The 57,671-nt window shown below is 59.7% G+C and carries 48 protein-coding genes (1 of these 48 running past the window's edge); 31 read left to right on the top strand and 17 right to left on the bottom strand.

Going from position 1 to position 57,671, the window contains the following annotated elements; all coding sequences use genetic code 11:
- Together X757_RS141145 and X757_RS141150 are read right to left on the bottom strand one after the other, a co-directional pair.
- A protein-coding gene (locus X757_RS141145; protein WP_023727397.1) for an LLM class flavin-dependent oxidoreductase crosses the window boundary here: on the bottom strand, window positions 1-865 show its 5' portion. It extends 320 nt beyond the left edge of the window; 865 of the gene's 1,185 nt are visible here — the first part of the coding sequence; the start codon lies at window positions 863-865; its stop codon lies beyond the left edge, outside the window.
- A 63-nt stretch (window positions 866-928) separates the two neighbouring features.
- Window positions 929-2,539 carry an ABC transporter substrate-binding protein gene (locus X757_RS141150; protein WP_023727396.1) on the bottom strand — a complete coding sequence of 537 codons (1,611 nt, stop codon included), beginning with the start codon at window positions 2,537-2,539 and terminating at the stop codon, window positions 929-931.
- Between the two features lie 313 nt (window positions 2,540-2,852).
- On the opposite strand from X757_RS141150, the gene X757_RS141155 reads away from it, so the two are divergent.
- From X757_RS141155 to X757_RS1000000167105, 8 genes are all read left to right on the top strand, one after another.
- Window positions 2,853-3,839, top strand: a complete 987-nt coding sequence (locus X757_RS141155) for an ABC transporter permease (RefSeq protein ID WP_023727394.1) — start codon at window positions 2,853-2,855, stop codon at window positions 3,837-3,839.
- The gene (locus X757_RS141160) at window positions 3,839-4,837 is read left to right on the top strand and encodes an ABC transporter permease (protein WP_023727393.1); all 999 of its coding nucleotides are present in this window, start codon (window positions 3,839-3,841) and stop codon (window positions 4,835-4,837) included. Before X757_RS141155 ends, X757_RS141160 begins: the two co-directional genes overlap by 1 nt.
- Before the next feature lie 2 nt (window positions 4,838-4,839).
- Window positions 4,840-5,835 carry an ABC transporter ATP-binding protein gene (locus X757_RS141165; RefSeq protein ID WP_023727392.1) on the top strand — a complete coding sequence of 332 codons (996 nt, stop codon included), beginning with the start codon at window positions 4,840-4,842 and terminating at the stop codon, window positions 5,833-5,835.
- Window positions 5,813-6,760, top strand: a complete 948-nt coding sequence (locus X757_RS141170; protein ID WP_023701121.1) for an ABC transporter ATP-binding protein — start codon at window positions 5,813-5,815, stop codon at window positions 6,758-6,760. Before X757_RS141165 ends, X757_RS141170 begins: the two co-directional genes overlap by 23 nt.
- Window positions 6,761-6,780: 20 nt before the next feature.
- Window positions 6,781-7,836, top strand: a complete 1,056-nt coding sequence (locus X757_RS141175; RefSeq protein ID WP_023670876.1) for an aldo/keto reductase — start codon at window positions 6,781-6,783, stop codon at window positions 7,834-7,836.
- 61 nt (window positions 7,837-7,897) lie between these two features.
- Window positions 7,898-8,536, top strand: coding sequence for an NAD(P)H-dependent oxidoreductase (locus tag X757_RS01000000165275; protein ID WP_156933479.1), 639 nt, complete (start codon window positions 7,898-7,900; stop codon window positions 8,534-8,536).
- 298 nt (window positions 8,537-8,834) lie between these two features.
- Window positions 8,835-9,134, top strand: coding sequence for a hypothetical protein (locus X757_RS1000000169135; protein ID WP_245275109.1), 300 nt, complete (start codon window positions 8,835-8,837; stop codon window positions 9,132-9,134).
- A gap of 510 nt (window positions 9,135-9,644) precedes the next feature.
- Window positions 9,645-9,968 carry a hypothetical protein gene (locus tag X757_RS1000000167105; protein WP_023727391.1) on the top strand — a complete coding sequence of 108 codons (324 nt, stop codon included), beginning with the start codon at window positions 9,645-9,647 and terminating at the stop codon, window positions 9,966-9,968.
- Window positions 9,969-10,129: 161 nt separating this feature from the next.
- Here X757_RS1000000167105 and X757_RS01000000165270 read toward each other — a convergent pair whose 3' ends face one another.
- Window positions 10,130-10,333: a hypothetical protein gene (locus X757_RS01000000165270; RefSeq protein ID WP_155921622.1), complete on the bottom strand. Its 204-nt coding sequence runs from the start codon at window positions 10,331-10,333 to the stop codon at window positions 10,130-10,132.
- Window positions 10,334-10,704: 371 nt separating this feature from the next.
- Window positions 10,705-11,076, bottom strand: coding sequence for a response regulator (locus X757_RS141180; protein WP_023670881.1), 372 nt, complete (start codon window positions 11,074-11,076; stop codon window positions 10,705-10,707).
- Window positions 11,077-11,565: 489 nt separating this feature from the next.
- Here X757_RS141180 and X757_RS141185 point away from each other — a divergent pair, with 489 nt between their 5' ends.
- Window positions 11,566-12,258 carry a class I SAM-dependent methyltransferase gene (locus X757_RS141185; protein ID WP_023727390.1) on the top strand — a complete coding sequence of 231 codons (693 nt, stop codon included), beginning with the start codon at window positions 11,566-11,568 and terminating at the stop codon, window positions 12,256-12,258.
- Window positions 12,259-12,311: 53 nt separating this feature from the next.
- Here the strand turns inward: X757_RS141185 and X757_RS141190 are convergent, their stop codons facing one another.
- From X757_RS141190 to X757_RS141210, 5 genes are read right to left on the bottom strand one after another with little or no spacing between them, the layout of a single operon-like run.
- Window positions 12,312-12,578 carry an acyl carrier protein gene (locus tag X757_RS141190; RefSeq protein ID WP_023670883.1) on the bottom strand — a complete coding sequence of 89 codons (267 nt, stop codon included), beginning with the start codon at window positions 12,576-12,578 and terminating at the stop codon, window positions 12,312-12,314.
- A gap of 55 nt (window positions 12,579-12,633) precedes the next feature.
- Window positions 12,634-14,190, bottom strand: coding sequence for a class I adenylate-forming enzyme family protein (locus X757_RS141195; protein ID WP_031251552.1), 1,557 nt, complete (start codon window positions 14,188-14,190; stop codon window positions 12,634-12,636).
- Entirely contained in the window at window positions 14,180-16,207 is a 2,028-nt protein-coding gene (gene asnB, locus X757_RS141200) for an asparagine synthase (glutamine-hydrolyzing) (RefSeq protein WP_023727388.1), read from the bottom strand. The genes X757_RS141195 and asnB (X757_RS141200) overlap by 11 nt, the downstream gene beginning before the upstream one ends.
- Before the next feature lie 6 nt (window positions 16,208-16,213).
- Window positions 16,214-17,194 carry an NAD(+) synthase gene (nadE, locus tag X757_RS141205; protein WP_280940388.1) on the bottom strand — a complete coding sequence of 327 codons (981 nt, stop codon included), beginning with the start codon at window positions 17,192-17,194 and terminating at the stop codon, window positions 16,214-16,216.
- A complete protein-coding gene (locus tag X757_RS141210) occupies window positions 17,191-19,941 on the bottom strand; it encodes an AMP-binding protein (protein WP_023727386.1) in 2,751 nt (916 codons plus the stop codon). The genes nadE and X757_RS141210 overlap by 4 nt, the downstream gene beginning before the upstream one ends.
- Window positions 19,942-20,283: 342 nt before the next feature.
- Here X757_RS141210 and X757_RS141215 point away from each other — a divergent pair, with 342 nt between their 5' ends.
- On the top strand, window positions 20,284-21,009 hold the full coding sequence (locus X757_RS141215) for an AAA family ATPase (protein WP_023670888.1): 726 nt from the start codon (window positions 20,284-20,286) through the stop codon (window positions 21,007-21,009).
- A gap of 79 nt (window positions 21,010-21,088) precedes the next feature.
- Here X757_RS141215 and X757_RS141220 read toward each other — a convergent pair whose 3' ends face one another.
- Window positions 21,089-21,301 (bottom strand): DUF768 domain-containing protein, encoded by a 213-nt coding sequence (locus tag X757_RS141220; RefSeq protein ID WP_023670889.1) that lies wholly within the window; start codon window positions 21,299-21,301, stop codon window positions 21,089-21,091.
- A gap of 88 nt (window positions 21,302-21,389) precedes the next feature.
- Window positions 21,390-22,868: a M10 family metallopeptidase C-terminal domain-containing protein gene (locus tag X757_RS141225; RefSeq protein ID WP_023727385.1), complete on the bottom strand. Its 1,479-nt coding sequence runs from the start codon at window positions 22,866-22,868 to the stop codon at window positions 21,390-21,392.
- A gap of 856 nt (window positions 22,869-23,724) precedes the next feature.
- On the opposite strand from X757_RS141225, the gene X757_RS141235 reads away from it, so the two are divergent.
- The 6 genes from X757_RS141235 (at window position 23,725) to X757_RS141255 (ending at window position 34,068) form a co-directional block, all read left to right on the top strand.
- A complete protein-coding gene (locus tag X757_RS141235; RefSeq protein WP_023727383.1) occupies window positions 23,725-24,951 on the top strand; it encodes a glycosyltransferase family 4 protein in 1,227 nt (408 codons plus the stop codon).
- Window positions 24,951-26,207, top strand: a complete 1,257-nt coding sequence (locus X757_RS141240) for an O-antigen ligase (RefSeq protein ID WP_245267072.1) — start codon at window positions 24,951-24,953, stop codon at window positions 26,205-26,207. The genes X757_RS141235 and X757_RS141240 overlap by 1 nt, the downstream gene beginning before the upstream one ends.
- Before the next feature lies 1 nt (window position 26,208).
- Entirely contained in the window at window positions 26,209-28,206 is a 1,998-nt protein-coding gene (gene asnB / locus X757_RS141245; protein ID WP_023727382.1) for an asparagine synthase (glutamine-hydrolyzing), read from the top strand.
- A gap of 1 nt (window position 28,207) precedes the next feature.
- On the top strand, window positions 28,208-30,409 hold the full coding sequence (locus X757_RS141250) for an exopolysaccharide transport family protein (RefSeq protein ID WP_023727381.1): 2,202 nt from the start codon (window positions 28,208-28,210) through the stop codon (window positions 30,407-30,409).
- Window positions 30,410-30,478: 69 nt separating this feature from the next.
- Window positions 30,479-32,647 carry a polysaccharide biosynthesis C-terminal domain-containing protein gene (locus tag X757_RS1000000165870; RefSeq protein ID WP_031251550.1) on the top strand — a complete coding sequence of 723 codons (2,169 nt, stop codon included), beginning with the start codon at window positions 30,479-30,481 and terminating at the stop codon, window positions 32,645-32,647.
- Window positions 32,648-32,862: 215 nt separating this feature from the next.
- The gene (locus tag X757_RS141255) at window positions 32,863-34,068 is read left to right on the top strand and encodes an acyltransferase (RefSeq protein ID WP_050593972.1); all 1,206 of its coding nucleotides are present in this window, start codon (window positions 32,863-32,865) and stop codon (window positions 34,066-34,068) included.
- A 49-nt stretch (window positions 34,069-34,117) separates the two neighbouring features.
- Here X757_RS141255 and X757_RS141260 read toward each other — a convergent pair whose 3' ends face one another.
- Both X757_RS141260 and X757_RS141265 read right to left on the bottom strand, forming a co-directional pair.
- A complete protein-coding gene (locus X757_RS141260) occupies window positions 34,118-35,254 on the bottom strand; it encodes an NAD-dependent epimerase/dehydratase family protein (protein WP_081725364.1) in 1,137 nt (378 codons plus the stop codon).
- A 159-nt stretch (window positions 35,255-35,413) separates the two neighbouring features.
- Entirely contained in the window at window positions 35,414-36,091 is a 678-nt protein-coding gene (locus X757_RS141265; protein ID WP_023689781.1) for a helix-turn-helix transcriptional regulator, read from the bottom strand.
- Between the two features lie 254 nt (window positions 36,092-36,345).
- Here X757_RS141265 and X757_RS141270 point away from each other — a divergent pair, with 254 nt between their 5' ends.
- Window positions 36,346-38,064 (top strand): sensor histidine kinase, encoded by a 1,719-nt coding sequence (locus X757_RS141270; protein ID WP_023727378.1) that lies wholly within the window; start codon window positions 36,346-36,348, stop codon window positions 38,062-38,064.
- A gap of 101 nt (window positions 38,065-38,165) precedes the next feature.
- On the opposite strand, the gene X757_RS141275 is transcribed toward X757_RS141270, so the two are convergent.
- A complete protein-coding gene (locus X757_RS141275) occupies window positions 38,166-38,843 on the bottom strand; it encodes a response regulator transcription factor (RefSeq protein ID WP_023681040.1) in 678 nt (225 codons plus the stop codon).
- A gap of 633 nt (window positions 38,844-39,476) precedes the next feature.
- Between X757_RS141275 and X757_RS141280 the strand changes: the two genes are divergently transcribed.
- The 9 genes from X757_RS141280 to X757_RS141320 all read left to right on the top strand — a co-directional run bounded on the left by X757_RS141280 (window position 39,477) and on the right by X757_RS141320 (window position 50,045).
- Complete coding sequence (locus tag X757_RS141280) at window positions 39,477-40,205, top strand: NDP-sugar synthase (RefSeq protein ID WP_023681041.1); 729 nt, start codon at window positions 39,477-39,479, stop codon at window positions 40,203-40,205.
- A gap of 49 nt (window positions 40,206-40,254) precedes the next feature.
- Window positions 40,255-41,406: a DegT/DnrJ/EryC1/StrS aminotransferase family protein gene (locus X757_RS141285; protein ID WP_023670904.1), complete on the top strand. Its 1,152-nt coding sequence runs from the start codon at window positions 40,255-40,257 to the stop codon at window positions 41,404-41,406.
- Window positions 41,403-42,077: a sugar transferase gene (locus tag X757_RS141290; protein WP_023681043.1), complete on the top strand. Its 675-nt coding sequence runs from the start codon at window positions 41,403-41,405 to the stop codon at window positions 42,075-42,077. The genes X757_RS141285 and X757_RS141290 overlap by 4 nt, the downstream gene beginning before the upstream one ends.
- Before the next feature lie 44 nt (window positions 42,078-42,121).
- The gene (locus X757_RS141295; RefSeq protein ID WP_023681044.1) at window positions 42,122-43,126 is read left to right on the top strand and encodes an SDR family NAD(P)-dependent oxidoreductase; all 1,005 of its coding nucleotides are present in this window, start codon (window positions 42,122-42,124) and stop codon (window positions 43,124-43,126) included.
- Window positions 43,123-44,400: a hypothetical protein gene (locus X757_RS141300; protein ID WP_023727377.1), complete on the top strand. Its 1,278-nt coding sequence runs from the start codon at window positions 43,123-43,125 to the stop codon at window positions 44,398-44,400. Before X757_RS141295 ends, X757_RS141300 begins: the two co-directional genes overlap by 4 nt.
- The gene (locus X757_RS141305) at window positions 44,387-45,646 is read left to right on the top strand and encodes a polysaccharide biosynthesis/export family protein (RefSeq protein WP_023701104.1); all 1,260 of its coding nucleotides are present in this window, start codon (window positions 44,387-44,389) and stop codon (window positions 45,644-45,646) included. Before X757_RS141300 ends, X757_RS141305 begins: the two co-directional genes overlap by 14 nt.
- Window positions 45,647-45,717: 71 nt before the next feature.
- A complete protein-coding gene (locus tag X757_RS141310; protein WP_023727376.1) occupies window positions 45,718-46,632 on the top strand; it encodes a bifunctional 2-polyprenyl-6-hydroxyphenol methylase/3-demethylubiquinol 3-O-methyltransferase UbiG in 915 nt (304 codons plus the stop codon).
- A 336-nt stretch (window positions 46,633-46,968) separates the two neighbouring features.
- Window positions 46,969-48,681, top strand: coding sequence for a type I secretion system permease/ATPase (locus X757_RS141315; protein WP_023727375.1), 1,713 nt, complete (start codon window positions 46,969-46,971; stop codon window positions 48,679-48,681).
- A 26-nt stretch (window positions 48,682-48,707) separates the two neighbouring features.
- The gene (locus X757_RS141320; RefSeq protein WP_023701101.1) at window positions 48,708-50,045 is read left to right on the top strand and encodes an HlyD family type I secretion periplasmic adaptor subunit; all 1,338 of its coding nucleotides are present in this window, start codon (window positions 48,708-48,710) and stop codon (window positions 50,043-50,045) included.
- Window positions 50,046-50,311: 266 nt separating this feature from the next.
- Here X757_RS141320 and X757_RS141325 read toward each other — a convergent pair whose 3' ends face one another.
- Window positions 50,312-51,742 carry a hypothetical protein gene (locus X757_RS141325; protein ID WP_023727374.1) on the bottom strand — a complete coding sequence of 477 codons (1,431 nt, stop codon included), beginning with the start codon at window positions 51,740-51,742 and terminating at the stop codon, window positions 50,312-50,314.
- Window positions 51,743-52,514: 772 nt separating this feature from the next.
- Here X757_RS141325 and X757_RS1000000169790 point away from each other — a divergent pair.
- Complete coding sequence (locus tag X757_RS1000000169790) at window positions 52,515-52,742, top strand: aminotransferase class I/II-fold pyridoxal phosphate-dependent enzyme (RefSeq protein WP_084629656.1); 228 nt, start codon at window positions 52,515-52,517, stop codon at window positions 52,740-52,742.
- A 1,076-nt stretch (window positions 52,743-53,818) separates the two neighbouring features.
- Here X757_RS1000000169790 and X757_RS141330 read toward each other — a convergent pair.
- Window positions 53,819-54,331: a response regulator gene (locus X757_RS141330; RefSeq protein WP_245275108.1), complete on the bottom strand. Its 513-nt coding sequence runs from the start codon at window positions 54,329-54,331 to the stop codon at window positions 53,819-53,821.
- A gap of 53 nt (window positions 54,332-54,384) precedes the next feature.
- Here X757_RS141330 and X757_RS01000000165260 point away from each other — a divergent pair, with 53 nt between their 5' ends.
- Window positions 54,385-54,807: a hypothetical protein gene (locus X757_RS01000000165260; RefSeq protein WP_245275107.1), complete on the top strand. Its 423-nt coding sequence runs from the start codon at window positions 54,385-54,387 to the stop codon at window positions 54,805-54,807.
- The gene (locus X757_RS141335) at window positions 54,800-55,027 is read left to right on the top strand and encodes a hypothetical protein (RefSeq protein ID WP_245263537.1); all 228 of its coding nucleotides are present in this window, start codon (window positions 54,800-54,802) and stop codon (window positions 55,025-55,027) included. Before X757_RS01000000165260 ends, X757_RS141335 begins: the two co-directional genes overlap by 8 nt.
- Window positions 55,028-55,438: 411 nt before the next feature.
- Here the strand turns inward: X757_RS141335 and X757_RS141340 are convergent, their stop codons facing one another.
- A complete protein-coding gene (locus X757_RS141340; protein WP_306413638.1) occupies window positions 55,439-55,672 on the bottom strand; it encodes a hypothetical protein in 234 nt (77 codons plus the stop codon).
- 474 nt (window positions 55,673-56,146) lie between these two features.
- Here X757_RS141340 and X757_RS1000000169125 point away from each other — a divergent pair, with 474 nt between their 5' ends.
- Both X757_RS1000000169125 and X757_RS141345 read left to right on the top strand, forming a co-directional pair.
- Complete coding sequence (locus X757_RS1000000169125) at window positions 56,147-56,593, top strand: hypothetical protein (protein ID WP_245275118.1); 447 nt, start codon at window positions 56,147-56,149, stop codon at window positions 56,591-56,593.
- A gap of 271 nt (window positions 56,594-56,864) precedes the next feature.
- On the top strand, window positions 56,865-57,242 hold the full coding sequence (locus X757_RS141345) for a DUF1330 domain-containing protein (RefSeq protein ID WP_023727366.1): 378 nt from the start codon (window positions 56,865-56,867) through the stop codon (window positions 57,240-57,242).
- Window positions 57,243-57,671: the final 429 nt, after the last annotated feature.

Genomic DNA, 57,671 nt, shown 5'->3' with positions numbered 1-57,671 from the left:
GACGGCTGATGACCAGCGGGTTGAGCAGCGTGCGCACGGTGCGGCCGACACCGAGGGCCGCGTCCTTTACCTTCTTGGTATGCGCCGGCAGCGCCTCCAGCGCGCTGGCTATGTCTGAGCCGGCCGGGCTGGTGACGAAGACGATGTCGGAGTAACGGCCGGCAAAGGAAATGCCGGCGTCGGAGCCGGTGGCGTTGACCAGGATCGGCCGGCCGTAATTCGGCTTCGGCGTGACAAAGCCGCCATTGAGCTTCCAGCTCGATTCTCCGGAGAAGGAGAAATTCTCGTCGTCCTGCCACAGCCGCTGCAGCACTTCGACAAACTCGGCGGCGAGTTCGTAGCGGCGGTCATGCTCGATGCGGTTCCAGCCGAACATCTCGTGTTCGACGGCGCGATGGCCGGTGACCACATTGATGCCCCAGCGGCCGCCGGAGATGTGGTCGAGAGTAGCGCCGAATTTCGCCAGATGCAGCGGATGCCACGGGCCGTAGAGAACATGCATGGTCGAGATCAGCATGATCCTCTTGGTGATCGCGGCCATGGCTGCGATGGACACGAAGCTGTCAAGCGCCTGGCCGTTGAAGACACCGCCATAACCACCCTTGGGCAGCCATTGGCTGAGCGCAAAGACAAGGTCGAAGCCAAGCTCTTCCGCCCTGAGCGTCAGGTCGCGATTGTAGTCGAAGCGCCAGTCGGTCGAACGCTCCAGGGTCGAGTTGGTCCAACCACCGGCCTGGATCGGCAGGAACAGCCCGAGCAGCACCGGCTGCTGAAGCGCTTTCGACAGCGGGCTGTCGGGATAATCGGTGGGCGCCCTGAAGAAGGGCGTGCCGACGATGGAACCAGGCTTATGGGCGAGCGTCATGGCGAACTTTCTCGGATGGAGGCAGGGAACCCGTGCGTGAAGACCGCGCACGGGTTTGGCGGATCAGGCGACGATGTGGGCTGTTGCGAGGGAGCCGGCATTGCCCTCGGCGCCCACCGTGTGGTCGGCGATGCGCTTGTTGTAGAGGGTGATTTCCGGCTGGCTGACGATGCCGATGTCGGGCAGGTCCTCGACCAGGATCTGCTGGATCGCGGCCCATTGCTCGAAGCGCTTTTCGTGGTCGACCTCGACAGCGGCCGCTTCAAGAAGTTCATCGACCTTGGGGTTGCTGTATTTCGAGCCATTCGAGAACGGCACGCCCGGCTTGAAATTCTTCGACCAGTAGAGGCGCTGCACGCCGACCGTCGGGTCGAACAGATTGCTCATGCCGTTAAAGGTGAAGTCGAAATCACGGTCGGTGTAGATGCGCTTGGTGTAGGTGGCGAAATCCTGGCTGCGCACGGTAACCGCGATCCCGACCGCGGACAGCGCCTGCTTGATGTATTCAGCGCCACGCTTGTAGGTCTCACCGCTCGGAACATAATCGTGGACAAGCTTGAGCCGGATGCCGTCGGCGTCGCGCGGCAAGCCTGCCTGGTCGAGCAGTTTCTCAGCGGCAGCAATGTCGACCGGATAGGTCTTCAGGTCGGCGACGAACCACTTCTTCAGATTGGGATTGATCGGGCCCGGAATGGTCGCGCCATAGCCGTAGTTGATGGTGTCGCGGATGATGTCGCGGTCGATGACATGGGCGAAGGCGCGGCGGACGCGAACATCCTGGAAATAGGGTTTCTCCAGGTTGAACTCGACCCGGCTGATGCCGTTGGAATACTGGTAACCCTGCTTCTCGAAGCCGATATGCGGCAGCGTTTCGAATCGCTGCAAATCGCTGTACGGGATCGGCGTTGCCGGCGCCAGGTCGATCTCACCGGTCTCGAGCGCCAGTGCGCGTCCCGAGGCGTCCGGAATGAAACGCACGATCAGCCGGTCGAGATAGGGGCGCGGTGCATCCCAATAGCCGGGGTTGCGTTCGTAGACGATGTGGCTGCCGCGGACCCATTCCTTGAAGACGAATGGGCCGGTGCCGATCGGAGCCGTGTTGACCGGATTCTCGGCGGCCTTGCTGCCGTCATAAAGATGCTTCGGCACGATCGGCGTTTCGGCCGCGGCCAGCGCCGTGATCAGGTAAGGTGCCGGCTTCGACAGAACCAGCGTCACGGTCAGCGGATCCGGCGTCTGGATATCGACAAGGTTGAGGAAGGTGTTGCGGCCGCGCGGATGAACCTCCTTGATCGTGGCGATCGAATAGGCGACGTCGGCAGCGGTGAATGGCTGGCCGTCATGCCACTTCACGCCTTCGCGCAGCTTGAATGTGTATTGCAGGCCATCGTCGCTGACCGACCACTGCCTGGCCAGCGATGGCCGCGGCGTGAGATCGAAATCATAGGTCAGCAGGCCCTCGGTGGTCTTTGCCGAGACGTAGACCGAATTGAATGCGGTGTGGGCGATCGTCGTCAGCACCGGCGGCTCGGCCGAGAGCAGCAGCGTCGCCGTCCCACCCTGTTTCGGCTCGGCTGCGTAGGCACTGCGCGATGCGGGCAACAGGGTGGCTCCGAGCAGTGTCGCCGAAAGGCCGAGGAACCTGCGGCGGTTCGGAGTGAGGAAATTAGACATGGTGCCCTGGTCCTTTTTTGCTGCCGGCATCAATCGGCCGGTCGTCGGCAGCCGGGTGAAAAATCCATCGTTCCAAGAGCCGGCCCGTTTGTGAAAAGATTTGGCCGCCGCGCTCCCGCACTTAAGATTTCATACTTCAAATGGCTTTTTTTGTAGCATGAAATAAAATTCTATTCTGCAGTTTCGCCATTTGCAGAACAAAATTTCTTAGATCAGGTTTGACAATGTCTATAAATCTTGTCAACTAAAAAGCTCGGAACTTCCGGGAAACAGTAAACCCGCATCGTCAGCCACAGCCGGGATAGCGAAAACGATGTCGACCCTGACGCGCATTGGAAGAACGTTTCGACGCACCGCGATCCAGGCGGTGCCGACCGTTCTGGGCATTGTGATCCTGAACTTCTTTCTGCTGCAGCTTGCGCCCGGCGACGCCGCCGACGTCATGGCCGGCGAGGCCGGCTCGGCCACGGTGGAGACCATGGCCGCTCTGCGCCAGCGCTTCGGGCTCGACAATCCGCTGCTCGTCCAGTTGTTCAATTATCTCTACAACCTAGCGCATTTCAGCCTCGGCTTTTCACCGCGCTACGGCATGCCGGTCGCCGACCTGATCGGCCAACGGCTGCCGGGCACACTGTTGCTGATGGCGGTGGCGCTGAGCATCGCCATCGCACTCGGTCTCGTCCTCGGATCGTTGATGGCGTTGTTTTCGGGACGCCTGCCGGATCGTCTGCTTTCGGTCGTTTCGCTGCTGTTCTATTCGATCCCGGGCTTCTGGATCGGCTTGATGCTGATCGTGCTGTTCTCGGTCAAGCTCGGCTGGCTGCCGAGCGGCGGTTCGGGAACCATCGGCAGCAATCTGACCGGTCTCGCCGGCCTGTGGGACAAGGTGCGCTACATGATCCTGCCGGCGCTGTCGCTGGCACTGTTCTACGTGGCGATCTATGCGCGGCTGACGCGTGCGGCGATGCTGGAAGTCCAATCGCAGGACTATGTGCGCACCGCCGCCGCCAAGGGCTTGTCGCCAACCATCATCACCATCCGCCATGTCCTGCGCAACGCGCTGATCCCCATCACCACCATGGCCGGCATGCATGTCGGCGGCATGCTTGGCGGCGCCGTTGTTGTCGAGACCGTCTATTCCTGGCCCGGCCTCGGGCGTCTCTCCTTCGAGGCGGTCATGGGCCGTGATTTCACCGTGCTGCTCGGCATCCTTTTGTTGTCGTCATTGCTGGTCATCATCGCCAACGCGACCGTCGACCTTCTGCACGCCTGGCTCGACCCCCGCATCGGAGTACGCTGATGGCTTCCACCGACTTTGCCGCCGGCGACATCCGCTCCCGCGGTCTCTATGGCGACGCTCGCGAGCCTGCGACACCGCCTGAACCAGAGACAAAAAGCTGGAGCAATCTCCATGCGCCGGACGCACGCTCCGCTTCGGCAGCATCTGTCCCGATTGCAGCCGGCGGCCGGGCGCTGAAGATTTTCCTGCGTAATCCCAATGCCATGTTCGGCGTGGTGTTCCTGTCGCTGGTCGTGCTGGCGGCATTGCTGGCGCCCGTCCTCTATCCGGCCGATCCGCTGTCGATGGTGGCGCGGCCCTTCCTGTGGCCAGGCCAGAATCCTGCCTTCCCGCTGGGCACCGATTCCATGGGCCGCGACGTGCTTTCCGGCATTCTGCATGGCGCGCGGATTTCGCTGTTCGTCGGCCTCGTGGCGACGGCGCTTGGCCTGAGCTTCGGCATCCTTGTCGGCGCCACCGCCGGCTATTTCGGCGGCTGGATCGACGACCTGCTGGTGCGCCTGATCGAAATCTTTCAGACCATACCGAGCTTCGTGCTTCTGGTCGTCATGGTGGCGATCGCGCAGCCGACCGCACCTGTCGTGACGGTGGCGATCGCCGTCATCACCTGGCCAACGGTGGCGCGGCTCACCCGCGCCGAATTCCGCGCCATTCGCGAAAAGGATTTCGTCATGGCCGCGCGCAGCCTCGGCTATGGCCATGCCCGCATCATCTTCCGCGAGATACTGCCCAATGCGCTGCCGCCTTTGATCGTGACCTCGTCGGTGATGGTGGCAACCGCAATCCTGATGGAATCGGCGCTGTCCTTCATGGGTCTCGGCGATCCCAATGTCGTCAGTTGGGGCTCGATGATCGGAGCGGGGAGGGAGCTGATCCGCACCGCCTGGTATCTGACCGCACTGCCAGGGCTTGCGATCGTCTTCACCGTGCTGGCGCTGAACCTGATCGGCGATGGCCTCAACGACGCGCTCAATCCGCGCTTCTCGCAGGAGCGCTAGAGATGGCTGCCTTGCTCAGGGTCGACAATCTTACGGTTCGTTTCCCGACCACCGAGCCGGTCAGCCGGCTGAGCTTCGAGGTTGGCGAAGGCGAGACGCTGGCGATCGTCGGTGAATCGGGCTCCGGCAAGTCGCTGACCGCACTTGCCCTGATGCAGCTTCTGCCGCGCTCGGCGAAAATCCCCAATGGCAGGATCGAATTCGCCGGCAGGGACCTGCTCGACCTCGACCAGAAGGCGATGCGCAATTTGCGCGGGCGCGAGATCGCCATGATCTTCCAGGAGCCGATGACTTCGCTCAATCCGGTGCTGACCATCGGCCGGCAGATCACCGAGGTGCTGACGCTGCACGAAGGCATACGCGGACAGGCCGCGCGGAACCGTGCCATCGAGCTTCTCAACCTGGTGCGGATTCCCGATCCGCAGCGGCGCATCGACGACTATCCCCACCAGCTTTCCGGTGGCATGCGCCAGCGAGTCATGATTGCCATTGCCGTTGCCTGCCGTCCGCGCCTGCTGATTGCCGACGAACCTACGACGGCGCTGGATGTGACCATCCAGGCGCAGGTGCTCGACCTGCTCGATACGCTGCGCCGCGAACTGTCGATGGCTGTCGTGCTCATCACCCACGATCTCGGCGTCGTCGCGCAGTGGGCCGACAAGGTCGTCGTCATGTATGCAGGACGCAAGGTTGAACAGGCGCTGCCCGGCGCGCTGTTCAGAACTCCGCTCCATCCCTATACGCGCGGCCTGCTGGCCGCTTCGCCAAGGCTGAAGACCAATCTGCACTACCGCGACGCCAGGCTGACGGAGATACCCGGCAGCATCGTCTCGGCCGCTGGCGAGAAAGGCTGCCCGTTCCGGCCGCGCTGCGCGGTGGCGCGCGATAGCTGCGCCCATTTCGTGCCCGACCTCGTCGAGGTGAGCGAGGATCGCCTCGTCGCCTGCCCCTACAGCTTCATTCCGGAGGTTGCGCATGGCGCTGCTCTCGGTCTCTGACCTCTCCACGCATTTCCATGCTCAGGGTGGTGCGTTGCGCGCCGTCGACGGCGTCTCGCTCGAGGTCGGACGCGGCGAAACGGTTGGCCTCGTCGGCGAAAGCGGCTGCGGAAAATCGACCCTCGGCAAGACAATCATGCGGCTGGTCGATCCGACCAGCGGCAAGATCGAGTTCAACGGCACCGACATCACCGTTCTCGACGCCCGCCGGCTGAAGGCGGCGCGCCGCAACATCCAGATGATTTTCCAGGATCCGTTCGCGTCGCTCAACCCGCGCCACACGATTGGCGACATCCTGACCGCGCCGCTGAAAGTCCATAGCATCGGCAACAAGGCCGAGCGGCGCAAGATTGTAGAGGATATCATCGAGCGCGTCGGTCTGCCCAAGGATTCGCTTGGCCGCTACCCGCATGAATTTTCCGGTGGTCAGCGCCAGCGCATCGGCATCGCCCGCGCGCTGATCCTCAATCCGGAACTGGTCGTCTGCGACGAGCCGGTGTCGGCGCTCGACCTTTCGATCCAGGCCCAGATCCTCAACCTGCTGGTCGACATGAAACGGCAGCTCGGCCTGTCCTACCTGTTCATCTCGCATGATCTGTCGGTGGTCCGCTATTTCGCTGACCGGGTGCTGGTCATGTATCTCGGCCGCATCGTCGAAAGCGCCGACAATGCGACGCTGTGGACCTCGCCAAAACATCCCTACACGCGCGCACTGATGGACGCCGTGCCGGACCCGGCGCGCCGGCGTCAGGCAGCGCCGATCCATGGCGATCTGCCGAGCCCGCAGAACATCCCCAGCGGTTGCCGTTTCCACACGCGCTGCCCGCTGGCGACGGATCTCTGCCGTTCGCAGGAGCCTGCATTCCGGGCGATCGCGGCGGGGCATCACGTCGCTTGCCACTACGCCGAACCAACCCTCAACTGAAAGTTCAACGGAGCAAAACAATGTCCGATTACCGCTATCTCGGCCGCAGCGCCCTGAAGGTTTCCCCGCTCAGCCTTGGCACCATGATGTTCGGCGGGCCGACCGAGGAGACGGTCGCGCACCGCATCATCGACAAGGCGCGCGAGCAAGGCGTCAATTTCATTGACACCGCCGACGTCTACCACAATGGCAAGTCCGAGGAAGTTGTCGGCCGCGGCATCAAGGCGACGCGCGATCATTGGGTGGTGGCGACCAAATTCGTCAACTCGCATGACAAGGGTCCCAATCTCGGCGGCCATTCACGCAAATGGGTGATCCAGACCGTCGAGAACAGTCTGCGGCGCCTGGGAACAGACTACATCGACCTGTTCTATTTCCACCGCGCCGTCTTCGATGCGCCGCTGGAGGAGCCGGTGCGGGCCATCGCCGACCTGATCCGCCAGGGCAAGCTGCGCTATTTCGGCGTGTCGAACTTCCGTGGCTGGCGCATCGCCGAAGTCGCGCATCTCGCCGATGAACTCGGCATCGACCGGCCGGTGGCCAGCCAGCCGCTCTACAACATCGTCAACCGCACCGCCGAGGCCGAGCAACTGCCGGCGGCAGCCTATTTTGGTCTTGGTGTCGTCTCCTACAGCCCGCTGGCGCGCGGCGTGCTGACCGGCAAATACGAGCCCAACCAGGCGCCAGCCGCCGACACTAGGGCCGGGCGTGGCGACAAGCGTATCGCCGAGACCGAGTGGCGCCCGGAATCGATCGAGATCGCCAGGCAGATCGCGGCGCACGCAAAGTCGCGCGGTGTCTCGGCCGCCGATTTCGCGCTGGCCTGGGTGCTCAACAACCGGCTGATCACGGCGGCGATCGCCGGTCCGCGCACTGAGGAACAGTGGGACAGCTACGCCAAGGCGCTGGACTTCAGGCTGACCGCCGAGGACGAGGCCTTTGTCGACCGCCTCGTCACCGCCGGCCATGCCTCGACGCATGGGTTCAACGATCCGAGCCATCCGGTCGAAGGCCGTGTGCCGCGTTCCGAGCCGGCCGCACCGATCCCGCTGACGCGGCCTCTGCGCGCCGCCTGACGGTCAGCTGTGGACTGGCGGGGCCGGCGGCCCCGTCAGAGTCTCCAATCATTTCGCACAGATGAGAGAGACCACGAATTTCCATGTCGAACGGCTGCGCCAGAACATCGTCGTGTTGTCAGGCAACACCCATAGGCCGTCGAAATCACGGAGGCTGGCGCATCATCTGGGTGAGGCACTACGCGAAAAACTGTCGGTCACAGTGAATTTCCTCGATCTCGTCGATGCCGGCCGCGGTCTGGGTGCTGCGTTCACGCGAAAGGAATTGACGCCGGAGGCGCTTGATGTGGTGGCCGCGGTCGAACAAGCCGACGCGCTGATCGTGACGACGCCGGTCTATAATGGTTCCTATGCTGGCCTGTTCGACCTCATCAATCCGCTGGCACTCGTCGATCGCCCAGTCCTGATCGGCGCGACGGGAGGCGGCCAGCGCCACGCGCTGGTGGTCGAACACCAGCTTCGCCCGCCGTTCGGCTTCTATTCGGCGCTGAGGGTGCCGAGCGTCGTCTATGGCAGCGACAGCGATTTTGCCGACGGCAAGCTTTTGGATCCAACGGTCCTGGGCTGGCCGCACAGGCCGTGGACCAGTTCGCGACGTTGCTTTCAGCGCGGCAGCCGAAGAGCCAACCGGTCAGGCTGGCTTCAGGCTGACGGGTATCGGGCTCGGCCAGGTGCCGGCTGCCTCGGCAAACGGAACTAAGGGGTTCGGGAAGGTCGTGAACATCTTTTAGTGTAGTAGGGTGATGGCTGCCTGGAAGTTTCGCTATTCGTGTTCCATCTGAAGGCCAAACACCGAGCGTTCGGTGCTTTGGCCGTCCTCGGAACCATACGGAACGATGCGGGAAGATTCTGATTTTTGCCCGCGAAAAACCCAACAAAATCGCCGATTTTCGTTCGCCCTCCGGGCCTACCAGTCGCCTTGATGAACAAGGCTTTGCGTCGAGGGTAGACAACCTGGTTAGACAGTCGGTCAGACAAACCGCTTCAGAAGCTTCGCCATGCCCTCCACGGCGAGCCGCTCCTGCTCCGTATCGACTTTTTTATTGAAATCCCGAATTCGGTGGCCTTACAAGACCGATGTTGCCATTGCTCGTAGGTCGGCTGTGATGGATAACGTGGTTCCATTCCGCAAGGCCGTGCCTTGCGTCGAAGTGACAGAAACCTGCGGCGAATGGTTCGTCCGCGTGGTTGAGAAAGATCAGGAAATTGCCCGGTCATTCAATCAGGAATCGTTCGCGTTGTCCTTTGCAGAAGGCCAGCGGACACGCCTAGGGCTAGCGAAGGTCGTGCGCCTGTAGGGCGCTGTGGGGCGGCATTGTTGGCATTCAAGCATGAGCGGAACCTAATTTGCAGCCGCAAATTAATGTCAATGAATGAACTCCCAAACCGGAAAAAACTCGTGCCTGACCCTCAGCCTCGGCGGGGCTCCAACAAAGGTGTGTTGCTAGCGGCTGCAGCGCTGCTGTTTGCCTTTCTCGCTCTTATTCTGTTTGCGTTTTTTCAGTAAGTGCGCGCGGCGCCGGCTTCCCAGAGAGGGCAGAGCACCTGCCGACGTGATCTTCGATCGCTCGCGTCCTTGCGGCGGGGCGACTATCCAAGCCGGCTCGGTTCGTCGCTCCTGACGGGTTCGGCGGTCCCACCACAGCAGGATGATCATTCGGCAATTTTTGGCAGCGCCGGTATTCAACTCACGCCCAAAGCGATTGAACTGAAGCTGGCCGTCGATGTCGTGACTGACGCAGCATGAGCCGAACAGGCGAGGCAAGCGCAAGCCTTGGGGCCCAACCTCAGACAGACGAAGCACGCTCGTGCAGTCTGGAGACAGCGCAACGAGTTATTCATTCGGGCGCCTTCGCATCACCAGCGGAACGAAAGAGTTAATTGGCGGTTTACTAGGGAAGGAGTGCAGGACGAAAAACATTGAGGATTTCTGCCATGACAATGTTGTTCGACCACTCGACTCTGAAGGTTACAAGCGCAGCGTGGTCTACCATGCCGCACGCTTGTCCATGCTCCACAATCGAATGCTGAAGCGTTTCGAGAAGGTCGATAAAGCGGCTGAAAAGGTTGAAGCCGAGGTGGAGCTGTTTGATGAAGCTGTTCGCACTCTCTACGAATGGGCGGCATGTTGACCGCCGACGTTCCTGCTAGCGCGTATACGGGCGCGGGGTTCACCGTTGCTCCACCAGGCGATGTCGCGCCACGGATTTGGGCTTGATAAGCATGATCTAATGTATACGATTCACCCAGCCGGCCTGGCTCCCCCGCCATCGGGCCGGTCAGGCCCGACGGTTCAACGCACCACCCCAAACGACTGTCGGGCCGCCAGGACGCTCACTGCGCAGCCGGGTTCATGCTTTGCCTTTTTTTCTCGAAAAGCGCGAGCTTGGTCATATAACCAATTCTGATTTTTGCATGGCATTGGGTGCAGTTGAAGTTGGATATCACCTTCAACCACGATCCCTTTTTTATGATGACATGAGAACAGTTTGGACATTCCAGTTCCAGGTACTCGTCCCCCATATCGTTTGAAATCGGCACTACGACACTCCCCAACAGTTGCCCGTGAAACTTGCGCTTCGAGATCGGCCGGCACCTCCGTGCTCAAACCCCGAACGTGGGTCCTTGGCAGATGTTCCGCAATCCGACCTCTGGCGACCGGGATCGGACCTAAGTCCAAATCGCCGCCAACAGGCCGAGAAGTGGAACCCCGGCGGATGCTTTTTGAACGCTGAATTTCCGTCCTCGCCGGTCGTAGTCCGCCGTCCTCATGGCCAAAGCGCCAATGTTGCCCTTTGTGAGACTGACCTCGTCCGGCCTACCAGGTCGCCAGGGCGCAACTCCGGTAATAATGCGGCGGAGCGAATGTCAGCGCGAAGCTGTGCGCAGGGACGCCAACTCGCTGACAGCAGCAAGGATGACAGCATCGGTTGCCGGCTTCGGAAGGAATCTGCAGTCGCGGAAAGCCGCGGGAACGTCGGCGGGGCCAAATCCCGACAAGAAGGCAAAGGGGATGCCTCGCGCCTGCAATATCCTCGCCACCGGCAGACCCGTTTCACCGTTCAGCTGGATGTCTAGCAACGCCACGTCAATCTTGTCCGATTCGACAAGACGCAGAGCGGCGGATACCGACGGCACAGGTCCGACCACCTGATAACCGGCGCGACGCAGTCGCGCGGCAGTGTCCTGCGCGACTAGCCATTGATCCTCAACAATCAGAACACTCACGCTTTCGCTCACGGCCCCTCTCTGCGATTGACCGGAAATGAGATGTCGATCCGAGACCTTCGGACAGTTGTTTCGACATGTCCGCAAACCTATAGGTAACCTCTCCATGCAGCAAGGTGAGGCTGATGCTGGAGCGGAGGCGCTTCCACCGACCACTTGCTGAATTACTGGAGCCGAAGATTAGCGTGTCAATGGAGCTGCGGTCCGCCTCCGCTCCATCAGAGTTGGATAGGCGTTTACCCTCTCCAAGATCCGCAAAATCTAAAAGCCTCCGTACCACGCCATTGGCTCTTCAAAGCATCAGCAGCACCTCTCTCTCTCTCTCTCTCTTGGGCGACCTGAGATTGCGATCGGTCAATGAGCGTCAGAAGTGCGATGCACCGAGTTTGTGCCTGCAGTTTTTCGAAGGAAAGGCTTGAGAATTCATGATTTCGGAGCAGGTTTGGCTGGCGCATGAGCGCCGCAGATCTATACTGGGGAAATCAAGCGATGGGGTCGGCCATGAGCAAAGAGTTCAGTGTAGCTGATGCCTATGGCGCCGGCCGCGCCATCTTCATGGGACTTGAACTGCTGGTTTCGCCCGGTGCGCTCGTCCCCAGACCTGAGACCGAGTTGCTCGGCAAGACCGCGCTTGGTGTGTTGCATCAGATGAACCTGCCGGCTCCGCGCATAGTTGATATGTGCTGCGGCACTGGGAATCTGGCGTGCGCGATCGCCTACCATGTGCCCAGCGCCCTTGTCTGGGCAAGCGATCTCACCGATGAATGCGTCGAAACGGCACGCCGCAACACCTCACATCACGGCATGGCTGAGCGTCTTTCGGTGCTTCAGGGCGACTTGTTCGACTCTCTCATCGGCCTTGGGCTAGACGGAACTATCGACGTAATCGTCTGCAATCCGCCTTACATTTCTGAAAAGCGGCTCGAGGGCGACCGCGCCCATCTGATCGAGCTTGAGCCGCGCGAGGCGTTCGCAGCCGGCCCTTACGGCCTGAGCATTCATATGCGCGTACTGAAAGACGCACCGCGATACCTGCGGCGTGGCGGCATCCTGCTCTTCGAGGTCGGGCTTGGCCAAGACCGACAGGTAGCGGGTCTGCTGGAACGCAGCAAGGCATTCGAGAACATCCGTTCGGTCTCGAACGAAGCGGGCGAGGGCCGGGTGGTTCTGGGGCAAGTCAAGTCGCAGGCATGAATCCTGCGACAGTCAGACCAAATACGGGCTGCTCTGGGCGTAACGCTTACCCATCAGTTCATTTTGCGGATGATGTATTGCTCGATCCCCTGGATGGAATCGAGGTTTTCAGGCAGAAGTTCGCTATCCTCGACGGTAATGCCAAAGGTCTCCTCGATGAAGCCGATAATCTCAAGCACACCCGTCGAGTCGACAATGCCTTGATCGAGCAAGGATGCGTCATCCAGCAATGCCTTGACGTCGCTGACGTAGAAATTTGAAACCAAGAAACTACGAATCTGCTCGCTGTAGATTCCGGTGCGTTCCTTGATGGTCAACATGAATTCGTCCTCCGTGGCGTCACCATTAAATCAGCGACTTGGTTCTGGCCCCGCATCATGACAGCGCCGTTTTCTTGAGTTTTCCCGTGTCCGTCATCGGCAGGTTCGCCACAACGACGATGGATTTCGGGACCATGAAGTTTTCCAGACGCTTCTGGCACTCCTTCTGCAGTTCCCTTTCGCCAATGGCTCTTCCATGCTCCATCACCACAAAGGCTTTCACCGCTTGCCCGAGGAGCTCGTCGGGAACACCGATGACAGCCGCTTCCCGGACTCCTGGAATGTCCATGAGTACGTTTTCCACTTCCCTTGGCGCCACCTTCTCGCCTCGCGACTTTATGATCTCATCCCCACGGCCAACGAAGTAGAGGTAACCCTCCGTATCCATCCGGCAGTAGTCGCCGGTGTATAGGACCTGCTCGCCGGGCAGCGGGCCGGGTTTGAGTTTCCTGGCCGTTGCCTCGGGCTTGCCCCAATACCCGTTCATCACCGTTGCGCCGCGAATGACGAGTTGGCCGACAACGCCGGGGCCTATCCGCCTGTCATGCTCGTCAACGATCCACATCTCCGTATTCGGGATTGCGATCCCTACGCTCAATGGCTTTCGCTCGAGGTCCTCTGGCGGCAAATAGGTGCAACGTTTGCATTCGGTGAGACCGTACATCGAATAGATGCGTGCACCCGAAAACAGCTCGCGAAGCATGAAAATATGCTTGAGGGGTAGGGCTGCCGCAGTGTTTGTGACGTAGCGGATGCTCGAGAAATCCTGGTCTTTGAGGGACCTGAGTTCGGAGAGTGCGGCAAAGATTGTGGGCACGCCGGGAAAGCCCGTAACTCCCTCCTGCCTGATCAACCCGAGGATCTGTGCCGGGAAAGCGAACGAGCGTTCGAGCACCAGCCGGGCGCCGGTACGAAAAGCCATGATCATCTGGTACAGTCCATAATCGAAGGCGAGGGGTAGGACATTGAGGATCACCTCGTCCTCGGCAATCGCCAGGTAGGAAGCGATAGACGCGCACGCGGTCATCATGTTTCTGTGCGTCAGCATCACGCCCTTGGGTTCGCCCGTCGACCCGGACGTGTAGATGATGGCTGCCAGATCAACATCGATGCACTGCCGTGCCGGCGGCGTATCCGCGCCATTGGCGAGGGCGGCGTCCCAGCGCATGGCAAACGGCAGCTGGGCGAGTTCGACGTCGTCGATAGGTCCCGATACGATCACCCGCAGAAGTGACGGGCAGCCGCGCGCCGGCTCGCGGAAGATCGCTTGCAGATGGCCGTCCGTGATGAGCGCCGTCGGCCGGCAGTCGTTGAGCAGATAATCGAGCTTGTCGCTCTTGGTGAGTGGGTTGACGATGCACACCACCGCATTCGCCTTTAGCACCGCCCAGAAGCTAACCACCGTCTCGACGGTGTTGTCGGCGAAGATCATCACGCGATCACCGCGAACGACTCCGGATGCGGACAGGTCCCAGGCGATCGCGTTGGCTCGCGTTTCGAGTTCGAGGTAGGTGACACGCTGCCTGTTGCACACCAGCGCCACCTTACTTCCGTGTCGGACGGCGGAATGGGCGAGGTAGTCATGCAGCAATGGTACGGCATCATGCAACATACAGGCGCTCTTCCCGATGTTCGCAGTCGACGTCGACGCTGAGCGTGCATTCGAGCGTTGCACTGGGACAACCCGCGACGAACTGCTGATGAAGAAGTTGGGTCGACAACACGCCGACCAGCGCCATGTTGTCGGCATTGGACAGGTCGCCATCGCCAGTTCTGGCCTGGCATTTGGCAAGCAGGTGCGTGACCCCCTTTGGATCGAAGACATTCGCCTCGCGCAGGGCCGTCTGCGAAACCGCCTCGCGAGCGTAATCCGGAGCGTCTGCGCCGACGAAGCAAAGCGCGTTGGGCGCGCGGAAGGGCTGCTTCTTGCGGGCTACGATCTCGGAGGGCAGGATGGGTGCCGCCATGCGCTTCAGCACGTGCTTCTCATCGAGGCCGCGGAGTTTGAAGGAGGGCGGCAGCGAATTCGCGAGCCTCACAAGTTCATCGTCCAGGAACGGGAAGCGGCCCTCGACGGAGTGAGCCATCAGCATCCTGTCGCCTTGCGAGGAGAGCAGATAGCCCGACATCAGTGTTTGGACCTCGAGATACTGGTCCTGCGCAAGAGGGCCCCAACGGGCAAACTGCGCGGGCAGACGGGCGAGCAACTCGGACACGGCGTCGCGGCCCTGCGTTTGAGCGCGCATGTCGGTCGTAAACAAGCGCTTGATGGCCCTGGTGGTTTGCCAGCGCGTTTCATGAGCAAAGCCCGGCGCGTCGTAAGCCTGAATATTTCGCCCGAAGAACTGACGCGCCATCGCCTGCTGTTGCACCGGCGAGCGGGTGAGATAGGGGTAAAGGCGTTCCAGGAGCCGAGAGCGGCGTGTCGATGTCGGGTGGCGCCCCCAGAAGCGGCGGACCTTGCCTTCGCGGAACAGGTCGTAGCCGGCGAACATTTCGTCAGCGCCTTCGCCGGTCAGCACGACCTTGATGCCACGCTCGCGCACCAGCCGCGAGAGCAGGAAGAGCGGCGCCGGGGCAGTCCTCAGTATCGGGCGTTCGGTGTGTCGGATTACCTCCGGAAAGATTCCGGCGATATCTCTGCGCGAAACGACCACTTCATGGTGCTCACTGCCGATCGTCTCGGCAACCATTCGCTGGAAGCGGGTCTCGTCATATTCGGCGTCGGCAAAACGCAAGGAGAAGGTTTGGAAGCGATCGCCCGCGAAGCGCCTCGCGAGCGCGGCCACAAGCGAACTGTCCAGCCCTCCGGAGAGGTAGCACCCGACAGGCACGTCTGCGCGCGCCATTCTGAGCGCCGTCGCGGCCTCAAGAGCGCTAGATACGCGGTCCACCGCGTCATCGCTGGACCCGGTGAACTCGCCCTGCCGCGATCCGAACTTGTCGGGATAGGAAGGCTGCCAAAAAATCCGCTCACGAACGGTGCCATCCTGATAGATGCGGACACGACCCGGCTCGAGTTCGTTGATTCCCTGGAAAACTCCTTGCGGCGGAACGACCGTCCAGAGCGTGAACGTCTGATCGATGCCGGCGGGATCAAAGGCGCGAGGTATGGTTCGATCGGCCGCGAAAATGGCTTTCACTTCGCTGGCGAAATAAAGCCGGTGCGCATGCTCGCTGAAATACAGCGGGCAAATGCCGAAGCGGTCGCGCGACAATACGAGACGATTGGCCACTGAATCCCAGATCGCAATTGCCCATTGGCCGTTCATCCGCTCGAAGGCCGTTTCTCCCCACTCACGATAGGCGTGTAGCGCGACCTCCGTGTCGCTGCGGGTTCGGAAGCGGTGGCCGAGCGCCGTGAGTTTTTCACGCAATTCGACGTAGTTGAATATCTCGCCGTTGAACACGATCCACGTCGTATCGCCTGTATCCGCCATCGGCTGCTGGCCACCGGAAAGATCGACGATGGACAGGCGCACATGCGCCAGCCCCGCGCGTCTGTCCCGGTAGAGACCGCGCCCGTCGGGACCGCGATGCGCCAGCGCGCCCATCATCTGCATCAGCGCCTGCCGCGAAGGAGAAGCCGCTGTGGCATTCAGCGCCACGATTCCAGCGATGCCGCACATGCTCGGTCAATCTCCGCCTTCCGCGGACAGCAAAGGCCGCGCGTGAAGATAGTGGGCCGCCCTTCGTTTCGCTTCGATGTCCTTGAACACTTTCTGAAGCTGGGGCTCGGTGAGGCCAGCAACCGCCGCGAGCTCATTGCTGGCGACCCCGTGGTTCAGGCCGTAGAGGCATAGATCCATGAGGTGATAGGGCAGCGCGAAATAGAATTCTTCCTGGCTTTGGGCCATGGAAAAAGTGTCGGTGGTCGGTGGCCGCCGCCGGATTTCATCATCCACCTCGAGATATTCCGCGAGTTGATAAACCTGGGTTTTGTAAAGGTGAACGATCGGCATCACGTCGGCGGCTCCGTCGCCCTGCTTGACAAAAAAGCCCTGGTCGTACTCGAGGCGATTTGGAGTGCCGACAACCGCGTATTTGAGGCGGTCGGCGTGATAGTATTCCGTCATCTTGCGCAGGCGCTGCTTGTAGTTTGTCGCAGCAACGATCTGCAGATAGGCAGCTGGCGGCAGACGCACGGTATCTACTTTACCCTGCGGATCCTGGACCGTGAGGCGGGTTATATTGAGCCCGCTGCTCTCCAGAACCGACGCGATCACCAGCTTGCATTTCCATCCTTCCCCATAATCGGGAACGACGGTCTGGATCGCCTCGATCTGCCGGCGGTAGGCCCCAATGGCCTCCAGTGCCGGTGCTATGTCCTCAAGGACGCTTTCAATGCCAAGCTGTGCCGCGAGGCGGCGGCCAAGTCTCAGGGAGTCGCCGGAAGAATCCCGCTCCGGCATGAACAGTCCCAGGACCTTGTCTTTCCCGAACGCGCGCATGCACAAGGTCGCGACGACGGAGCTGTCGATACCGCCGGAAAGACCGACAACCACGCCGCGACGATGCAGGGTGCCGAGAACCTGAGTGCGCAAGGTGTCAACGATGCGATCGACCTCCGCGCGGGCATCGAGCGTCAGCATGTCCTTGCTGAATTCCGGAATTATGTCGATGACAAGTCCTCCCTTTTGCGAGATTCGGCGGGGGAATAGGTCTGCACGATGGCCGTCTCGATAAGCGGACGGTTGGTGGCAAGGTTTGGTTCGACGACAAGGTCGATGTGGCTGCCCGTGATCGAAATGACGTCCAGGTGTGCCAAGACGCTGTCCCAGCCCAAGGCCCGCGGCATTCCCTCCCTGCGACATCGGAACAAGGTACCGGAGAGGGGCAGAGCCGGCTTCGGTGCCTCAAGCCACTGGAAGAATGACTTCGCCCTTAAAACCTCCTGCAGTTCCAGTTTGGTCCTGAAGATCGTCGGGTTGAACTCTCCATTGGCAAATCTGTCCAGAATCCTGGCCAGACGCGCTTCGCCGCCCACGGCGACGGTGATCTTCGCAAGGGCTCTGCAAGCCATCCGGTGCGCGGATATGCGGTTGGTGCGAATACGATAGAACGTACGGGTAAGAGTCTCCCAATGGTTGCTCGGCTCGTCCAGAAGGCTCGTGTCGAGGATGCCCAGGAACCGCACCGTTCGCCCGGCCTTCATGAGCCGTGCGGCAACCTCGAATGCAACCGCGCCACCCAGAGAATGGCCGAGAAGTCGCACGGGGCCTGCAGGTTGGATGCGGCTTATCTGCTCGAGTGCGGCGCCAGCCATGGCGCTGAGGGTGTTGTGTCCGTCCAGTATCGCCGCAAGGCTCGGATATCGGATGGGGTTTACACGGGCGACTTTCCCCATGGCGGCTGCGAACGCAGCCAGGCTCGGACCATAGCCAACGGACCCTGGAAACAGGAAAAGAACCGGGGGGTGGTGCTTCTTTTCGCGCCCTTCGCCTAACCGTGCAGAGACGACCGCCTCAACCATCTCGTCCAAGCTCATGCCGACGGTGAATGCCTCGAGGCCCAGCTCTTGCCCGATGGCGTTTTCGATCGCCATGACGCAGTGCAGCAGCTGCAGCGAATCTCCTCCAGCATCATCCCAGTTTCCCGTGGCAGTGCCTGTGTTGAGAACCTGCGTCCACGCGTGCTGCACTATTTGACGCGTGTCCTTTGCTCCTCCGGCGGGCGGAGCATCGAGAGTGGACGACCGGGCGGCTCGCGCCCTCCTTCCGTGCGAACGATCTATCTCGGCCAGTGTTGCCAAATCGACCTTACCTCCCGACAGGCGTGGGATTGCGTCAACGGTGTGCAATCGCAAGGGACGCAATGGTGCCGGCAAGGTCATTCTGAGGAGCTTGCGAAGGTCGTCTGCAAAAGCGCCGCCTGCGAAGCGCTGGGGAACCGCGAAGGCGATGAGTTCCTGCGCGGCAGTTACCATCACCACGGCATCCGCTACCGAAGGCGCGCAACGCAAGACCCGTTCGAGTTCGGCGGGCTCGATGCGTCGACCATTGATCTTGATCTGGCGCCCTTTGCGGCCGACGATCCTCAAGATGCCATCATCGTCGAGCCGAACGAGGTCCCCGGTCGAAAAAAGCCGAGCCTCGGGATCGTCGGGGTCCGGCTGCGCGGGAACGACCACACCGTTCTCCCAATGACCAAGCAGGACATAGCGGCTTTTGATAAGAAGCTCTCCACTTTCGCCTGGCCCTACATTGCGCTCCGCTTCGTCGACGATAGCGAATGTCATACCAGGGAGCAGCCTGCCGACGGGAACCGACGCGTCTTGCTCGGGCCAGTCAGGCGGCAAGAACCATTGCGAACCGATGGTTTCAGTCGATGAGTAGCCGATCTGGATCAGACACTGGTCCGAAACGGCTTTGCGCAGCAAAGCGATGTCCGTCCATGACACTTTCTCCCCACCGATCCGCGCCACTCTGAGCGGCCAGGAAGCGTCGGCGGGCGCCTCAGCCAGGAGGGCTCGAAGCAGTGCCGGCACAAGATAGGCGATCGTCACACCTTCGGACTGCAACCGAGCGCGCGTAGCACGCAGGCCGACAGCCTCCACCTCGAGAAGATGCAACGTGGCGCCCGTCAGCAGCGCCGCAAAGATCTCCCGGCAACCGGCGATCGTGGCTGGCCCGGTCAGCGGCAGGAAAACGTCATCCGCGCTGATATGGCACGCATCGACATATTGCCGGACCCGCCATAGCAGGCTGCGTTGGCTGTTGACGATTCCCTTGGGGCGCCCGGTGCTGCCCGAAGTGTAAAGCACCAATGCGGGCGCATCGACCGAAACCATAGGGGGCTTATGCTGCTGTTCTGGGTGTTGATCGTTGGACGCCACGGCGGCCGCAATTTCGATCCAGATGATCTCTTGGGCCAATTCGACCGGGCGAACATTTTCGGCGCCTATAATCGCGCCGAGCCCCGCGGCACTGACTATATCGAAAATGCGAGAGGCGGGATCTCTTGTGTTGAGCGGAACCGAAGGCCGTCCCGCCGCCATGGTCGCCAACATCGCCACAGGATACCAAGCGGAGTTTGCTTGCAGGATGCCGATGGCCTGCCCTTCGGGGACGACGGCAGCGATATGAGTTGCCAGCGTCTCGACCGCCCGGAAAAGCTCAGAAAAAGTCAGGCGGTTCGCGCCGTCGCTGATTGCGAGCTTGTCAGGATGCCGCCTGGCGACATCTCCAAGGTGGTCGAAGATTGGAATGTCTGCAAATTTGGCACCCATCTGTCGGTAACGGCGCCAGACTGGCCCCCCTTGGTCAAGGTCATATTCGGGAACGACTGACCACCTTCGGGTGGGTCGCAGATCCACCTGTAGGTTTTGATTTGCCACTTCCGAATGCAAACACACTGAGGACATTCAGGGCCCCGCCAAGCTGTCGGTCGAACATCGCTCGCCGCGGAGATCTTTTCATCAATCATTCGGATGATGCCTCGATCTTGCCTAGCCAGCGCTTCCCGAGCGTCCTTCAGAAGTTTTGCCATTCGTGTCCAGCACCGGTCGTTTTTCCTTGCAAGCTCCGTGGAGCGCAAGACGGCTTGCCCAGGCGAACGGATGCGATCGGCATCTCCGCTAGAATCCGGGCTCGGTGCCTAGATTCACTGACTGGAACAATCATTCAAATGAACGTTGGTGTGATCTGAAATCCGGCTAAGCTTGATCCGTAGGGGAATGACTGCTCGTTCGGAGACGCTTGAGCATATGATCATCGAGTTGTTTGGGCCGCCTGGCGCGGGTAAAACCACGCTGCTTCGCGGCCTCTGCCAAGGGCTGGCGAGACACGGCATCAATGTGAAGACAGTAAATGGGTATCGCCTGATTGAACCTGGATCGGCCCAGGATGACGCTCCGGAAATCCGCCATGGCATAGGAAGAATTGGCAAAAAGATTGCCACATCCGGTCCTATCTTGCTGTCGACCTTGCCAAAGGACAGTGTCGCGGCCCGGCTTCTGGCATCGATCCCTCTTCGAAGCCGCGTGTGGTCATGGCGAATGAAGGTCGACATCGCCCAACTGTGCCAGTCCTGGCGCCAAGCGCGGGAGTCGCCCGGTTGCTTCATCTTCGAAGAGGGCATGATTCAGGCTTTGTGTGCGCTGGGTGTGCTGGCTAGAACTCCAAGCCTCGACGCGGTCCGCGAGTGCCTGGCGTTCCTGCCGCGGCCGGATCTCGTTGTGCAACTCGACGCGCCCCAGGAAACGTTACGCCGCCGTCTTGTGGATAGGCATGCGCAGCAACCGCTCCTCGAGGTTATGCTGTTCGAACTTGGCGTGGACAAAGGATTAAGGCAGGCCGAAATCTCAAGAGAGGTCGGCGAGTGCCTGCGCCAGGACCGATGGCCGTTGATACAAGTCAATGGTGCTGAACCTCACGACGTGGACGGGGTCGTCGCGCGCGTTCTGGGAGAGCATGTTGGTCATGCTGCCTAGGCTGGCCCATGACCTATGATCCACGACACATTTATGCATTTGGCGCCAAGCCGGGCAGCATCTGCCGCCAAGCGCGCAATCATGTCGAATCGTGCTGATCGAGCACTTCGAGCATGGTCGTCAACATGCTTCCGACTTCCTCAGAGATTTCCTCGGGGCGGATTCCCGCTCTGATGGCATCCGCCGTTGCTTGGTCCGCAAGTTTCGCCGCAAGAGCCGGATCGGCCTTGGTGTAGAGTGGGATCTTATCCTCTACCCATTTCTGCAGGAATTCGATGCCGCGCGCGCTCATACCAAGTACAAGCTCGGCCGGGCTTCTTGGTTCCGTCAGCCATATTCAAGAACGTCAGACCATCTTGCTCAGGCTGACGTTCCCACGGTCACGTCACGATGAACGAGGACGCCGTCAGAGCCAGATGTGGCGATAGAGTGGCAAATTGGATCTGATGTGCGCCGCCCGAGCCGTCGCTGTCAAAGGAAAGCGCGCCGGTCGTGCTGTTATAGACGATGTGATCGCCGCTGTCGTGCGCGGCCCTGCCGGCGTAAAACGCCGAAGAGGGAAGGGCGCCTGTATGCAGGCCGGCAAACACGGTGTGGTCGAGTTGGATCTTGTCGTGGCCCACTTTGAAATCGGTGACCTTGTCGATATTGCCGACCTTGAGAGCCGAATCGAAGACAAAGACGTCGTTGCCGCCATGTCCCGTCAGAACGTCTCTCCCGCCACCGCCGTTGATAGTGTTGCTCCCGGAATTGCCATCAATGGTTTGGGCGAATTCGTTTCCCGTGAGCTTGATGGCGGCAGTTCCCAATTTGCTGGCGGTCGCAAGATGCTCGACCTGCGAGCCGGCCGACAGCGCGTAGCTGACCGATGCCAGCACGCTATCGTTGCCGCTGTGCCGCAGTTCCACCACCTTGTCGCCGGCGTTGTTGACATAGTAGGTGTCGTTGTAGCCGCGGCCCATCATCGTGTCCGCGCCAGCGGTGCCGCGAAGCACATCCGCGCTACCCGTGCCGTAGAAAATGTGATCGCCGGTGCTGGTCGGAGGGACACTTGTGGGCGGAGGCACTGTGCTGGTAGGCGGCGGCGTCGGTTCGCTGGCCGAAGGACCGCTTGCGGTGCTCTGGTTGTGTTGAAGGAACAGAGCCTGCAGCGTCGGCGAGCTCTCAAGCGCCGTGTCGCCCTGTTGAGAACCCCAAGCATAGGCATAGTCGAAGGCGGGCGAAGGCGCTACCTTGGCCCAGTGGTCCAACATGGTCTTTTCCTGAGCAACGCTGGGCAGGACATAGCGACCGCCCGTGTCGGTCGTCCAGTCGCCGCCGCCGAAGGTCTGATACACGGGAACGACCTGACTGAGCGGGATGCCCGAGGCGACGGCCGCCGCCACAGTCCTGTCGATCATGTTGTAGTCAATCGTGCTTGTTCCGGTCCGTACCGGGTAGGGATCCAAGCCGTAATAGTCGATATGCGTGTTGGCAGGATTGAATGTGTTTGAAAAGTCGGGGTTAGCGGAAGACCCCATGTTCATCATGGTTATGAAGGTCTTGGCGCCGGGCAGGTGGCTGTGGATCCAGTCTGACTCCGCCTTCAGATCAGCGGCGGTGGCATAAGTTCCCCATTTGCCGGTCGGGTCCGGCTCATCGACGAGGAAGAAGCCAAACACTTTCGGATTGCCGATGAAGGGCGTGACCTTCTGGATAAAGGAGGAGGTTGCACCATCGGCTTCATTGAGCCACACTAGGCCTTTCTGGCCGGCCGGCAAGGCGTTGAGCTGGTCCAAGGAAGATACATCAACAAGATTGAATCCAGCTTTCGCGACCTCGGAGGCCGACCCGCCCGAGGCGTAATGGAGTGTTGTCATTGACATACCCTTCGTCCGATTCGGTAGGCGCCCCACACCTGCCTAGGGAAAGGATCCATTAGCGACAAATCAAATACCGGCGTCCCTTGATAGAATCTTTGATCATCGTCCGGAAAACACAACAGCCTCGATGTTACGCTTGCGTTAGAGGTTTGTAGATGATCCAAGTATGTCGGGCGCTCAAGCCTGCAACGAAAGCATTGCAGCGAAGTCTGCCGGAGCGCCTGCGCATTTGCAGTGGCGGCAATCGGCCAATGCGCGCTTCGGTTGCGCGAGCCACCGCCCAAATGCGCGCTTCCGCAGGATTTATTCGAGCTCAGACCGCAAAAGGAACCGCGTCCTGGCGAAGCCTCCCATTGCAGCCGCTCGATGCTCCTCAACGCGGTCGCCTAGCCGCGGGAAGATGCGGCTGGTGGATCCGACCATATCCAGAGACCGGGTGAAAGCCTGTTTCCAGACGAAGCGATCGGGAGAACTGGCGGTGCGAGTCATCACACCGCCTGGTCGCGATGTTGATCCGGCGAGAGAAGGCGGGCGGAAGTTGCTTTGAACGCGGCGCGCGGACCTTTCGAACACAGCCCTTTTTTATATCCGGCCCGCCGTGTCGTACGCGAAGATGTCGTCCTTGCACCGTCAGACCGGATGATCCAACGCACTGACCGAGGCGACAGCGATTGTGGCTGCATTGCCGCATCGTTGATCAGCTTGCTTCATGCAAACAGACGAGGACAGCACGAAAGCCTCCTCCTAGCGTGGGACTGGCTGTTGTGTGTTCAGGGGCGATGAAACCGGCCATGGAAACCGCGGATAGGATCAGCTGTTTTAAGCGATTGGTATCGCATCCAGGAGCGACAGGATGAGTCCGCATCTGGTTTGCGTTGGAGGCGAGGATCATAGACTAAGAATCCCGTTTCTTTTGGCGCTTCGCGAAAGGGGTTTTCAAGTCACTGCCGTTTCGAGTGATCTCGGAGCCGCCTTTTCCCCCCATGGCATTGCCCATCGCCGATTCGGGTTCGACCGCTTTGGCAGCGGCGGTGCAGAATGGGGTGCTGTCAGCGCGATCCGTGAACTGATGTCCGAACTGCGTCCGGACATCATTCAAAGTTTCGACACCAAGCCCAATCTCCTAACTCCACTGGCGGTGCGCGGGCACGTTCCCGTCGTTCGCACCATCAACGGGCTTGGTTGGACATTCTCGTCGCGGGAGCCGCGGGCCCTGGCATTGCGTCCTTTCTTTTGCGGCCTTCAGGGGGTGGCGTCTCGTTGGACAGCCATGACCGTCTTCCAGAATAGTGATGATCAGGCCTTCTTCGAGCGCTACCGGCTGGTGGCTCGCGGCAAAGGGCGACTGATCCGGAGTTCTGGCATCGACCCCGATGCATTCTCGATGGCAAGGTATCGTGGTCCTTCGGCTGCCACGATGCGCGAGGAACTTGGCCTACAATCGGCCCAGGTCATAATATTTGTCGGTCGGCTCACGCGGCAGAAGGGGATTCCAACCCTCATCGAGGCGGTTCCTCGCGTTATCCGCGAGAGGCCCAACGCGCGTTTCGTACTTGTCGGCCCGCAAGACTCCGAAGGTCCGTTTGCCGTCAGCAGAGCCGATATCGAGCGCCATGTTCCCCACGTTGTCGCATTGGGGCCAAGGCGCGACATTCCAGCCCTCCTGGGGATGGCGGATCTGTTTGCGTTTCCGACGCAATATCGCGAGGGAATTCCGCGTGTCCTGCTGGAGGCGGGATTGTCCGGATTACCGATCGTCGCCTCCAACATGCCGGGCTGCAACGATGTGGTTGAGGATGGCTGGAACGGCTATCTCGTGGCGCCGCGCGATGCGGATGGCTTGGCCTCCCGGATAGTCGATATTCTTTCCGACCCCGCCCGTGGCAAGACCATGGGGAGCCGTTCCGTCGGATTCGTGCGGGAGCGGTTCTCGTTGTCGTGGGTCATCGACCAGTATTGCGACCTGTACAAGACAATCCTGGGTGGCAGATATCGCAGCAGGCTTGTTCAAGCTGCGCAGGCGAATCCGAGGGAAGAGGCGGTGCCGAGCCCCCATCGACTGGGCGAGGCGCGGCAATGATGCGTGATGCGCTTCTGGCCTTCGGCGTCGCGATGTCCTACGCGGCGCAACTCAGCATCCCAGGGCTGCCCTTCGGCTACAGCGAACTGTGCCTCACGCTCTGGATAATGCTGTCGATGACGCGAATCCTTGCTGGCGGCCAACTGGAGGTTACGCCGGCACTGGCCAAGCTTGGGCTTTTCTGGCTGATCCTGGCGCTTGCCATGGGCGTGGGTTACATCATCGGTTTTCTGACAACCACGTTGTTCCTGGATCCGTTGTTGCACGACACGCTGGCCTATGTGCTGTTGGCGTGCGTCACCTGTCTGGCCGCTGCGGAGCCCAACGCGTCTTTCCGTTTGCGTCGTATCGCCTGGTGGATGGTTGCTGTCGCGAATGCGGGCTTCATCATTCAGGTAGGGCTTGGTTTCGGCTGGCTCCATCAGGCTGGGGTCGAACCCTGGTACTGGGACCGCTTCTGCGGGTGGTCCGACAATCCGAACCAGCTTGCGCTCTACTGCGCCCTACTCGGTCCACTGGCCTTGCATCTTGCCACAACCACCAGCAATAAATGGGGAAGATGCCTTGCCCTATGCAGCCTCATATTCACCGTTTACGTCGGAAGGCTGACAAAAAGCGATACCTACCTTTATACCACGGTCCTGGCTTGTCTGATCCTTCTCGGGCTGCGGGTCCGGGCCTGGCTGGCGAGCGACGGCAATAAGGCGAGCCTTTCAAGGCAGCTTGCCGTCCTGATGGCCGTTGGCTTCCTGCCGCTGGCCCTGTCTATAGCGCCCTATGCCCTCAGCGAGGCCTCCAGCGCCGAAGACTTCGCCAAGAGCCTGACCAAAGACAAGGGCGGGGAAGCGACTGCCCAAACCGCGGCGCTTCGCCTCTACCTCTGGAATGCAGCCTTGGAGAAGGGGGCACGATCGGGATCGCTTGGACTGGGTCCGGGCCCGCATCTAGATAGTCCGCCCGTGGTCAATCAACAGTTTTTGCCGCGGCCCTTCGAGGCGCACAGCACCATCCTGGATCTCTACACTCAGGGCGGCCTGATTTCGGTTCTAGCCCTGATGTGGATCTTCGGCTCGGCTGCGTTGTCCGCCTGGCGGGCGAAGCTGGACGCTCTCGTGGCGCTCGTGGCATCGATCGCCGTTTTCAGTGCTCCGCATTTGGTCATCCGCCATCCGATCGTGTGGTTCTGTCTGACCCTCTGCCTTGCCGCCGGGACGCCGGAAGCGATCCCCGCGATTGTTCGCCAGAGGAGATGCTAGAATGTGTGGGATCGCCGGAATTTTGTTGGCGCCCGATGCAGCCAACGCAAGTGCGCTCAGGGCCATCGGACCGATGGCGACGACGCTTCGTCATCGCGGACCTGACGGTGAGGCCTTCTGGGTGAGCCGTGAAGGGGGGGTAGCCTTCGGCCACCGGCGACTGGCCATCGTCGACCTGTCCGAAGCGGGTCGCCAGCCAATGCTCTCCGCGAGCGGTCGGTATGTCATCACGTTCAATGGCGAGATATACAATTTTCGCGATCTGCGCCGTGAACTGGAAGGGGCGGGCCATCATTTCCGCGGCGCCAGCGACACGGAGGTCATGCTGTGCGCGATCGAAAGCTGGGGCCTTGATGCAGCCCTCGCGCGCTTCGCTGGCATGTTTGCTTTCGGGCTGTGGGACCTGGAGAACCGAACGCTTCAGCTTGCCCGCGACCGAATGGGCAAGAAGCCACTCTATGTCGCCTTGACACGTGACGCGCTTGTCTTCGCCTCGGAGCTGAAGGCGATCACTTGCTTCCCAGGCTTCACCCCGGAACTCGATGTCGATGCGGCGACGACGATGGTTTCCAACGGCTGGGTGCCGGATGACCGTTGCATTTGGCAGGGCGTGTTCAAGTTGCCGCCTGGTTCAGTCCTGTCGGTCACTGCGGCGCAATTCGCCAACGCCCGAGGCACCGGTTCGCTTGCGCATCGCATTCACCCTTGGTGGTCGCTGGCCGATGTCGCCGGCAAGGGACAGCGCGATCCGATAGCCGCCAGCGACGAGGACCTCGCGACCGAGCTCGACAGCCTGCTCCGACTGGCCGTCAAGGAACGAATGGTTGCAGATGTGCCGCTGGGCGCCTTTCTGTCGGGCGGGATCGACAGCTCGACTGTCGTCGCCCTGATGCAGGCACAGTCCCGAAACCCCGTTCGGACGTTCACCATAGCGTTCGGGGAAGGTGGGTTTGATGAAGCTCCCCATGCGGCCGCGGTTGCTCGGCATCTGGGCACCGATCATACGGAACTTCATCTCTCGCCGGCTGCCGCGCTTGAGGTCATTCCGGAGCTGCCCCGGATTTGGGACGAGCCGTTTGCCGATGAATCGCAGATACCGACGCTGCTGGTGTCGCGCCTCGCGCGGCAACACGTAACCGTGGCGCTTTCAGGCGATGGCGGCGACGAGTGCTTCGCAGGCTATTCTCGACACTTCCTGGCAACCCGCCTCACAAAGCAGCATGAGCTGCCATTGTCATTTCGCCGGCTGTTGGCATCGGGGGCTGGGTTGCTGGCCCAAGCCTCTCAGAAAGATATCATCGGCAATCTGCCGCTTTCGGCGAATATGCGGCATGGCTTGCGCGGTGACCGCCTGGCTCGCCTTGCCCGCCTGCTCGCGGCGCGAGATGAGGACGAACTCTTTCTGCAACTGACAAAATCTTCAGCCAACGACCTTGTTCATCGCAAGCCGTCGACAGCACCTACCGACACCACAAAGCTCGACGGCCTGCTCTCGCGTCTCCTATTCGCCGACATGACAGGCTATCTACCGGGCGACATTTTGGTGAAGCTCGATCGAGCCACCATGGCCAACAGCCTCGAGGGGCGATGCCCGATCCTGGACCATCGCGTCGTTGAATTCGCCTGGCGCTTGCCAGCCCGTGCCAAAGTCCGAAACGGGAAGGGCAAATGGTTGCTTCGCCGACTGCTTGATCGTTATGTACCACGCCGACTGGTCGACCGGCCCAAGCAAGGTTTCGACGTTCCGGTCGGGACTTGGTTGAAAGGGCCCTTGCGCGGCTGGGCAACCGATATCATTGCCACGATCGGCCGCTCCGGGGACGGGGTCATCGACCGTGAGAAGGTCGACGCATGCTGGCGCAATCATCTGCATGGAAGCCAAGATAATTTCCGCGACCTGTGGCCGGTGCTCATGTTTCAGGCGTGGCGCAACGAAGCCATGCGGCCATCGACGGTCGCCACGCACCCTTCTTACCATATCGAACTGACAGGGGATTGAGATGGAAGGTTCCATAGCCAACCGCGCCCGGCGTCCGCGCGCCAAGCAGATGGAAGTTGGGACACTTGAAACCAATCTGCGCTTGATGCGGCCGCCACGCGAGCCAACGCAATCGTCACCCTTCCACCAGCTCGTCATCATCCTGACGACGCGAAAATGGTTCTTGCTTGCCATGGCCCTTCTGGGCGGCATCCTGGCCGGACTGGCAGGCTTCACCCGCCCGGTGCTGTTCGAGGCAACTACCCAGGTCATTATCGATGCCCCGAGCAGCAGTGCTTCGGGCGGCGTGGCATCCGCCCAGGACTCGCTGGAATCGAACATCGATGATCATCTGACGATGCTCTCCTCGCAAGGCCACCTGCGTCGGGTCCTGGCAGCACTCCGCAAAGCCCAACCAGTCGACGGTAACGGAAAGACCGTCGTCAATGCCGTCCCGCCCGCGGCTGGCTCGTTCCTCATCGATCTCCTGAGCAGGGCCTGGAGACAGGATAACACGGTGGCGGAAAATCCGGACGCAGCGGACGCGCCCGAACTGAAGGCGCTACGCAACGGAATGAGGGTCGGACAAGAGCTGCGATCACGCGTCATCACCATCGGCTTCACCGATCCAAGTCCGGCGCGTGCGGCACTTGTCGCGAACACGTTTGCCCAGGTCTACATTCAAGATCTGGTACAAAAAAGCCGGGCATCGGATCAGGTTAATCTGGATTCGATAGTCGCCAGCCTTCCGCAAGTACAAAGGGATCTTGTCGGAGCGACAGATCGGCTGGAGACATACCGGCTCACGCATGGCGCCGTCGATCAGACTGCGGCCAACAACGCAGCCAGTGAGACAGCGGAACTCGGCCGGCAGATATTCCTATCGAAAGCCAGTCTTTCCGCGTCGGAAGCGCGCCTTCGCCGTATTGAGGACCTGCGCAAGGCGGGCGCCCCGGTCACGGCCATCGCTGAAGAAATCGGGTCGCCCGTGTTGACGGACCTGGTGACACGCCAGTCGGGTGCCGCCGCCGACGGCGATCTGCGCAACGCGATCGCCCGCGAAATGGAGCAAAGCGTTGCCCGAATCGCTGCCGAGGCAAATGTCTACCGGTCTCAGGCTACGGCTCTTGAAAGTCGCAAGGCGATGCTCGACGCGGCCGTGGCGGACACGGCGAGCCAACTTTCGGGGCTGCGTTCCCTTGAGCCTAGGGTAGCCATCGTGACGCAGCATTACAACGAACTCCTGAGCCGGCAGCAGGATCTGATACGTCGCATCGCCGCTCCTTCGCCAGGCGTAGCGGTCCTTTCGACCGCCTGGCCGCCGTCGACCCCCGTGACATTGTCGCCGATTTTCCTGATTCCCCCCGGCATGGTCGTCTTTGGTCTCATGGGGGCGGTCATTGTCCTGGTCCGCAACGGTTTCAACCAAACCTTGCGCAGTGAAGCCGAAGCCGAGGCCGAGCTTGGGGTCCCGTGCGTAGGACTGCTTCCCAGGGTTGCGGGACTTAACGCCAGAAAGCTGCGGCATCTGGTTCTGAGCCAGCAGAACTTGCCGTTCAGCCGCGCCGTGACTTCGCTGCTCGTCACTGCGGCGCCAACTCAGGGAAAGGGACAGCCGCCGCATATCATTCTCGTGACATCCAGCATCCAGGACGATGCCAAGACCGAGTTGGCATGGAGCCTGGCGCTGGCGGCAACGCGGCTGGGAGGAAGAGTGCTTTTCCTCGATCTCGATCGCAAGGATGTGCGGCTCACGAACGGGTTTCGTGGTGAATTCAGCACCGACAAGGCCCGGAACTCCTTCGGCGACTATGTGAATGAACGTTGCGTGCTGAAGGATGCAATCACGAGGATGCCGGAAATCGGTATCGACCTCATGGCCGCTCCAGCACCTTCCGATGATCTCCTGACGCTTCTGTCCACCGTCGACAAATGTCAGTTCACCGAGGAGCTGCGTTCGGCCTACGACGTGGTCATCATGAACGGTCCCCTGGGCCTCGGGGGGCCTGAAACCAGGCTGCTTAAGCGCTGGGCCGATTCGGTGCTTTTTGCCGTTCGCTGGGCAAGGACGAGGCGCAGCATTGCCCGTGGTGCTCTGGATGCAATAGGGGCCGGCGGATCCGCCACCGTTCCAGTAGGGAGTGTGCTCACCCGGGTGAACCTGAAGAGGCTAGCCGGCTCCAGGCTCGGAGACAACGCCGATCTTCTGTTGGAGAGGGTTTGAAGATGCGTGTGCGATCTTCAACAGAAGGTCCAGGGAGCGATCGCGCCCCTAAATCGAGCCAGCTACACGATGATCATTGAATTTTTCGGACCTCCAGGATCCGGCAAAACAACCTTCGCACATGCGCTTGCGCAGCAGCTGCGCGGGAAAGGCTATCACGCCAAGGTCGCTCTCAGCTACAAGCCAAGCACCAGGGCCGCCAAATATGATCTCGGAATCTTTCTGTTCATATCACGGATCGTATCGGCGATGTTTTCAACAGCCAGAATACTGCTTTTTTCGGCAGGGCGAGCCGATGATATTTCCAATTCCTTTGCAATGGTGAGGATGATACCGCCAAAAAACCGAATATGGCGCGCGCGAATCTGGCGATACATCCTGCACCTTTCGCGTTGCTGGAAGTCTGCGGAGCAATCGCCCGAAATTATAATTTTCGATCAAGGATATGTTCAAGCGATTGGTTCGCTTGCGATGTTTAATGGGAGCACCAACCCCAGAGCGCTGGAAAAGGCGCTCAGCCTCGCACCGGCGGCCGATCTCACCGTCAGGCTCTTGGTGCCAGCTGCGGTCGTGGAAAGTCGCCTTCGTCGGCGGATGGAGCTTGAGCCGCCGGCGGAACGGATTTTCGAGGCCGACTTGAACGTTAACATGCGCTCATTCGCCGTTTTTGAAGCGATGCATGACCTCCTGACAACATCTGGCCGGGAAATCATCTCCGTCGAAAACACCGATGGTCCATCGACCTTTAAAAGTATTTGTCGGATTGAGAGACAAATACTTTCTGCATTGTCGCGCTTCGATAGGTCGGTCGGCGAAAAGCAAATTGAGTTGCCGGCTCATCGCGCAGATGTAACTGGTTCAGCAACCGCACCGCCGCGCAACAAGGACATGGGCTCGCGGCTGGCTTGGGCAAGCATATTCGCCTTGTTGATCTATATTGGTGGCGCTGGTTTGACCAGTCTTGCACAGTTGGCAATTGCACGCCTTATCGGACCTCACAACTACGGCATCTATTCCTACGTTCAGGCTTGGACGTCAGTGCTCGCCTATCTGGCAACGCTTGGCTTTAATGTATCATTGTTGCGTTTCCTCCCGGCCTATAGGGCCAGTGGCAGGCTTGATCTAGCCCGCGGGGTGATAAGATTTGCGCTGCAGAGATCGCTGATAGCGGCAACCTTGTTCGGGATGATCGGCGCTGCGTCCGTCCTGTTCCTTTCAGATCCAACGGAAAGAGGGCTTGAGACAAGCATCGTGCTCGGCATGATGGCTGTGCCCTTGGTTACGGCCTATGCTCTCGGAGCCACGCTTGTGCGTGCTTTCGGCGGCGTTGTCTCGGCGTTGTTGCCGGAGCGCATCATGCGAGACGGGCTCCTGCTCGTGTTGGTAGCGCTCCTGGCATTGTCGGGATTTCGAACAGTGGATGCGCCCTCGGTGACGCTGGCGGTGCTTGTGAGTTCCGCTTTCACAGCGGCGCTGGTGTTCATCATCGCGAGGAGGTTTGAACCACCCGGCCTGGGACACGCCAAGCCAAGTTATGCCTCGAGGGAATGGTGGCTTGCCGTCCCCCCACTCATGCTCATCACTGGGCTCGATGTTTTCGTCAGTCGGGCAGGAGTCCTGGTTTTGGGCTGGACAAGCCATATTGCTGAAGCGGGTATTTTCGCGCTGGCCTTGAATGTCGCGATGCTCGTGGGCCTGTCCCGTATCGCCGTGGCAACCATGTTTTCGCCAACAGCAGCCGATCTCTACGTCAGAGGCGATCGCAGAGGCCTACAACAGCTGTTCGCGCGCGCAACCCTGCTTTCCGCTGGCGGTGCCATCCTGGTGGCCGTCCCAATGATGGTGATAGTCGAGCCGTTCTTGAGCTATTTCGGTGAGGGTTATAGCGCGGGAGCGCCGATCGCACGGGTTCTGATTTTGGGATATGTCTTTGTCGCGCTGTGCGGGCCCCAACAGAATCTCCTGACCATGACTGGAAATGAATGGGCTGCGGCAACGACGATGGTAGCGGGTGCTGTGGCCAATATAATTGCCTGTGCAGCCGGAGTTGCGGTGTACGGCCTGCTTGGCGCTGCGGTGGGTGTGGCACTTGCACTGAGCATCTGGAGCATTGCCATGGCCGTCTATATCCGCAAGCGACTGAAAATCATGCCAGGCTTGGTTTTTGCCTTGCTGTCGATCAGGCCGAGCGCGGTCGATGCCCGTCAATGGCATTGGTTCTTGAGGGCGAGCAAATGAGAGCACTGTTTTGGCTACGGTGATTGCCGTCGTTCGGGCAGGAAGTCACGAAGCCCGGATCGCACAAAGGCCATAGGGCTGCACAGACGCTTCGGCGTATCTCTGTTCCGGACACCCGCGCGGGCAGCCGATACTTCGCGGGCTGTGTCCGTCATTTGAAGGATGCATCAGTTTCGGAGGCGCCCCAGGGTGTGCTCACAATCTGCGGAGCATCCATGGAACAAGCCCGAATGGCGAGCGCCTCGGCGCCTGCAGTGCGCCGTCGCTCGGAGAGATCGACGCCTGTCGAGAGCAGCCAACGCGAAACCCTCACCCAGGTCCAGGTCCTGCGCGCCCTCGCGGCTAGTTCGGTCGCGCTGCGACACGCCCAGCATGATGCGGCCACCCTGGAATTACAGGCCGGTCGCACCTTTCAGAGCTGGAATCCGATACCATGGAGCGCTGGAGTCGATATTTTCTTCGTGATTTCCGGGCTTATCATGGTGCATACGTCGCGACAGCTGTTCGCAAAGCCCGGGGGCGCGCGTCTCTTCATTTCCCGCCGGATCGCGCGAATTGTCCCGCTATATTGGGCGCTCACCTCGCTCTACATTGCGGTAGCGGTGGCCGCCCCAAATCTTCTCAACCAGAGCTACGTCGATTTCAGGTTTGTAGTCGAATCCTACTTATTCGTTCCGGCCGGTCGCCCTGACGGCGTCGTTCAGCCGGTCTACGAGTTGGGTTGGACGCTCAATTATGAGATGCTGTTTTACGCGCTGTTCACGGCGACGATCGTGCTGCCCATGCGGTGGGCAGTTACGGTCCTGCTCACGATCCTGGTTGGGATGGTGCTCTTGGGCGCTCTTGCGGCTCCTTTGCCAGAGCCTTGGGGTTTCTGGACCAATCCGATCATCCTCGAATTCGCTTTCGGCGCGATGATTGGGGTCATGTGCGCCTCGGGCCTGCGGCCTTCCGGCCCAATCAGGGCCTGTGTCGCCGCAACGGGACTGGGTGCCCTGATGCTTGCGGCGGCGTTTCCTGATATCTCGGCCGGCCTTGGTCGCTCTGTCGTGTATGGCATTCCGGCGTCTCTAATTGTTTGGAGTGCTGCCTTGGCACCCCCGGGTAAACTGAGGCATGACAGCCTGGCGGCGAGGTGGGCCGCTGGCGTTGGCGATGCGTCATACGCTCTTTACCTCATGCATCCATTCGTGATCCGCGCCATGCGCCTATTGTTCTGGCGTACAGGCTTGATCTTTGTACTCGGCCCGTGGGCCTTCATCGGTTCCGCCTTGGCGATAACCGTGGGCGTGGCATTTATCATCCACCGTCTGTTCGAGAAGCCGCTCACCCGCTATGCGCGGCGCCTTTTGGGGGTCGGGCACGGCACAGGACGGCAGCTTGGGTCCCTTCCATTGCCGGCGTATCCCAAGACGGATTGAAGGCGAGCCGCGACCCTGCCACACCAAGGAAATGCCGCTGTTGTGCTCACTATGCCGTTGCCGGAAGGCCAGCTGGTCGCACCTGTCCGACAGGGCGTGCATGGAATTCCCGATACCATTCCACGAAACGTTGCACGCCGTCCTCCAGTGTTGTCGCCGGTGCGAAGCCAACGGCGCGGCGCAGGTCCCTGACATCGGCGCGGGTTTCCAGGACGTCACCTGGCGGTAAAGGTACGTTGACGCGAACGGCGCGGCGACCAAGCGCCGTCTCGATGAGCGCTATCAGATGGTTGATTTCTTCCGGCCGATCATTGCCGATATTGTACAGCCGATACGGCGCCGAGCTGGTGGCAGGATCGGCAGCGCGACCGTCCCAACCGGGATCCTGACACGGTGGTTTGGCGAGCACGCGAACAACCCCCTCTACGATGTCGTCGATATAGGTGAAATCCCGCCATACGCGCCCGGCATTGGCGATTTCGATCGTTCGGCCCTCGGCGATGGCATGGGTGAAAGTATAGACAGCCATGTCGGGCCTGCCCCAGGGACCATAGACGGTGAAGAAGCGCAGTCCGGTCACGGGCAAGCCGAACAGATGGCTGTAGGAATGCGCCATGCATTCGTTGGCGGCCTTGGTGGCGGCGTAGAAGCTCACCGGATGATTGGCACCATGATGCTCGGAAAAGGGTATGCGTCGATTGGCGCCATATACGGAGCTCGACGAGGCATAAACGAGATGGCTGACGCCGGCGTGTCGGCAGCCCTCCAGAACGTTGAGAAACGCGACTATGTTTGACTCCACATAGGCATGCGGGTCCACGAGCGAATGACGTACCCCGGCCTGGGCGGCCAGATGCACGAAGTGCGATGGCTGGAATTCGCAGAACAGCGCTTTCACCAGCGACCGGTCCGCCAGGTCGAAGCGCATCGGCGTGAACCTCGGCTCGGCGCAGAGCCGTGTAAATCGCGCCTCCTTCAGCTTCAGGTCGTAGTAAGGCGTGAAGTTGTCGACGCCGATGACCTCGGCGCCGAGCCGCAAAAGGCGTGACGCAACATGAAATCCGATGAACCCAGCGGCGCCCGTGACGATGATCGGCCCCGTGTGCGTAAGGTTCGACGCAGCACCATCCTGCAGCGCGTGAACGATATCCGCCAGCTTGTTGACCTTCGAATCTGCTTCGGCCATGGCAAGTCACTCCCGTTTCCAGGTTCCGCGTTCCGCGCTATCTCGGCAGCGCCTGAACGGTCGGAAATGGCGCCGCCGGCCTTGTGATCTACGCGACAGCGCGCTCAATGCGGGCCGCCGCTGTCTGAATCAAAGCGGATGCAGACAGCAGTCGATTTCTCATGGCAAAACCGAAATGCGCCCCAAAAGAGCCACTAGTTCCGCCTGACGCCTCGTGTCGGTCTTGGCGAACAGCGAGGCCAGCTGAGAGCGGATAGTCGTGCGACTGAGATGCCAGCTGCGGGCGATCTCCAGGGGCGCGTCGCCATGGGCCAGGCGTAGCGCCAACTGCGTTTCCGCGCTGGTCAAACCGAACATCCTTTGCAACGTGCGAGGGTTGGCCGCCGATTTGTTATCCCGGTCCAGCAATGCGACGACGGTTGTCCCGTCCGGCGTAACGACCCCCGTCTCGTTCATGGTCACCGGCCTATCGCCTCTGCTGTGGATCACTACCCATGAGAGTGAGCCCGGCTGGAGGTGGACCGGAACATTCGCGACCAGCCGCCTCAACCCGGCAGCAAGCTCGACGGCTGTATCAGTTGCTTCGCCCTGGCGTGCGAGGGTGTCCCGAGCGGCAGCGTTCCATTCTATTACTTTCTTGTCTCGGTCCAGGACGAGATAGCCGCAACCCATACGATCAAGCATGCCGGTGATGGATTCCAGGCTGCGTCGTCGAGATCCGCCGACCCTTGCGTCCGGTCGGTCCACAAGGCTTATCGGCCTTTCGTGGCGGGTATCGTTCAATACAATGTATTGCCTGCCTGCGAGCGCATCGTTTCGCGTTTCAATCAGTGTCATCGCTTCCACCCAACCCATTGCTACTGACGCAAATCAAATCTGATGAAGTTGCTGCTTCAACTTGAATTTCCACATACTGCGAGAAATCTGCGAATGGTTTTTCCGCAGCGTCTCTTGGATATACCTTTCTGAAGAGCGCTCCTGACACCATGATTTTATTCGCCGGCAAAGTCATGGCAATCGGGCATTGGGATTAGGTGCCACCCCTTCGGCCTAGTCTCGACGGACTAGACCGAAAGTTGTAGTCTTTGCGCATGGGTTCGGACCTGCGCTGGCTCAAATCGAATGTGTCGAGCACTACGTGGGCTCATCTAGCTTCGCTTTTGGTGTTTGCAGCATCGATAGCATTCGAGGCGATAAGTACGGTATATGGCGGCCAGCCGTTGCCGCTTGTTGCGTTTATCCCCATAACCGTTGTCATCGTGTATCTTGAGGGCCGTTTTGTTGCCATCGCAGCAACGCTTCTGATGGCGGTCGCCGGCTTGTGGATGCGACACCTGTTGGACGGTCACCTCACTGGTCGAGACTGGACCGGGGCCGTCTTCCTTCTGGGTTCGGGTAGCCTGATCGCAACCGTGTTCTACCGCCTGCGACAAGATCTGCACGGCGCGCTCAGGGTGGCAGAAGCGAGGCTCGCTGCCATCGATGCTGCCGCCTTGGGCTTTGCTAATACCAATCGCCATGGCGAACTGCTGCAGTCGAACAGACGGCTTTTGGAGATGACCGGCTACGCGCACAAGGAACTTGCCCAACTGGAGCTGGAGGAACTCATTTTCCCCGACGATCGAGGTACTGTGCGGAAACTTTTGCAAGATTTGGGCAATGGGACCGCGTCGGCGACGGATATCCGCGTTTTGCGCAAGGATGGCACGGCATTTTGGGCTCACCTGGCCCTGTCTTCGTCGCGGCCGGACGAGGCGCCAAATGAGAGCGTATTCGTGGTGGTTGACGATATTTCCGAGCGACAAGCGGCACGCGAGGCCCTTCGGGCTCAGAAGGAATGGCTCGATCTCGCCGTATCTGCCGGGCGCCTGGGCACATGGCAAATAGACATTGAGGATGGGACAGTCGCCGGCTCCGGCAAGTTCTGGGACATCCTTGGTCTGCCTCCGGCCCCAGTCCGCCGCTTGGAAGAACTCTCGGCCGTAATCCATCCCGTCGACTGGCCGAAGCTGTCCGCCTCGGCAAAGCCTTCATCGGCATTGAACTTTGACGTCGAGATTCGCGTCCGGCAAGTGGATGGTCACACACGCTGGATTGCATTGCGTGGACGGCAGGAAGAGCACGGCGACCGCAAAATGCGCATCGGGGTGGCGGCGGATCTGACCGAACGTCGACAAACAACTTTGCTTCGCGCCGCCGTAAAGAGACGCGAGCGCATAATGCGCGAAGAGCGCCATCGGTTCAGCAATGTGTTTCCAGTGATTAGAGCTCTGGTCAACATGATCGATATTCCCGACAATGATGTTGCCAAATACAAGGAGATGTTGATCGATTGGATTCGAACACTGGAGGCGACCCATCGCATCCTTTCTCGTCATGCCAACCTGTCAGGGATGCTCCATGAACTCGTGGACCGGGAATTGCAGCCCTTCAAGGAGACACGCGACATTACGATCAGTGGACCTTCCCTCACTGTGCCAAGCGGCGCCGCCGAGGGCTTGGCGATGATCCTTCACGAGTTGACGACAAACTCGGTGAAACATGGTGCGCTGGGTGACCCGAATGGCAAGCTCGAAGTTAAGTGGCGATTTGCATCCGAGGACGAAGGTGACGACCTCGTGTTCGATTGGGTGGAATCGGGCCGACGGAAGAGTTCAAAAGTCGTACGCCGCGGGTTCGGGTCACTGATAATCGGTGTGGACAGCACGCCGCTTGTCGGGCATTCCCCGAATATGGAAATAACCGAAGATGGCCTTCGATATTCGCTGCGTGTATCGCGCAAAGAAATTGAGGAATTTGGATTGCAATAGAGCCCCTCCAAGTCGAAGCCGAATTGGCCAATTAACCGATGGTGTGGGCCCTTTGCTGCGATTTCCTGCAAGCAAACTCGGGCCGGTTCGAGGGGCATACGTCAACTCGCCTGTCTCGTCAGCCAGCTTTGGAGCAACACAGCTGCTTCGGTACGGTTTCTAACCCCAAGCTCACGCAGCACGGCTGCGGCATGGATTTTCGTTGTCGCCTCGGCAATGTCCAGATTGCGGGCAATCTCCTTATTCGAGTACCCCTCTGCCATCAGCTTGAGGACGTCCTTCTGTCTAGACGTCAGCCTAGCGACGTCGCCCGAGCCCTCGTGCCGGCGGCTGGCATTTTGAACCGGAGGTGGGGGGGCATGCGATCTCTGGTCGGCAGACGTTCGAGATAGGAGAGATGGCACATAGATCCGGCCAGCGAGGATTTCGTTTACAGCCAGCACGACTTCTTCGTCGCTCTGCGATTTGACGATATACCCGTGAAGTCCGATCGAAAGCGCTGTCAGTATCTCCGAGCGGGAATCATCCCCGGAAACGATCGCAAAGCGAGTGTCAGGATAGGCAGCCATAAAGTCGCTGAGCACTTCCTGATGGAACAGCCCAGGCATGTTCAGATCGAGGATCGCAAGATCGATGGACGCCTGCTCCTCTAAAAGATTGACCGCGGCATCGAAACACGAAGCTTCGAATATTTCGGCGCTTGGAATTCCAGCCATGAGTGCCAGCCGGAGACCACGCCGATATAAGCCGTGATCGTCGGCAATGACGATCCGAGCCATGCAACTACCCCAACGCGTTACTCGGTTCCCGACGAGAAAACCCGCTGGAACCTCCCATTCGCCTATGATCGACAATCCGTGGTGGTCCTAAAATGGCGGCCATCCACTGGTCAACGCATCACAGTGATGTCCGCAGCGTCCCATCCACGCACATCCAGAACGTCTAATATAATACTAAATTGCGAAGCTCATCCATAGATTTTTAACCCTGGCGTGCGGTGCCTGTCCGCAAAACGATGCCGGTTTCCCATCTCTGGGTCCAAGCCAGCTGTTCAGGACCATCGTAATCATGTGGCGTCTGTTATGTCGCCACCCGCTGTCGCCGGACCTGTAGGCCGGTCCGGCCCTGGCGGATCGCAGCTTTCTTGAAAGCAACTGCTTTCGTTTTATCGGCGTCATGATCAGTGCCCAATCGCGCTTCTGTAGGCTGTTGATCTCGTGGCCATCTAATACCTTGAACGTTTTGAATCCCTACCATTCGAATGCACGACGACAGCCGCCCCGGCTGTCACATACCTTTTCGCATATGATGTTCGGATTGCCGCCGAGGTTTGGCCGGATTTGAGGGTGTGCCCTGGCCGGACAATGGAACACCGATCCCGAACAAAGCCAACTGCAGATCAGGAGGATCGAATGAAAGCGGTGATTCAATGTGGTGGGATGGGTACGCGCCTTCGACCGTTTACATCGGTCCTGCCGAAACCATTAATGCCGATAGGGGCCAGGCCTGTTCTTGAGTTGCTTTTGAAGTGGCTGCGGCGCAACGGCATTGAAGAGGTATATATTACGACAGGGTATCTAGGACATTTGATCCGGAGCGTCTGCGGCGACGGATCGCAATGGAACTTGAAGATCAAATATACCCAGGAAATGGAGCCACTCGGCACCGTCGGACCTCTCTCTCTGATTAGGGATGAACTGAACGAAACATTTGTCGTTCTGAACGGCGATGTCCTCACAGATCTAAGCCTGAGCCGGTTTGTAGCCGCGCACCGCTTGCATAGGGATCCCGTTACGATCGCCACGGCATGCCGTCATATCAAGATGGACTTCGGCGTCATCGACGAGATCGACAATACCGTCCAGCTCTTCCGGGAAAAGCCGACGCTTTCCCATCTCGTCAGCATGGGGATTTACTGCATGAACCCAGATGTCCTGCGGTTCATTCCGTCCGGGATCCCATTTGGGTTCGATGACCTGATGCTGCAGATGATGCAGGGCGGCACGACCGTGCATGTTTACAAGCATGACGGTCTTTGGCTCGACATCGGTCGTGTCGATGACTTCCAGAATGCACAGGCAATTGCCTGGGAAGATCAGTCGTCCTCAATCGAGGTCGCGGCTGCCGCTGCAGCCGCATGAAAGTCTGATGCAGAGGTCTAGCCACTAACAAGGCTTTCAGGAGGTCAAGATGCTCTTGGTGAGCGCCCCGATCCTAGGCGTGCCAGAGAAGGCAGCCCTGTCGCAGGTGATTGATAGCGGCTGGCTTACGATGGGGGACAGGGTACGAGAGTTCGAACAGGCCTTTGCCAGCATGCATGGCGCGCGAGATTGCGTCGCGGTTGGTTCCTGCACCGCAGCGCTCCATCTTCTCCTCCATGCTTTGGGCATCGGCCCTGGCGACGAAGTACTGGTTCCTTCGCTGACGTTCGTGGCGACGGCGAATGCGGTGCTGTATGTAGGGGCGACGCCGGTCTTCGTCGACATCGAGTCCGTCGACGTGCCGTTGATCTCGGTTGCGGAAGCCGAAGCGCGGTGCACGACGCGCACGAAAGCGGTCATTCTCGTTCACTTCGCCGGGTATCTCGCCGATCGGGAACAATGGCAGCGGTTCGCCCGGCTTCGCGGGCTGCATATCATCGAGGACGCTGCGCACGCGCCCGGGCTTAGGGAAGTCGGGACCTTCGGCGCCGCGGCCGCGTTCAGCTTCTATGGCAACAAGAACATGACAACGGCCGAAGGGGGCGCCGTGATTGCACGTGACCCCGATCTGCTCGACAGGGTTCGCCTGGCCCGCGGGCACGGAATGACCACGGGGACGCATCAGCGGCTGAACAGTCGTACGCCGCAATATGATGTCACGATGCTCGGGTTCAACTACCGAATGGACGAGATGCGAGCGGCAATAGGGCTGGTTCAGTTGCAGAACCTGCAAGAGTGGAACGAAATCAGGCGTATCATAGCTGTCTTGTACCGACGCCTGATCGCGGACCGTTGCCCAGCCATTGTCATTCCATTTAGCGAACCCCGGACGTCGGCTTACCACATCATGCCGATCGTCCTGCCGCGCTACGCGAGCCGGCAGGATGTCATCGACGAGCTGCGGACACAGGGCATACAGACCACCATCCACTACCCGCCGGTGCACCAAATGACGTTCTACCGCGAGCGCTTTCCCGGCGTGAGTTTGCCCCGAACAGAGGATTTCGCTGAGCGAGAGCTCACAATTCCGCTGCACCCCCAGATCACTTCCGCCGCCGCCGAATCAGTCGTGGCTGCCCTGGCAGCCGCGCTCAAAACAGGCGCGCTCAAAGCAGGCGCCCAAAGAGGAACTGCTGCATGAATGCGTTAGACCCTGCCTTTCACCGGATGTTCGTTCCCAATCCTGATCACGGCTTTGCGAGACGCGCAATCGATCTTGCGGTGGCGGGCATCGCTACCGTCGCATTGGCGCCATTGATGCTGCTGATCGCCGGAGCGCTTCTGCTCGAGGGCGGTGGCTCGATCTTGTTCGCTCAGACCCGCATCGGGGCCGGCGGCCGAACCTTCCGCATGTACAAATTTCGCAAATTCGGTGTGAACTGCGGCTCTCAAGGCCTTGCGCTGACGGTCGTGGGCGATACACGCATGACCACCGTTGGCCGCTTTCTCGCAGCGACGAAGCTGGACGAACTACCGCAGCTGTGGAATGTCCTCAAAGGCGAAATGGCGATCGTCGGCCCACGGCCCGAGAGCCTGGCTTTCGCCGATTGTTTCCGGGGCGAGCTTAGGGCCGTGCTGCAATACAAGCCAGGCCTGCTGGGACCAGCCCAGGTCGTTTTTCGGCACGAAGCGCATTACTTCCCCCAATCCGTAGATCCGATCGTGTTCTACCGGGAGGTCATGTTCCCCGCCAAGGCAACACTGGACCTCTCATATTATCCGCGACGCACCATCGTCTCCGACCTCGCGTGGATGGTGCGGGGAGTGCTGGCAGTGGTCGGTTGGGTTCCGGTACCGCCGATCGACGTTTGAATATCCAAGGGAAGCGTTCCAAACAGCCAAAGGAATGCGCAGTGATGAGCTACAATGGAAAGAAAGTCCTGGTGACCGGCGCGGACGGATTCATCGGTTCGCATGTCACGGAGGCGCTTGTTCGCAACGGGGCAGATGTCACAGCCCTTGCCCTTTACAATTCCTTCGACAGCCATGGATGGCTAGACGATCTGCCGGACACCATCCGCAGCCAGTTGAGGCTCGTCCGTGGTGACGTCCGCGACAGTGCGTTCCTTAACCGGATCATGCGCGGCCAAGCCGCGGTTTTTCATCTGGCGGCGCTTATTGCGATTCCATACTCCTACGCCGCTGCCCAGTCCTATGTGGAAACCAACATCTTAGGCACGGTGAATGTCCTCGAAGCGGCGCGCCTATGGGAGACGGAGCGGGTGATCCATACCTCGACGAGCGAGGTCTATGGAACTGCCCAAACCATGCCGATCGGCGAAACACACCCCCTGCAGGGACAGTCACCATATTCGGCATCCAAAATCGGCGCCGACATGATGGCGGAGTCCTACGCCAGGTCGTTCGATGTCCCTGTGGTCATCATGCGACCCTTCAACACGTATGGCCCGCGCCAGAGTGAGCGCGCCATCGTGCCGACCATTATCCGGCAAGTCCTCGACCCGAAATGTCCTGCGATCATGGTCGGGGATACCAGCCCGATCCGCGACCTGACCTATGTCGAAGACACCGCGACAGCGTTCCTGACCGCAGGTCTCGCCCAGCTCGAGTTCGGCCACGCCTACAACGCTGGCAGCCAACGCGCTGCGACCGTCTCGGACGTATTGGCCATTGTTCTTGAGTTGACCGATTGCAAAAAGCCGGTCCGTCGTGATGAAAGCCGCCTGAGGCCGCAAAATTCCGAAGTTCGCGCCTTGCTCGCCGATTCCTCGCGCTTTGAACGTGAGACTGGATGGCGGACACAGACCAGCCTGCGCGATGGGCTGGAGCGAACAATCACGTGGTGGCGCGAGCGCCTTAGTGAAGGCCGGGTACGGCGCGAAGTGGGTTACATGACATGACCCTGGGCGGCCGTCATGCGTTGGCGCTGTTGCTGGCTGCCGGTGCCATATCTCCCAACATCTACGTTGCCGGCGGCCGTCAAAGCAAGGCAGCGGAGGCGGCGGCCACAGCGGTTGTGGACAACCTGCCGGGCTATGTGCACGAAACAAGGGATCCTTGGTCTGGCATGGTTTTCGCACGGATCACCAGACCGGGCGTTCTCGGCCGGGCAGGTGTATGCGGGAAGAAGTACTGCACCCACCGTTACTCAAGCGCACAGGCTTGGAATGCCGACCAGAGCCTGCTCCTGATCGCCAATGGTTGCGGTGGCCTGTGCTTTCTCGACGGACAAACCTACTTGCCTTTGTTCCACCGCAACCGCGCTACCGAATGCGAATGGCATCCCACCGATCCCGAGTTGATGATCTGCGTCGGGGGCCGGCAGATTGCGACATGGGCGCCACGTACCGATCATGAGGACGTCGTGTTTGCCTCCGCAGCGTACTCCAACCTCAAATTTGGACCCAACAAAGGCAATCCGAGCCGCGACGGCAGCCGGATTGCGGTGCGTGCAACGAACAATGACGGCAGAGCGGTGGTCTTTGGCTACGATCTAAAGCTACGGCAGAAATTCCCCGATATCGATCTTGCCGAATTCCCGGGAACAACCGGCTCCTGCTCGATCTCACCACTCGGAATCAACATAGTGTGTTCCCAGCAATTACCGGACGGAATCGAAGCGAGTTTCGTCTTCTCCATAGACGGCATATTGCGCCAGAAGTGGATGGAGCACCATCGACCAGGCCATGGCGACATGACGGTCGATTCCGACGGAAGCGAAATCTATGTCGGGATCAGCAAATCGGATCCTGACAAATATCAGGTGATCAAGCGCCGCTTGGCTGATGGCAAGGCTACCTCGCTGATGAAATATGGCGAGGCCATGCATGCGTCACTCAGGTCGCTCGGCAGGCCCGGCTGGGTGTTTCTGAGTTATGGCGGCACGCCAGCCGAACTATCGCAGCACCCGGATTGGGCGCCTTACGCTCAGCAAGTCATTGCGCTGCGTCTAGACGGCAGTGGAGAGGTCCGCCGTGTCGCAGACACGCACAACGCGCCCTTCGACTACTGGAGCGAGACGCATGCCTCTCCGTCTCCAGACGGCACCCAGGTGGTCTGGTCCAGCAACTGGGGCGTGCCCGGTGGCCCGGTATACGATTTCGTTACTCGTGTTGAATGGCCTTTGAAGCCGGTGTTCGACCGGAAGGAGATTGTCGCAAATGACCTTCAGTAGACGATACGTTCTTGGCGCAGTCGTGATGATGTCGCTAACCTCGATGGCTTGCGCAGGCGAGGTCGAGCCCTATCAACTGTCACCTGGCGATACGGTCGAGATAGGAATAGCGCCGATCCCTGATCGGACGCAGCGCGCCGTAGTCCAGATGGATGGCAATATCGCCCTTCCGGAGGCGGGGATGATCATGGTCGCAGGCCTGACGGCGTCTCAATTGCAAAGGCGAATGCAAGAGCTCTTGCCAAGCAAGATTTTTCACGTGCGTCTGACTGACGGGCGGGAGCAGACAGTTACTGTCGAGCCCGACGATGTCACAGCAATCATAGCGGACTATCGCCCGATCTATGTAACGGGCGATGTGCTCACCCCAGGACAACAGGCCTACCGTCCGCTCATGACTGTACGGCAGGCGCTGGCCGTTTCCGGCGGCTTCAGTTTTTTGCGATCACGGGCGGGCCAGGCCGGGCCTGATCCGGTCGATCTCAAGCGCGATTACGAAATGCTCTGGGGAGATTACACGAAAGAATACCTTCACGCTGCCCGCATTCGCGCCGAGCTTCAGGGCCAGGCGGATTTCGACAAGAAGACACCACAGGGATCACCTCTTTCGCCGAGCGTTGTAGCCGCGATGGCTCAGGCTGAAGCAGAGGCGCTAAAGGTTGCGCTGAGTGATTTCCGGCAAGAGCAGGATTTTCTGGAGAAGGGCCGGACGGACGCTGCCGAGCAAATTGGCGTTTTGCAGAAACGCGAACGAGTCGAGGGCGAGAGCGTGAAGGCGGATGAGCAAGATTTGGCGCGAGTGACGAAGGCATTCGATGCAGGCAATCTGACCAACACCCGGCTCGCGGATGTCAGGCGCGCGTTGCTTCTGTCTTCAAGCGGCGCGCTCCAAACCTCGGTCGAGCTGATGAGGGCGCGACGCCAGCAGGAGGACTTTGTCAGACAGCACGAACGCAACGACAATCAAAGAAGGATTGGCTTGCTGACGGATCTGAAGGACACCAACGCTCGGCTAGCGGATGTCACCGCCAGGCTCCATGCCGCCAGCGAGAAGCTGCAGCCGACCGGAGCATCCACACAGCCATTGCCGATTGCCGGCGAAACGGTACGGGCCCAGGTGACCATCGTGCGCAAGATCGGCAATGAATGGCGCAAGCTGTTGGTTGACGAAGATGCGATTGTGCTGCCGGGGGATACTCTCGAAGCCAGATTCAGCAGTGAACTGCAAAGTGTGGCAGTCCAATAGGGCGTCAGCGCAGTCCGTGCGGAGCTTACTGTTCTATCGGGGGGGCGAACCCAACTGAACGGAGATCCAAGGTGAGGCGCATTTTCAACCAGGGAGCGACCCTGACACCCTCAACGAACGCGGATCAGATGACGCAGTCTGCAAGTTATGCTTCCCATATGCCGTCAGCGCGAATTGTGCGGTCCAGGTCGCGCGCCGGTGAGTCCGGAAATTGGCAGGAATTTACGTCCAGCAAGGAGAGCAATGCGCAGGGCGGCTGGGTGTCGGACGGCTATAGGACCAGCCATTGCGCGCCCGGCTACGGCCTACATTACAACAAAACGCACAGTTCCGGCTATTATGGCGCGCTTTGGGAGAACATCGAAAAGCCCCTGATCCTCAACGTTCTTCGCCCCTTGAGCGGAGCGAGCCGAAACTGCCTCGATTTCGCATGCGGAACAGGTCGCATCGCCGAGGTAGCCGCCGGCCTCTTCAGCGAGGTGGTTGGCGCCGACGTTTCCAGAACTATGCTCGACAGCGCTCAAGTACCGCCCAATGTGAGTTTGCGTCACGTCGACCTGACAAGGGAGAATTTGGGTATGACGTTCGATGTGGTAACCGCATTTCGTTTTTTCCTGAACGCAGAGGATGAACTGAAATGGCATGCACTGAAAGCGATCAATGAGCACCTGAAAGATGGCGGGCGGCTTGTGTGCAACGTTCACATGAATGCGACGTCGCCCGTCGGCCTGGCGTGCCGGCTGCTCAATCGAGTGTCTGGACGCACAATTCGCCACACGCTGAGCGCGGCGAGGTTCAAGGCCCTCCTGACTGCCTCGGGATTCACCGTCGAGCAGACGATACCGTACGGTTACCTGCCTCGGCCGGGAAACCTGTTGCCAGGGTTCTGTGAAATGATGATGCAGCCTGTCGAGAAGGCCTGCAGAAGGCTTTGCGTTCCTGGCCAGCTGGCGCAACACTTCCTGGTTGTTGCGAGGAAGCGCTAAAGCGCGAAAATGTCCCGAAAAAAGGGCAGGGGGTGGTTTTCTTGGGCCGCTCCGCCCGGCATGAAGCCCCGCCCAAATACCATGGAACGGCAGTTTTCCCCCGATTTGACATGTGGGTTCCGGGTTTCTGAGGGCAGCGCCACGATTTTGCTACATTTTGACTAAAGTCCAAGCATGTTAGTGGGGCGTAATATTAGAAGGCTAAGGGGATACGCTCCTGAACAGCAAGAGATTGTCGGTGCCCAGTGGGGCCAGTGAGCTTGCGCAACGATCTCTCACGGGAGGTCGAAGCCTATGAACCCTGGTGGAAGGAGTTCGTCGGATCTGCGAGGCGCAATGCTTGGGACCGTGCCTGGCCTGGTAGGCGTCGGCATCTTCTCGGCAGTCATAAACCTTCTCGCCCTGACCGGCTCGGTCTATATGCTGCAAATTTACGATCGCGTTTTACCTTCGCAGAGCGTTCCGACGCTTGTCGGGTTCACCATCGGAATGCTGGGTCTTTACGCTGTCTACGGGCTGCTGGATTTCGTGCGGCTGCGCCTGCTGGTTCGAGTGGGCAATCGTGTCCATAGGAATTTGAAGCAGAGGGTGTTCGGCCTCTCGCTGTCCTTGCCGCTCATCGGCGGGCAGGATGCGAACCGGATACAGCCCCTCCGTGATCTCGATCAGTTACGCGGCTTCCTTTCCGGAATGGGGCCGACTGTTATATTCGACGCTCCGTGGATTCCATTTTACCTGCTGATCATCTATTTCCTGCATCCTGCGCTCGGTCTGTTGTCCACAAGCGGTGCGATCATTGTCGTGCTGCTCACGGTCATGGCGGAAGTTCTTGGCCGCACATCGGTGACACGCGCGTCCGAGACGCTGGTGTCGCAACGCAATCTCGCCGAATCCGGACGCCGCAACGCGGAAGTCGTACGCGCGATGGGCCTTTCCGCACGGCTTGCCCACCGCTGGGGCGAGATCAATAACGCACATCTGCGGCACCAAGAGAGGCTTTCCGACGTCGTCGGCGCCACCGGGGCACTCTCTAGGGCACTGCGTTTGGCCTTGCAGTCCTGCGTTCTTGGACTGGGTGCCTACCTGGTGATAGGAGGCGAAGCCTCGCCAGGTGTGATCATCGCATCCTCCATCTTGCTGGGTCGCTCATTGGCTCCTGTTGACGCCGCTATCGCGAACTGGCGAGGCTTCGCCGCGTTCCGGCAAAGCTATTCGCAACTGGCAACGGCGCTGGCCGCTTTTCCTGACCGGGACGAACATATGGAACTTCCGCGCCCCCAAGCGGAGCTTGCGGTCGAGGACCTGACCATAGCGCCACCGGGCCAGCAAAAACCGACGGTAGCCAATGTCAACTTCCGCCTGGCTGCAGGGACGGGAATGGCCGTTGTCGGCCCGAGCGGCTCTGGCAAAAGCACGCTTGTGCGCGCGCTGGTGGGCGTCTGGCAGCCACTTCGCGGCACGGTGAGGCTGGACGACGCCTCGCTTGACCAATGGGACCAAGAACACCTTGGCGCACATATTGGCTACCTGCCCCAGGACGTCGAACTGTTTGATGGAACGGTTGCCGATAACATTTCGCGATTTGGCGGGAAGGGCGACGCCAAGGGCGTGCTGGCAGCTGCCAAGGCAGCGGGCGTCGACAAAATGATAATGCGATTGCCGAACGGTTTTCAAACACGCATGGGCGAGGGAGGAACAGCCTTGTCGGCTGGACAGCGGCAACTCGTAGGGCTTGCAAGGGCACTTTACGGCGATCCGTTTCTTGTCGTTCTGGACGAGCCGAATTCAAATCTGGACGTCGATGGCGATACCGCCTTGGCCGGCGCGATCCTGGCAGTGCGCAGACGTGGAGGCATCGTCATCGTAGTTGCGCACCGTCCTTCTGCCCTTACCAACATCGACAGGGTACTCGTAATGTCCAATGGGATGCTTCACGCCTTCGGCTCACGCGAGGAGGTCCTGGCCAACGTCATCCGCCCCTTTGCTGCGCCGGTTGAACGCCCGGCAGCGGCCGTCGCGATGCACAAAGGGGTGAGCGGTCACGCATGAGGAATATTTTTTTGTCTGAGGCGACGATGGCTCCATCGGCCCCGATCGGCAATGGGAGCCGGCGCAACGCGATTTCGGGCACGCGCGATGGAATCGGGGCCAACCTGATCCTGGGTGCGGCGGTCACGGTTATGTTGCTTGCCGGCGGCGGGCTCTGGCTCGGTCTGACCAAGATTGCTGGCGCGGTAATTGCGCCGGCGACCGTGGTGGTCGAGAGCAACATAAAGAAGGTGCAGCATCTGACGGGCGGCACGATAGGTGGCATCTTCGCGCAAGACGGGGATCATGTACGGGCCGGCGATGTGATGGCACGGTTGGACGACACACTGACACGAGCCAATCTGCAGATAATTAGCAAGGATCTTGATCGGGCAACGGTTCGGCTTGTGCGGCTGGAGGCAGAGCGGCAAGGCCTGTCGGAGATGCAGCTTCCGTTCAGCCTTCAAGCGCGAATGGGCGAGCCGGAGCTGGCTGCGCTGGTGAACGGCGAGCGCACGCTGTTCGACAGCCGCGCTACGGCCCTCAACGGGCAGAAGGCACAATTGCAAAGCCGCTCAAAGCAACTCGAACGCCAAGTTGAGGGCCTCAAGGCGCAACAGACCGCGGAAGAACAATCCGTGGTCCTGCTGGATGGCGATCTTGTCGATGTACAGGCGCTTTTTACAAAGAAACTGGTGTCCAAAGAGCGACTTAGCAACATCAGACTGGATGCCACCCGGGCGCACGGAGAATCAGGGCGCCTCGCGGCGGCAGTTGCCGAGGCGCAGGCCCGGATCAGCGAGACCGAATTGCAGATTCTTCAGCTCGATGAACAAAGGCGTAGTGACGTAACGAGCGAACTTCGTGAAACGGAAGCCAAGCAAACCGAACTCAGCGAGCGCAAGGTTGTGGCACAGGACGAACTGGCCAAAACCACCATCCGCGCTCCGCAATCGGGAACGGTACAGGAATCTTCCATTCACACGATCGGCGGCGTGATTGCCGCGGGCGAGGTTCTCATGATGATTGTCCCTGACACCGGCAACCTTGTCGTCGACGCGCTGATTGCGCCGTCGCGCATAGATGACGTTCGTCCTGGTCAGCGGGTCTCGATCCGGTTTCCGGCTTTCGACGCCGGCACTACGCCTGCCTGCCAAGGGTCTGTCAAGCGCATCTCGGCGGACCTGATAAAAGATCAACAGCGCCAGCTTTCTTATTTCTCGGCGCGCATCAATGTCGAAGACAAGTCCACCTGTCTGACCGATGCCAAAGTGCTCAAACCCGGTATGCCAGCGGAGGTTCACATAAGTACGGACGAACACAGCGTCTGGTCTTATCTGCTGAAGCCGCTTACCGACCAGATGTCGAGGGCTTTCCGGGAATGACATGGCGGCTGTGAGCGGCGTGCTTGCTGACATATTAGGGTAGGCGACGTGATGCCACAGGGGTGACGCCTGCGGCCGACGCGCGAGGCTCGTCTGGGACATTGTCCCGGCTACAAGGATGCCCCAACAGGATTTTCCTGGCCGCCTCACCAAGTCCTGCCCGACAACAGCGTTAGTGTCCTGTCATCTTTTGCGCAACAAACAGCGCATACCGTTCCACGATCATCGACAGGGGCAATTGCCTCACGAGGAGAGGTTCTTTGCCCCTACGACGCGGCGAGGGACCTCCGGCGGACACGGCGTGCGGCATGCACCGTTCGGTCTGCAGTCACCGCTACATTTGCCACGTCAGATGTATGCGGCAAGGCGTTCGCGCTTCCATGCGACCTCTTGTAGGGCAGCAATTCCCTGACCCGAGCATTGACCGAGGCAATTTCGACCCGCAAGTCCTCACATTCCTGCCGTCTCACATCGAGTTCAATCTGATCGGACGCCTGCTGCATGGACAGTTGTGCAAAATCTGCGGTGATCTTGGAAAGGTTCACCTTGTTGGTTTCGGCCTCCTCAGCGAGTGCGGCCAACCTTTCGTCAGTCACCTGTTTTTCCGCTAGGGCGTCGCTCCATTGTAGCTGGAGCCTGGCGATCTCGGCCGCGGCCTCGTTGTTTGCGATTGAGGCGAGTTCGAAGCGCGATTGGAGGCTTTGAACTTCTGAGCGCAATCCTCGGTTCTCAGCCTGGCAGCGTTTAAGCTCGCCATCCATGTCCGCCTGCATAATCCTGGCTGCTTCGGTCACCTCCCATAACTTCGCCTGCGCAACCTCGAGTGAGGTGTGCAATTTGATTGCCTCTTTTTCGCTCTTGCCGAGCGCACTCAGCATTTCGGAATTTCGCGCAGCTTCGTTGGCATGGATCGTCGAGAAGGCATCCAGCCTATGCCGTGCCTCTTCCTCCCGCTTCATGGCCTTTTCCAGGTCAATAGACAGGCTCACATTCTTTTCACGCAGCTGTTTGTTCTCTCGGGAGCGCCTGTCGGCCTCGACATTTGCGGCGGCAAGCATGTTCGTGAGGTCGCCAAATTCCGCTTCGTTCTTTGTGGTGGTGTTCGCCGCTTCGACCAGCTCCAGCCTTGCCGCGGCCAACGCGCCACGGAGCACTTCACACTCCTGAACAAGGCTTGCCTGGCGCTGCTGCAATGTCTCGATGGTGCCTTGACGCTCACAGTACCGTCTGTTCAGGTCATTGAGTGTTTCCGACAAGTTCCTTTGATCTGCGATCAGATTTTGATTCGCCAGCTCCAGTTCGTTCGCACGGAGAATGTCCGCGTGAAGGATGTGAAAAAACTCGAACGTCAGTTGACATGTGCTTGTAATTTCGGAGATTTTTGCGTTGATCTCCTCGAAATGGAGCTTGGCATCGTGGAACAAGCCGTTAAACGAGCTCACGGCAGCAATTCGGCTCTGCGTATGTGAGGTCATCCGATGCGCTGGTATCGGCGAGCTATCATCGTCGTCGCCGGCACCGTCCTCGCTTGGTGCGCTGTCATCCTGTTCGTTGTTGTCGCCTGCCATGTTTGGCACGTCGGCGACATCCTCCAAATCGAGGCACTGGTCGACAGCGTCAGCCAAGTCAGCTTCGAGATCGTCGAACGACCTCTCCACATTGTCCTCGGCGCGTCTGATCAAATCCCTGAACTTCATGACTTCATCCCCTGCAGCCGCATGCCCGGAACCATTGAGGCACGAGGACTGAGATGCTTTTGTATCGAGAGCTCAACTCAGCGTCTTCGTTCAATCAAACGATGCCAGGGCGCCGGCGCCGCGAGGAGCCGAGAGCTGCGATTGGAAGGCCCTACATCGGTCTAGGTGCCTGCTGACTTATTCTTGAGGACTGCGCGGCTCCCCTTCTTGCCAACGTCTTGGCGTCAATGGTGTGTTGCCTGGGCACATTAACGCTCAGGTGCAGAAGCCCCGACGAACGGCCCGGCACAGCCTCTTGTGGGGCGCATCAGGCGGCCGGGCCTAACCGGCGGTTGAGTGTTTTGGTTTGCCGGCTGACTCACCATGCGACATTGGCGAGGCAAGCGCATCATTCGAACGAATTGGGGACCGGCCGCCTGGCCGCTCAATCACACTAAGCTTCCGTTGCCGGAGCTGGCAACGAGGTGCTTTGCCTCGAGCCTTGGTATCTACATACGAAGCGGCAATACGCGCCGATGGAGCAGTGGTCCGACCCGTCAAACTATCGCTGCAAAATGCGCGGCGGAAGGCATCCGAGGATATTCTCCGTTCAGCGGTAGGAGATCGAACGCGGGCGATCTTGCTGAATTCCCCAAACAATCCCGGCGGATATGTGTTCGGCAAGGAGGATCATTGCCATATTTGCCGAGCGGCACCATCTATGGATCATCAGCGATGAGGTTTACCGCAGCACAGTGTTCGACGGCGAGTTCCTCTCAATAGCATTCCCGGAATGAGAGAGCGGACGATAATTGTGAACAGCCTCTCGAAGTCTCATGCAATGACCGGCTGGAGGCTAGCGTGGACGCTTGGGCCGGTCTCGGCATCAGTTCATCTGGAAAATCTTGCGCAATGCATGCTCTTCGGATCGCCGACCTGTATTCAGGATGCCGCTGCGGTGACTCTCGATGAGGCGGTGACGCAGAGATGCGATTCTTTTCGGACGCCCTTCTGCCGTTGATGTTGACCATTGCTGTGCGGATGTTCGCCGGGATATGCGTGAACCTTATCGTCCGCTGCGGCGCTCAATTTGCTTGGGGTTCTTGGAACCGTTCCGAACTTTCTCCTTGCGCCTCCGATCGAGTTGCGCGTGCTCATGCGGGGCGCTGAGGTGTCTCGATCCGCAGTGGCGCGGCCATTATGCGACGAAGCCGATCAGCTTAGTTGAAATTTGTCCCCAGCGGACGGGAACGACGCTTGGCCATGTTAGTTGATGTGAATGGAGCAGCTAAGAAAAGATCTGGCATTGCTTACGCGACCGGGCTTCTGGATAGCTTTCGGCATTTTGTTGCTGCTTTACGGGATTCAGGTCTTTTTTCTAATTCGGGCATGCCAATGCCTTTAGCCTGGAACATCGATCCCCCTAGCTGGAACGCGGTCTGTCCATCTCCCGGCGGCTGCGGCGATAGCGTTGATCAACGATATATTCATTTATAAGCCTGCTATTCCCGGGGATGCCGAGGTTGGCAGCGCCTGCATCGTTGATTACGCACGTGGCGCTCCCCTCAAGATAGGTGGTTACCATTCTCGCGCTGCCGGTGAGCATTGGAGTCCGCACTGTGTTGGACGTGCGCTCATGCGTCGGGAAATTTCTTATAGACAGGGGAGGGTCTGTCAGGCTGGAAAATCACAAGCTGCCCCGCGAATGAGGAAGCAAAAAAGGTGCAAGACCAGATCGATTTCTTCCGGGCAACTCGGTCCTCGCATCATCGCCGATCAGCGGCCGTACCGTCGAGAACCAAAATGCGCACGATCTCAGCCGGTCGGCTTCGGCCAAAACATGCGGACTACCGGACGGGGACAGTCGGTGCCGCGTCCCGTCCTGTGGCCGGCGCTATGCTGACGCTCCTACGGTATCCCGTTCACCGCCCGCGGCAGGAGGGCGAATTTCCTCCGTCCTGCGCGGGACAACCGTCCACTGTTGCGGCCGCACGCAGGACTGCGGCTTATACGCCGTTCTTCCTTTGAGCGGCGTCCAGTTCGCAGGGCTAAATCACCATTGGTATGCAGACGAGCCTCTCGGCGTCTGGACAGAGATCAATTGCGCTTTGCACCAGGGTTCCTGGATCGTAAGCTCCAAACATGCTGCAGTCGCCTGATATGGTCCACTACGTTGGCCGGCTCATACGGCTTCGCAAGGTGCGGGCCTTCCTGACAAAGGTCGCCCGCCGCGATCGCAGTTCGTTCTACTGCGGCAGAAAGCACTATTTTGACCTCGGGCTTGTTCTCGCGAACCCACTTCGACAGTTGGAACCCGTTCATGTTGCCCGGCAGGTCAACGTCACACAAGACGGTGTCCACACCGAACTCCGCATAGTTCAACGCTTGTTGCGCCTCACGTGCGAAATGGGCCTCAATCACCCTGTAGCCACAGTGGCGGAGATAGTCCGCGATGACGCATCGGGCGATGACGTCGCCGTCAACCACGAGGATCGTTTGGCTCTGTTGGTTCGGGGCTTCCATTGACGGAGAACGGTCAGCAACCGGCAGGGTTCCACGCATCATGACCTGCGCGGGATGCCGACCGAAGATCGCGGCGAGATCCTGCACGAAATGATCCCTGCCGGCGGGCGCATTCAATTCAGCGGAGCGATGCCGCACTGGTGACGCCGTTTGCCACCTGGTCGACGAGACGGGCTAGAAGGCATGGTCTCGAAGCTCAAGGGCAGTCCATATCGCAGCGGCAAACGAGCGCTTGGCGCAAGATCAAGTGCTTTGAGGAAAAGGAAATGCAAATCATCGGTGCACAGCGCGAGCGCGGCAAAGCTACCCAGGTGATCATGGCTGAAAAGGGCCTCTACAAAGGCGGCGCACTCGTCAACTTCAATGCCGATGAGCGGCAAGCGCTTGGGGATCGTGTCCAGGGCAAGGTTGGCGGCCCGGTCCCGAAGGGACATAAAAAGGAAAAGGCCGAGTGGCTGAAGCCCGGACTGGTTGGCTGGGTCGAGACCCTCAAAGGCGAAGAGAAGCTGCGGCACGCAAGGCTGCTGGATTTCCGGGAGGATGATGCAAATGGCCATGCCTAAGAAAGATCAGGAACGCGCCACCTACGCCTGGATGTACGGCGCCCAAGCGCGCAAGGATGGCAAGGAGCGTGAGGTCCCAGCTTACTGGCAGGAACATGCCGACGCGTGGCTGCAGGGCTTTGACGGTGTGGCGATGGACGGTTTTGGCAAGACCAAGACCGTCAACGACGAGATGGAGGCCGAGGTCGACGAAGCTGCCGTCGAGCGCCCCGACGAATAGCCATTTTGCCGTATGCCGTATGGTCGTTTTTAATTGGAGAAGGGTTTCGTTGGGCCTATAAAGATTGCGTTTACCATTGCCTTTTTAGGGAGAATGCGATGGTTGCAACGCCCATAGAAATCGCTCAAGCCGCTACTGCGACTACGGCCACCTTGCTGAAGTGGCAGAAGTCCATGGAGGAACGCGCCACGTTTCGCCAGAACATGGATCAATCGCGCAGGGATTCAAGCCTCACGCGATCTGCTGAAGCGCCTTCGCCAACGTCATCGCGACGATATGGCGGAAAGTTCGGAAAATGCCAACCCGTCTACTGTGCCGATATCGCAACGCGCCGGCAGCTAGCGGGAGGCGACCAGAGCCGATGTGAAGGAGAAAGTTTCAGTGGGCTGTTCCTGGGGTCGGCAACGAAGTTTAAGCCTTGTCAACCAGCGACTTTTTTCGCCCGCGTGGAAGTGCCACATGTCTTTCGACAAGGCGCACGTGCTCGGCCTCGACAGTCACCAATGGCCGGAGGCTGACGGTTACCTTGTCCCCGTCGATGCGTGTGACAGGGCCGATCAATTCCATATGCTGGCCAATCACAGTCTTCCAAGTCGAATCGACAACAGAATGCGGGAAGCCGTAGGAGGGGATCGTCACGCTCATGCGATCGGGCGTCACCCGGCCGCGCACAATCGCCGTGACTGCGACCTCGTCGCCAACTTTGATACTTCCCCGAGCGATGCTCAAGACTTTGGAGCAGCCGGCGCCGGCGTCAAGATGAGGGGGAGCTAATAAAACCCCTCCGCGCCGCGATTGTGACGCGGGGCGATCCGATCGCCACCAGCGACTTAGCAGACCAATTGACGACAGCGGCCGAGAAGCCTGGCATCCCTGCCGACCAAATCAACGGCGAAATCGAAAGCGTCTTCGAACTGCTCTTAGAGGTGATGCGGCGCGAGAGTTGCGCGAGGAGAACCAGCCCGGAGGCTTCTCCGGGGCTGTGCCGGTCCTGTCCCGTTCCAGCGGATGAACTGCGCCTTCTGGCCGGTGACCGTCTCAATCGACTTCAACAGGGGTCCATGGGCCTCAGGTAGAGCTTGGCAGTGCTCCCTGTGGTACGCCAGGAGCGGCCCGGCGATGCTCTTGTGCAGCGCTTCGGCTGCCGCCAGGAAGCGCTCGATTTCAGCCCGGGAAAGCTGTTCGGAAGGTTTGGTTCTGGCCATTGGTGCTTGCGCAATTACTAATTTAGTGAAACCTTACGTTCTTCTGGGGAGTAGACGTGAGACCGGTCGGTCCAGCTATGGGGCGGCATTGAACATGATGTTTTTTCCGCGATTACTGATTGGGATGTTTGCCACGTCGACCGTGGTAGCGACCTGGATTTACCTAGCAACCGATTCGTTCTGGAAGTCCCTTGCATGGACCTCGCTGATTTTTATCATCTTTCAGGTTGCATATTTCCTATTTTCATTCGCGCTTTTCGACAAGCTTTGGTTGAAAAGAACCGAAGAAATACCGAACCCTGCCGAGCCTACCTGTCGAGACGGCGGTGTCTCATCTGAAGGGCGCTCGATGACGCTTTGAGGGAGACCGCCAGACACGAGAGCATGCGATCATGCTAATCTTTGCGAACCATGCGAAAGAAGGAAAGCCGTGGCAGCGCCAACAATCATCGAAAAGCGCGCTGGCGCTGGATGTCGCCACGGAGATCGTCGTTNGAAGGAAAGCCGTGGCAGCGCCAACAATCATCGAAAAGCGCGCTGGCGCTGGATGTCGCCACGGAGATCGTCGTTAGGGTGCGGACCGACGACGCCGAAGCCGAGGAGGGCGAGCGGGGTCTAAGGAGGAAACACAGATGGCTGCCTATCTGATAGCGGATGTAGACGTAAAAGACGCTGCCTTGTTCGAGGAATATCGGCGGGACGTTCCCGCTACCGAAGAGCGGTACGGTGGGCGGTATCTGGGCCGCGGTGGCGCCACCAAGGTTCTGGAAGGTGATTGGGATCCACACCGACTGGTCATTGTCGAATTCCCCGACATGGCGTCATTGATGGGCTGGTATNTGGAAGGTGATTGGGATCCACACCGACTGGTCATTGTCGAATTCCCCGACATGGCGTCATTGATGGGCTGGTATAATTCGCCGGAATACGCCCGGCTGATCGAGATCCGCAAACGTTCCGCTAACACCAGGATCATCGCTTTAGAAGGGATTGCAACGCCTGCGGCGTGACCCATAAGCGCGGCCAGCGGACCCGACGACAGTTGGGCATCCTCAGCGTCATTTCTTCCTCACGGCGAGATGCCGGAGCAGCAAGACCACTTAGTACCGTCTATGATCAATTTGCCGCTGCGCCGGCGAGCGAGCAAAAGACGCGGGAACAGGTGTCTCGTGACCGCCGTGTTATCCCGATCATCCGAAGACGTTCGCTCTGGTGCGGGACGACTTCAAGTTCTTTTTCAAGGGTTCGGAGGTTGGCCCACGGCTGAAGGGCTGCACAACCAAGGGCGACGATCAGCTTCTCCACCTTCAGACACATCGTGATAACCTGTCGGCCATGAAATCAGTGGCTTGAGAGAAACGTGGGCGGGCCCAGGAGACTAATTTCTGCCCATGGGAAGGCGATGTCCGCGCTAGCCGGAATGTCAGCTACCGAAGATC

The sequence above is a fragment of the Mesorhizobium sp. LSHC412B00 genome (assembly GCF_000503035.1).
Taxonomy (GTDB): Bacteria; Pseudomonadota; Alphaproteobacteria; order Rhizobiales; family Rhizobiaceae; genus Mesorhizobium.
This window is presented reverse-complemented; position numbering and strand designations above follow the sequence as displayed.

Excerpts from the sequence above, each read along its gene's own strand:
- X757_RS141215 (WP_023670888.1), top strand. The coding sequence starts at position 20,284 with ATGATCATCGAGTTGTTTGGGCCGCCTGGCGCGGGTAAAACCACGCTG.
- X757_RS141265 (WP_023689781.1), bottom strand. The coding sequence starts at position 36,091 with ATGACACTGATTGAAACGCGAAACGATGCGCTCGCAGGCAGGCAATAC.
- X757_RS141320 (WP_023701101.1), top strand. The coding sequence starts at position 48,708 with ATGGCTCCATCGGCCCCGATCGGCAATGGGAGCCGGCGCAACGCGATT.
- X757_RS141305 (WP_023701104.1), top strand. The coding sequence starts at position 44,387 with ATGACCTTCAGTAGACGATACGTTCTTGGCGCAGTCGTGATGATGTCG.
- X757_RS141325 (WP_023727374.1), bottom strand. The coding sequence starts at position 51,742 with ATGAAGTTCAGGGATTTGATCAGACGCGCCGAGGACAATGTGGAGAGG.
- X757_RS141175 (WP_023670876.1), top strand. The coding sequence starts at position 6,781 with ATGTCCGATTACCGCTATCTCGGCCGCAGCGCCCTGAAGGTTTCCCCG.
- X757_RS01000000165270 (WP_155921622.1), bottom strand. The coding sequence starts at position 10,333 with ATGTCCAAACTGTTCTCATGTCATCATAAAAAAGGGATCGTGGTTGAA.
- X757_RS141210 (WP_023727386.1), bottom strand. The coding sequence starts at position 19,941 with ATGTCCTCAGTGTGTTTGCATTCGGAAGTGGCAAATCAAAACCTACAG.
- X757_RS1000000169125 (WP_245275118.1), top strand. The coding sequence starts at position 56,147 with ATGCTCTTGTGCAGCGCTTCGGCTGCCGCCAGGAAGCGCTCGATTTCA.
- X757_RS141220 (WP_023670889.1), bottom strand. The coding sequence starts at position 21,301 with ATGAGCGCGCGCGGCATCGAATTCCTGCAGAAATGGGTAGAGGATAAG.
- X757_RS1000000169135 (WP_245275109.1), top strand. The coding sequence starts at position 8,835 with ATGCCCTCCACGGCGAGCCGCTCCTGCTCCGTATCGACTTTTTTATTG.
- X757_RS1000000165870 (WP_031251550.1), top strand. The coding sequence starts at position 30,479 with ATGATCATTGAATTTTTCGGACCTCCAGGATCCGGCAAAACAACCTTC.
- X757_RS141235 (WP_023727383.1), top strand. The coding sequence starts at position 23,725 with ATGAGTCCGCATCTGGTTTGCGTTGGAGGCGAGGATCATAGACTAAGA.
- X757_RS141170 (WP_023701121.1), top strand. The coding sequence starts at position 5,813 with ATGGCGCTGCTCTCGGTCTCTGACCTCTCCACGCATTTCCATGCTCAG.
- X757_RS141240 (WP_245267072.1), top strand. The coding sequence starts at position 24,951 with ATGCGTGATGCGCTTCTGGCCTTCGGCGTCGCGATGTCCTACGCGGCG.
- X757_RS141260 (WP_081725364.1), bottom strand. The coding sequence starts at position 35,254 with ATGGCCGAAGCAGATTCGAAGGTCAACAAGCTGGCGGATATCGTTCAC.
- X757_RS141285 (WP_023670904.1), top strand. The coding sequence starts at position 40,255 with ATGCTCTTGGTGAGCGCCCCGATCCTAGGCGTGCCAGAGAAGGCAGCC.
- X757_RS141195 (WP_031251552.1), bottom strand. The coding sequence starts at position 14,190 with ATGTTGCATGATGCCGTACCATTGCTGCATGACTACCTCGCCCATTCC.
- X757_RS141165 (WP_023727392.1), top strand. The coding sequence starts at position 4,840 with ATGGCTGCCTTGCTCAGGGTCGACAATCTTACGGTTCGTTTCCCGACC.
- X757_RS141150 (WP_023727396.1), bottom strand. The coding sequence starts at position 2,539 with ATGTCTAATTTCCTCACTCCGAACCGCCGCAGGTTCCTCGGCCTTTCG.
- asnB (WP_023727382.1), top strand. The coding sequence starts at position 26,209 with ATGTGTGGGATCGCCGGAATTTTGTTGGCGCCCGATGCAGCCAACGCA.
- X757_RS1000000169790 (WP_084629656.1), top strand. The coding sequence starts at position 52,515 with ATGAGAGAGCGGACGATAATTGTGAACAGCCTCTCGAAGTCTCATGCA.
- X757_RS141295 (WP_023681044.1), top strand. The coding sequence starts at position 42,122 with ATGAGCTACAATGGAAAGAAAGTCCTGGTGACCGGCGCGGACGGATTC.
- X757_RS141300 (WP_023727377.1), top strand. The coding sequence starts at position 43,123 with ATGACCCTGGGCGGCCGTCATGCGTTGGCGCTGTTGCTGGCTGCCGGT.
- X757_RS141340 (WP_306413638.1), bottom strand. The coding sequence starts at position 55,672 with ATGAGCGTGACGATCCCCTCCTACGGCTTCCCGCATTCTGTTGTCGAT.
- X757_RS141335 (WP_245263537.1), top strand. The coding sequence starts at position 54,800 with ATGCCTAAGAAAGATCAGGAACGCGCCACCTACGCCTGGATGTACGGC.
- X757_RS01000000165275 (WP_156933479.1), top strand. The coding sequence starts at position 7,898 with ATGAGAGAGACCACGAATTTCCATGTCGAACGGCTGCGCCAGAACATC.
- X757_RS141270 (WP_023727378.1), top strand. The coding sequence starts at position 36,346 with ATGGGTTCGGACCTGCGCTGGCTCAAATCGAATGTGTCGAGCACTACG.
- X757_RS141250 (WP_023727381.1), top strand. The coding sequence starts at position 28,208 with ATGGAAGGTTCCATAGCCAACCGCGCCCGGCGTCCGCGCGCCAAGCAG.
- X757_RS141255 (WP_050593972.1), top strand. The coding sequence starts at position 32,863 with ATGGAACAAGCCCGAATGGCGAGCGCCTCGGCGCCTGCAGTGCGCCGT.
- X757_RS141275 (WP_023681040.1), bottom strand. The coding sequence starts at position 38,843 with ATGGCTCGGATCGTCATTGCCGACGATCACGGCTTATATCGGCGTGGT.
- X757_RS141155 (WP_023727394.1), top strand. The coding sequence starts at position 2,853 with ATGTCGACCCTGACGCGCATTGGAAGAACGTTTCGACGCACCGCGATC.
- X757_RS141225 (WP_023727385.1), bottom strand. The coding sequence starts at position 22,868 with ATGACAACACTCCATTACGCCTCGGGCGGGTCGGCCTCCGAGGTCGCG.
- X757_RS141160 (WP_023727393.1), top strand. The coding sequence starts at position 3,839 with ATGGCTTCCACCGACTTTGCCGCCGGCGACATCCGCTCCCGCGGTCTC.
- asnB (WP_023727388.1), bottom strand. The coding sequence starts at position 16,207 with ATGTGCGGCATCGCTGGAATCGTGGCGCTGAATGCCACAGCGGCTTCT.
- X757_RS141280 (WP_023681041.1), top strand. The coding sequence starts at position 39,477 with ATGAAAGCGGTGATTCAATGTGGTGGGATGGGTACGCGCCTTCGACCG.
- X757_RS141185 (WP_023727390.1), top strand. The coding sequence starts at position 11,566 with ATGAGCAAAGAGTTCAGTGTAGCTGATGCCTATGGCGCCGGCCGCGCC.
- X757_RS141315 (WP_023727375.1), top strand. The coding sequence starts at position 46,969 with ATGCTTGGGACCGTGCCTGGCCTGGTAGGCGTCGGCATCTTCTCGGCA.
- X757_RS141290 (WP_023681043.1), top strand. The coding sequence starts at position 41,403 with ATGAATGCGTTAGACCCTGCCTTTCACCGGATGTTCGTTCCCAATCCT.
- X757_RS141190 (WP_023670883.1), bottom strand. The coding sequence starts at position 12,578 with ATGTTGACCATCAAGGAACGCACCGGAATCTACAGCGAGCAGATTCGT.